Below are 45721 nucleotides of genomic sequence, written 5' to 3' on the forward strand. Positions count from 1 at the left end.
CAGCCTGCATTGTGACCGGGAGAATCCCTATATCCAGTGGCAGAACAGCCCCTTTTATGTGAATAAGAGCAATCGGGAATGGAAGGACAGCGAGGAGAAACCCCGCCGGGGGGCAGTAAGCGCCTTTGGTGTAAGTGGAACCAATGTGCATCTGGTGCTGGAAAGCTACCCAAAAGAGGTGCCGGCGGGGAGAGGAGCATCGCTTCCCTATTACCTGCTGGCACTGTCGGCCAAGACCGAGGCGGCCTTAACGGAAAAAGTGGAAGACCTGATCGCCTTTTTGGAAAACACATCCTTGACGGATCAGCAAATGGGGCCGATCAGCTATACCCTTTTACAGGGGCGCCAGCATTTTCGCCATCGTTATATGGTGGTGGCAAAAAGCCAGGCGGATGCTTTATACCTGCTGAAACAGTTTGATAGTGGGGAGCCTCTGCCCAATAGCGACCGGGGTGTGGTATCAGAGGAATTTATAAGTCAAAAGGTCATGGAGCTGTTTGGTCGTGACCTCATCCAACAGAGCCATATGGCGGCAACATCAGAGCAGTATCAGGAAATCTTGCAGGGGCTGGCCAACCTTTACTGTCAGGGCTACGACTTACCTTGGGAACATCTGTGGAAGGAAGAGCCTGGACGGGTCCATTTGCCCACTTATCCTTTTGCACGGGATTCCTATTGGAAAGCATCAGAAACTGAACAGATACCTGTAGTTGCTTCTTCACAGCCTGAAATCGCTGCCGCATTATCCGTTGCGGCAGATGATAAAACGATCAGTGAACCCTCTCCTGTTGGGGTGGTGCCGTCAGATACCACAGAAGAGGCGTTCCATGAAAATTTGGGATGGGAAGACCTACAGGAAGAGTTGGCAGACAGTTTGGCAGAAGCTTTATATATTGACCGTAACATGATACTGCCGGGTAAAAAGTTCATTGAACTGGGCTTGGATTCCATTGTCGGTGTAGAGTGGGTTAAGACATTAAATAAAACCTATGGCACGGCCATTAAGGCTACCAAGGTGTATGATTATCCAACACTACGGGATTTTGCCCAATATGTTGCCAATGAGTTGGGCCGATTAAAAAAGCGACCGAATAAACAAAATCCCTTGTCGAGGGAAGGAAAAGGGAATGTAAAAGAGGCTTTAGAGGCACCGTCCATGACAGAAGCATCTGCCACTTCCGTTCCTATGGATAAGGCTCCTGCACTTCTTAAGCAGAAACCAGTTGGTCAGGGAAAACAGGATAACGTGATCCGTCCGGAAAGCCTGGGAAATCCATTGTTTCAAACCCGCTATGGTTGTAAATGGAGCTATATGGCGGGTTCAATGGCCCAAGGGATCGCTTCAGAAGCATCGGTAATTGCCATGGCAGAAGCGAAGCTACTCAGCTTTTTTGGCAGTGCCGGTCTGGATGGAACCAGATTGGCGTCGCATATTGAACATATCCAATCGGCTGTAGGGCTCCATAAACCCTATGGTATGTGCCTGATCGCCAATGTGAACAATCCGGAAGAAGAGTGGGAGCAAGCCAAGCTGTTTATTACCTATGGCGTTCCCTTTATTGAAGCCTCCGCCTTTTCAACCATAACGGCACCGTTGGTTTATTGCCGTATCAAAGGGATCAAGAAGGATAAGGACGGAAGCATCTATTTTCCCAGAAGGATCATAGGCAAATGCTCCCGTTTGGAGGTTGCGAAACAGTTTATGACCCCACCGCCTGGGGACTTAGTGGATCAACTGCTGGAAGAAGGATGGATTACAAAAGATGAGGCGAGATTATCCCAGTCCATTCCAATGGTTGATGACATTGCTTTGGAGGCGGACTCTGGCGGCCATACCGATCAAGGGGTGTTGTCCGCTCTTGTTCCTTCTGTGCTGGCTCTGCGAAAGGATATACAGTACACCTACTCATACCCGGAACTGATCCTTGTGGGATGTGGTGGCGGGATCGGTACGCCGGAAGCGGTGGCATCCGCCTTTATGCTGGGAGCTGACTTTATTTTTACCGGCTCTGTCAACCAGTGTACGGTTGAAAGTGGCGCACACGATGTAATAAAAGCATTGCTCAGTACCATTACCATTCATGATACGGCTGTTACCGTTGCAGGTGATATGTTTGAGATTGGTGCGAAAGCACAAGTGGTCCGTAAACATACCCAATTTTATAACCGGGCGAATCGGTTGTATGAGCTGTTTATGCAGTATGATGCCATCGAAGAAATACCTGATGAGATCAAACAGGAAATCGAAACTCACTATTTTAAGCGCACCTTTGCGGAAGTCTGGGATTTGGTGTGTGAATACAAGAAAAAGAAAAATCCACAGCACTTAATGGAAGCCCAAGCCAATCCGCGCTTTAAGATGGCGCTCATCTTTAAATGGTATTTTGCCTATTGTAACCGGGCTACCCTTAATGGAGATCTATCCGAAAAAGATAATTTCCAGATATTTTGTGGTCCCGCCTTGGGGGCCTTTAATCAATGGGTAAAGGGTACACCTTATGAAGATTGGAAAAAGCGCCATGTGGTGGATGTGGCCGCCTTGCTGATGCAGCAGGCTAGCGAACACCTGCAACCCCGCTATCGCCCGCCAGTGAATGTCGAGACACCGGCAATCCCACAACCATCACATAAGGATCACCGTTCCAAAGAAGAGACCGCTATTGCGATTGTGGGGATATCTGGACAGTTTCCCAAAGCCGATAATGTTGCCGCATTTTGGGACAATATTATCCATGGCAAAGACTGTATTTCTGAGATTCCGCCATCCCGGTGGCCCATGGCGCAGTACTATGATACCGATCCGGAAGCACCGGGGAAGAGTACCAGTAAATGGATGGGAGTTCTAGAGGGTGTGGATCAGTTTGATCCGGCTTTCTTTCATATCCCGCCAGTGGAAGCGATCGCCATGGACCCCCAGCAAAGGCTGTTTTTGGAGAATTGCTGGAGTTGTATAGAGGATGCCGGCATGCGTCCATCAGACCTTTCAGGCAGCCGTTGTGGGGTGTTTGTCGGGTGTGCCACCAGTGATTATGGGCAATTGTTTAAGGAAACAGACTTAAATGCCCGTGTGCTCATGGGCAGCACGACATCCATTCTGGCGGCCCGTATTTCCTATCTGCTCAACTTGCGCGGACCTTCCCTGGCGATTGAAACGGCCTGCTCTTCCTCCTTGGTAGCGGTTGCGGAAGCCTGTAACAGCCTGGTATTGGGCAACAGTGATTTGGCCCTTGCCGGAGGGGTGTGTATAATGGCTGGTCCCTCCCTTCATATCATGACCAGCAAGGCGGGGATGCTGTCCCAACAGGGCCGTTGCCGAACATTTGATGATCAGGCGGATGGGTTTGTTCCAGGTGAAGGAGTGGGTGTGGTTCTGTTAAAACGCCTTAGCGATGCCATACGGGATCGGGATACGATCTATGGTGTCATTAAGGGTTGGGGTGTCAATCAGGATGGGAAGACCAACGGCATAACAGCGCCAAATGGGCAGGCACAAACGGAACTGGAAAAAGCGGTATATCAAAAATTTGACATCAATCCAGCCCATATCACACTGGTTGAGGCTCATGGAACGGGAACCAAACTGGGTGATCCCATTGAAGTGGAAGCGCTGACAGAAGCCTTCCAATCTTTTACCACAGAAAAACAATATTGTGCATTGGGTTCCGTTAAAAGCAATATTGGGCATTTGCTGACAGCCGCAGGGATTGCCGGATTGATCAAAGTGCTTTTGGCTATCAAACACCGGACGCTGCCGCCAATGATTCACTGTCATCATTTAAATGAGCATATTGATTTAGCGCATAGTCCCTTTTATATCAGCAAAAATAAGCAACCCTGGATAACGCGTCAGGGCATCCCGCGTTGTGCCGCCGTCAGTTCCTTTGGCTATAGCGGAACCAATGCCCATATGGTGGTGGAAGAGTATCTTCCACCGGAAGAGCCGGCTGATGTTACCAAACACCATGCACCGGATCAACCCGTATTAATGGTGCTTTCAGCCAAAAACGACAAACAGCTCAAACGCTATGCCGAGCGGATGATCCATTTTATCCAAAAACATCCTGATACCGATCTGCAACAGATGGCCTATACCTTGCAGGTTGGTCGGGAGCACATGGCGCGTCGGCTGGCTTTCTTGGCCTATTCACCAGAAGAGGTGCTACAAACCATTCGAATGTATATCTTGGGGCAACGCCCGTCCCATCTGTTGACAGCCACCTTCACCAGGGATCGCAAGAGGAATCGGACAGATGATCGCCTATACAAGGCTTTTGCAGAAGGGCAATGGCAAGAAGCTGCCAATTGGTGGATACAAGGTGGCGAGGTGGATTGGAAACAGTTGTATGGGGACCATCTGCCACAACGCATGAACTTGCCCACGTATCCCTTTGAACGTAATAGCCTTTGGCCGAAAAAAGATGATCAGTCAACAATAGCAGAGTCGGGCATTCGTCCGGTAACCGTGCCGGAACCGGCAGTCGGTCTACCATCGACAACAGAACGGGTCCTCCGCCTGCCTGATGCTGAACAACAGGTGTTAAGGCCAGAACAGATTCAATTACAACCCTTGATGAACACAAAAAAGTGGGCGGATGACGATCAAAGGCAGTCCTTGTCTCCGATCACCTTATCCCCGATTGACCAGCCTGTTGATCACCAACAGGTGGTGCAATATGCGGAAGACGATGAGACGGCAGTGCAGGACATGCTGATCGATAGTCTGTCCGAGACCTTGTTTATGGAGCGGCAAGAGATAGATGTAGATGATAACTTTCATGATATGGGCCTCGATTCTATTTTGGGTGTGGAATGGATGCGTCTCATTAATAAGAAGCAGGGCCTGGTCCTCGAAGCTACTATACTCTATGATTATCCGACCATTCGTGAATTGGCACGGTATATCCGATCCACGAAGGAGGTGGATGCACGGCCACCAGCGAAGCCCCATCCAACAACGAAACAACAGGATAGTCTGGATTTGATAGCCGAATTGACGAAGAGTTTGGCTGATATGATGTACCTTGATCCCAGCGAGGTGGATGAAGATGTCCATTTTTCTGATTTGGGTCTCGATTCTATTTTGGGCGTGGAATGGGTTCGGGTGTTAAATAAACGCTATGGAACCACCATTGAGGCCACGACCTTATATGATTATCCCACCTTGCGTGAGTTTGCCGCCTGGATGCAAAAGGATCAAGTCAAACAGACTGCTCCATCCACTGAGGAAGAAGCACCGACACTCTCCCCGCCCACCTTGGAGGAGATTTTGCGGAAAGTGGAGCAGGGTGCATTGGAAGTGACGGAGGCGCATGTCCTGTTACAAAAATACAACCTGGTTTAAGGGGGGGAGGGAAATGGTAAACACACAAACCATCTTGCGAGCCCTGCAAGCGGGAGAATTCTCCCTGGAAGAGGCAAAAAGCCAATTGATAAATCATCAGTCCGACCATCATCGGGAGGCCATTGCCATCGTTGGGATGTCAGGGAGATATCCAGAAGCGGACAACCTCGATGCCTATTGGTCCAATCTTGTAGCAGGTCGCGATTCTATCCGGGAAATCCCACCTTCCCGTTGGGATGTTGCCTCATACTATCAACCGTACCCCAGTGAAGAGGGAAAAATATATAGCAAATGGCTCGGAATGATGGATGATGTAGCCTGCTTTGATCCCCTGTTTTTTCATATTTCGCCTTCAGAGGCAGAAACCATGGATCCACAACAGCGTCTCTTTCTTCAGGAAGCCTATCAGGCTTTTGCAGATGCTGGTTATACACCTGAAGCATTGAATAATCAGCAATGCGGGGTTTATCTTGGCATCATGGCCAATGAATATTATCGGATGTTGTGTGAACAACAGTACGGTTTAACGGATCTGACGGGCAATTATGCTTCCATCGCATCAGCGCGCATTGCCTACTTTCTTAATCTGAAAGGTCCGGCGCTTTCGATCGATACGGCGTGTTCTTCCTCCTTGGTAGCGATTAACCTGGCGTGCCAGGCGTTACTCAACCGAGAAATTGATATGGCTCTTGCTGGTGGGGTAACGTTGTACCTCACCCCCAAGCCTTATATTGAAATGTGCGCGGCACAGATGCTCTCGTCTGAGGGGCGATGCAAGGCTTTTGACCGATCCAGTGATGGCATGGTTCCCGGTGAAGGCGTTGGTGCTGTGGTGCTAAAGCGTCTACTGGATGCTGAGGCGGACAATGATTCCATTTATGGCGTGATTATTGGATTCGGTATCAATCAGGATGGAAAAACAAACGGCCTAACGGCTCCCAGTGTGAAAAGCCAGATGGCCTTGGAGCGAAGCATTTATCAAAAATTTGACATTGATCCTTCGACCATCAGCTATGCGGAGATGCATGGCACGGGTACCCAATTGGGAGATCCCATTGAGCTTAAAGCGTTATCAACGGCCTTTCAAGAGAAAACCGATAAAAAGCAGTTTTGCGCCATTGGTTCCGTTAAATCCAACATTGGTCATACATCAGCCGCTGCCGGTGTGGCAAGCGTTCATAAGGTGCTGTTATGTATGCAGCATCAGCAGTTGGTGCCCACCCTTCACTTTAAAGAGCCCAATGAACACTTTGATTTCAAGAACTCCCCTTTTTATGTCAATACACAGACCCGCCCTTGGGATGCCGTTTCACCAAGACGGGCTTGTGTCAGTTCATTTGGCTTTAGTGGCACCAATGCCCATTTGGTAATCGAAGCCTACGATGCGAAGAAAGAAAGAGCGCGGAGGCCGGTAACGGATGCCGGCCGACCGGCTTTATTCGTTTTGTCGGCTAAAACGGAGAAGCAGCTTAAAGGATACGCAGACATCATGAAGGAATGGATGGCATTACAAGCGGATGTCAATCTCAAAGATATGACTTATACCTTACAGACGGGTCGGGAGGCCATGGATTACCGTCTGGCCTTTTGGGTGGATGGTAAACGTGCAGTACTCGATATGTTGACGGCTTATCTGAATGGTGAACATCCCGACGGGTTACACATCAGCCATGTGAAAAAGCGGAAGGGCCAGAGAAATCCCTCTCGGCATACCGACCCTGAAACCCTTCTCTCACGGTGGCTGGCCGGTGACTCAGTCGATTGGCAGGTGCTATATCAGGGGGAAGAGCCCCGGCGAATTCGTTTGCCGGGGTATCCCTTTGCTAAGGAACACTATTGGCTTCCTGAGCAAAGCGGACCCATTCCAAGCACCCGTACGCTACATCCTTTAGTGCATCGCAATACATCGGATCTGTCGACCCAGCGGTTTACGACGATCCTGACAGGGAAGGAGCGTTATCTAACCGATCACCGTGTGAAGGAGAAGAGGATGCTACCGGGGTCCGCCTATCTGGAGATGGCGAGAGCGGCTTTTGAAATGGGAGTGGATCGGGCGACCGCCCGGACTGTACAGGAAGGCACAGCCTCGATTTGCTTGCAAGAGCATATATGGATGGAACCGTTGACAGTGGAAGATGAACCGGTTGAAGTGCATATTGCCCTGGTGCTAAAAGAGGATGGGGCTGTGGAGTATGACATCTACAGCGGAGCGGATCATCCCGATGATCAAACCGTTATCACGCATGCTCAGGGTGTGATGAAGGTATCTGCATCAACGCCACCGAAAAGTCAGGATCTCCAAGGGTTGCAATCGCAATATCCCTGGCATACCCTCTTGCCGAAGCATATCTATCCACCTTTTCGTGCAGCGGGTCTTTATTATGGTCCCTCTCATCGAGGGATTGAGTGCCTTTATCTTTATCAGGATCAGATTTTGGCAAAGTTAGCCATACCGCCGGAATTGCGCGGGGATCGTGATTGTTACCTGGACCCGGGTCTGATGGACGCCGTCTTTCAGGCGACGGCCGGTTTTGCAATTGCATTAAAGGCGCCTCTGGATGGCCTGCCCTTTACCCTTCAAGCCATCGATATATATCAACCCTGCTCCAACACGGTGTGGGCCCATATCCGGCAACGGGAAAGAGGGCACGTGTTTGATATCGATGTCTATGATGAGAATGGTGTGGTATGTATGCGTATGCTGGGCTTTGAAACACGCAATGCAACGGATCTAATGTCAGAAGAAGCTTTTTATCGCCATCTGTCGGAGAGAATTTGGAAGGGCGAATTATCGGAAGAGGAAGTCGAACGAATTTTAATGGCTTCAAGATAAGGGGACCGGAAAAATGGATGGACAGTGGAAACATATCTATCGGAAGTTAAAGGAAAAGGAGATTACACCGGAGGAAGCCGCAGAGCAATTTCAGCGCTGGGGCCAACATAAGAAGAAGGAGGATCACGCGGCTGAAGAGGCGCTGTTGCTGGCGTTAAAGGAAATAGCGGCAGAATTGCTGACGATTGACGCCAAGGAGATTCATCATGATGTTACATTGGGTGAATATGGATTTGACCCCTTCAAGCTGACACAATTGGCGGATCGACTAAATCGCCAGTTTGGACTTGAGTTAACTGCCAAGGATTTGGCGGAACGGAGCACGTTGGATGATCTGGTTGCGTTGTTGCAGACTGCCAACCTATCTCAAGGGAATCAGCATCTGCAGGAAAAGACCATGGGCTATTTAAAAGGGCACCTCTCCTCGGTGTTTAAGGTCCATGCCGAGGAAATCGCTCACGATGTAGATCTGGAGAAGTATGGTATAAACTCCATCAGGGTGTTAAAACTGACCCAGCAGTTGGAAGGGGTTTTTGGCCCACTGCCGAAAACCCTGTTTTTTGAATATAAAACGGTGGACGAGCTGACGGGCTATTTTCTTCAGCATCACCGTGAGGCATTGACAAAGGTTCTGGGCGACAGCCAGCCTGCAGTTGTTCCCCAACCGGTGGTGACGGAAAAACGGCACAAAAATCCCCGCAGGCGGCGTAAAGGATTTCGGATGGCGCCTGCTTTCTCTTCATCCCCACCTGCCCCCGATATTGCGATTGTCGGTTTGGCGGGGCGTTATCCCGCTGCCCGCAATATGCAGGAGTTTTGGCACAACCTAAAGGCCGGAAAAGATTGTATCACCCCGGTGCCGGAGGAGCGCCTGGCTCTTTGGCAAACCCCGCCCAAAGGGGAGATGTGGGGTGGTTTTTTACAGGATATGGATCGGTTTGATCCCCTGTTTTTTCACATCTCCCCCCGTGAAGCGGAACGGATGGACCCACAGGAACGGCTCTTTTTGGAATGTGTCTATGAAACCCTCCAGGATGCGGGATATACCCGCCAGGCCTTGGGGAGCGTTCAGGGGCAGGGGATGGCCGGCAATGTAGGGGTGTTTGTCGGTGTGATGTATGAGGAGTACCCGTTGTATGGGGCGCAGGAGCAGCTGAAGGGCCGATCGGTGGCCGTCAATGGCAATGCGGCTTCCATCGCCAACCGGGTCTCCTATTTTTGTAACTTCCATGGTCCCAGTATGGCGGTGGATACCATGTGCTCCTCCTCCTTAACGGCGATCCACCTAGCCTGTCAGCATCTACAACGGGGCAGTTGTGAGGCGGCCATTGCCGGTGGAGTGAATCTCTCCATTCATCCCAATAAATATGTGGCCTTACAGCAGGGGGAGTTTTTATCGAGCAAGGGACGCTGTGAAAGCTTTGGCGAAGGGGGTGACGGTTACGTACCTGGTGAAGGGGTGGGGGCGGTGCTGTTAAAGCCTTTCGCCCAGGCGGTGGCGGATGGGGATCACATTTATGGGGTGATCAAAGGAACCGCCGTGAACCATGGGGGGAAAACCCATGGCTATACCGTTCCCAACCCCAATGCCCAGACTGATGTGATCCAACGGGCATGGCAGCAGGCGGGCGTGGACCCGCGGACTATCCACTACCTTGAAGCCCATGGCACAGGGACTGCACTGGGGGATCCCATTGAAATTGCCGGATTAACCAAGGCCTTTGAATCCTATACCCAGGATCGGCAGTTTTGTGCCATCGGCTCGGTAAAATCCAATATTGGGCATGCAGAGAGTGCCGCAGGGATTGCGGGCCTAAGCAAAATCCTGCTTCAGATGAAAAAGGGGCAACTGGTGCCCTCCCTTCATTCCAAGGTCTTAAATCCGCATATTGATTTTGCATCCACCCCCTTTGTGGTACAACAGACATTGGCCGAATGGAAACGGCCCCAAAAGGGACCGCGACGGGCGGGGATCTCCTCCTTTGGTGCCGGGGGAGCCAATGCCCATGTGGTGATTGAGGAATATATACCGGAAGTAGCAAAAGAGACAACTCCCCTTCATCCAGGTCCCTATCTGATTGTCCTGTCGGCACAAAGCGAAGGGCAACTGTTGGAACAGGCCAAGCGGCTGCTGTCGGCGGTAGCAGAAGCGGGCTGGACCGACCGGGACTTGGCGGATATCGCCTATACCTTGCAGGTGGGGCGGGAAGCGATGGATGAGCGATTGGCGGTGGTGGTCACCTCCATGGCTGATCTCAAGGGCAAGCTGACGGATATTCTCGCCCAAAAGCCGGATATAGCAGATTATTACCGGGGAGAGGTGAAAGCCCATCAAGCGGCCATGGCGGTCTTCATGGCGGATGAGGATATGGCCGCCACCCTGGAGGCATGGCAGCAGAAAGGCAAGTATGACAAGCTGTTAAAGTTGTGGGTAAAGGGCATGGCTGTCGATTGGGAACGGTTGTACAGCGGGACGAAGCCGCGGCGGATCAGTCTGCCGACCTATCCCTTTAAGCAGGAGCGGTATTGGGTCCCGGTAGCAGAGCGGGAGGGACAGGGAAGAACGGAGGCGATCCATCCCCTGTTGCACCGGAATACATCCGACCTCTATGAACAGCGGTTTACCACTCATTTCACAGGGGAGGAGTCCTTTCTGTCCGATCATGTGGTGGGAGGACAACGGATGTTGCCGGGAAGCGCCTATCTGGAAATGGTGCGGGCGGCTATCTCCCAGGCGGTTGGCGGATGGATGGCGATTCGCCTTCAGCAGGTGAGTTGGATGCGACCCCTCACTGTGGGTGAGGAACCGGTTGAGGTGCATATGGGGCTGGCGGTGGACAAGGATGAGACCCTCCACTTTGATGTCTACCGGGAGACGGATGAAGGGGAGGAAGTGGTATACAGCGAGGGACGGGCTGAGCTGATAACGGAGACAGCCCCGCCGCTGATGGACATCTCCCGAATCCAACAGGCTTGCGGGCAAAGGGAGCTTGACAGGGAAGCAGTGTATAAAGCCTTTGCGGAAATGGGCATTCAGTATGGGGAAAGCCACCGGGGGATTGAAAGGATCTATGTGGGACAGGGAGAGGTGTTGGCCCGGCTCACGCTTTTATCCTCCTGGGTGGATGGCGGGCTTCATCCAGGAATGCTGGATGCGGCCATTCAAGCGGCGGTGGGGTTGCAGGCGGACTTCGACCAGCGTCAACCGGCCTTGCCCTTTGCGGTGGAGGAAGTGACCATCTATGGGGAGACCCAGGAGAGTATGTGGGCCTGGGTTCGCCATGAGGATAATGGGCAGATCGCCATTGATCTCTGTGATGATGGGGGTCGGGTTTGTCTAAAGGTCAAGGGCCTGGCAGTGCGTGTCATGGAGTCGGCTGGGATGGGAGAAGCCATTGACCATCTCTTGCTTCATCCGCAATGGCAGGAGCAGCCCGTGAAAGTAACCGATGTAACGTTTGAGGATCATAAGGTCATTCTTTGTGACATGGCAGATCCCTCCCCAGATCATTTACAGCGGTTCCTTGAAGGGGGAGAATGCTTGACCCTGCGGACGGTTGAGGGTGATCATGGTGAACGTTTCCAACAATATGCCCTGCAGTTGTTTGAGACGCTACAGCAAATGATGAAAGCGGACCGTAAAAAGAAAATATTGGTTCAGGTGGTTGTTCCGCTTCAAGAGGAAGAGGGGCTATATGAGGGGTTGTGGGCGATTCTTCAGACGGCACACCTTGAAAATCCCCATATCATAGGGCAACTGATTGCTGTGGATGCGGTCAGGTCGGCGAAAGCGGTCGCAGAGAGGTTAAAGGAGAATGCCGTCTCTTCCCGTCCAGACCATATTTGTTATCAGAATGGCAGGCGCTATATCGCCCGTTGGCAGGCCCTGAAACCCTCGTCACCTGTTGCTCTCCCTTGGAAAGAGGAGGGGGTTTATTTAATCACAGGGGGATTGGGCGGTTTGGGACTGCTGTTTGCCAAGGAAATCGCGCGGCATGCTCCGCAAAGTACGCTAATTCTTGCGGGTCGTTCCCCCATGGACGAGAAAAAAGAGACAGACCTTCAGGCATTGACAGCCATGGGTGTGCAGGTGGTCTATCACCAAGTGGATGTTACCGACCGTTCAGCGGTGAAACACCTGGTGGATGACATCCTGCAAGCACATGGTCAACTCCATGGTGTGATTCACAGTGCGGGCATGATTCGCGATAACTTTATCATAAAAAAGCCTGCATCGCAGTTTCTGGAAGTAATGGGGCCTAAAACCCTGGGATTGGTCAATCTGGATGTAGCCTGCCAGGCCTGTCCGCTGGACTTCTTTATTATTTTCTCTTCATTGGCAGGAGGAATTGGCAATGTCGGTCAGGCGGATTATGCGGGAGCCAGTGCCTTTATGGATGCCTATGCCCGATATCGCCAGCAACTGGTAGCGGCAAAGAAACGGCATGGGCGTACCATTTCCTTTAATTGGCCCTTGTGGCAGGATGGCGGTATGCACCTGGATGCTGAAACGGAAGCCATTATGCGCAAAAGCACTGGACTGGTTGCCATGGAGACTTCACGGGGGATGACAGCATTCTATGAAGGACTGGCCTCACCCTATGCACAGGTGATGGTGATTGCGGGAGAGCGTGGCCGGTTTCAAAAGATCCAGTCTCGTCTTCACATTCAGCCCGCCCCTGAAGTGAATTCTCCCCCGGTGGTTAAGGCACCGGAACAGGAAGAACTGCGCGGGAAGGCGACGGATTATATCAAAGGGTTGCTTTCAGCGGGATTAAAGTTGTCTGCTGATCAAATAGAAGCCGGTGCTGACTTTATGACCTATGGCATGGACTCGGTGTTGGTGTTAAAACTGACCCAGCAGTTGGAAGGGGTTTTTGGCCCACTGCCGAAAACCCTGTTCTTTGAATATAAAACGGTGGACGAGCTGACGGGCTATTTTCTTCAGCATCACCGTGAGGCATTGACAAAGGTCCTGGGCGGCAGCCAGCCTGCAGTTGTTCCCCAACCGGTGGTGACGGAAAAACGGCACAAAAATCCCCGCAGGCGGCGTAAAGGGTTTCGGATGGCGCCTGCTTTCTCTTCATCCCCACCTGCCCCCGATATTGCGATTGTCGGTTTGGCGGGGCGTTATCCCGCTGCCCGTAATATGCAGGAGTTTTGGCACAACCTAAAGGCCGGAAAAGATTGTATCACCCCGGTGCCGGAGGAGCGCCTGACTCTTTGGCAAACCCCGCCCAAAGGGGAGATGTGGGGTGGTTTTTTACAGGATATGGATCGGTTTGATCCCCTGTTTTTTCACATCTCCCCCCGTGAAGCGGAACGGATGGACCCACAGGAACGGCTCTTTTTGGAATGTGTCTATGAAACCCTCCAGGATGCGGGATATACCCGCCAGGCCTTGGGGAGCGTTCAGGGGCAGGGGATGGCCGGCAATGTAGGGGTGTTTGTCGGTGTGATGTATGAGGAGTACCCGTTGTATGGGGCGCAGGAGCAGCTGAAGGGCCGATCGGTGGCCGTCAATGGCAATGCGGCTTCCATCGCCAACCGGGTCTCCTATTTTTGTAACTTCCATGGTCCCAGTATGGCGGTGGATACCATGTGCTCCTCCTCCTTAACGGCGATCCACCTAGCCTGTCAGCATCTACAACGGGGCAGTTGTGAGGCGGCCATTGCCGGTGGAGTGAATCTCTCCATTCATCCCAATAAATATGTGGCCTTACAGCAGGGGGAGTTTTTATCGAGCAAGGGACGCTGTGAAAGCTTTGGCGAAGGGGGTGACGGTTACGTACCTGGTGAAGGGGTGGGGGCGGTGCTGTTAAAGCCTTTCGCCCAGGCGGTGGCGGATGGGGATCACATTTATGGGGTGATCAAAGGAACCGCCGTGAACCATGGGGGGAAAACCCATGGCTATACCGTTCCCAACCCCAATGCCCAGACTGATGTGATCCAACGGGCATGGCAGCAGGCGGGCGTGGACCCGCGGACTATCCACTACCTTGAAGCCCATGGCACAGGGACTGCACTGGGGGATCCCATTGAAATTGCCGGATTAACCAAGGCCTTTGAATCCTATACCCAGGATCGGCAGTTTTGTGCCATCGGCTCGGTAAAATCCAATATTGGGCATGCAGAGAGTGCCGCAGGGATTGCGGGCCTAAGCAAAATCCTGCTTCAGATGAAAAAGGGGCAACTGGTGCCCTCCCTTCATTCCAAGGTCTTAAATCCGCATATTGATTTTGCATCCACCCCCTTTGTGGTACAACAGACATTGGCCGAATGGAAACGGCCCCAAAAGGGACCGCGACGGGCGGGGATCTCCTCCTTTGGTGCCGGGGGAGCCAATGCCCATGTGGTGATTGAGGAATATATACCGGAAGTAGCAAAAGAGACAACTCCCCTTCATCCAGGTCCCTATCTGATTGTCCTGTCGGCACAAAGCGAAGGGCAACTGTTGGAACAGGCCAAGCGGCTGCTGTCGGCGGTAGCAGAAGCGGGCTGGACCGACCGGGACTTGGCGGATATCGCCTATACCTTGCAGGTGGGGCGGGAAGCGATGGATGAGCGATTGGCGGTGGTGGTCACCTCCATGGCTGATCTCAAGGGCAAGCTGACGGATATTCTCGCCCAAAAGCCGGATATAGCAGATTATTACCGGGGAGAGGTGAAAGCCCATCAAGCGGCCATGGCGGTCTTCATGGCGGATGAGGATATGGCCGCCACCCTGGAGGCATGGCAGCAGAAAGGCAAGTATGACAAGCTGTTAAAGTTGTGGGTAAAGGGCATGGCTGTCGATTGGGAACGGTTGTACAGCGGGACGAAGCCGCGGCGGATCAGTCTGCCGACCTATCCCTTTAAGCAGGAGCGGTATTGGGTCCCGGTAGCAGAGCGGGAGGGACAGGGAAGAACGGAGGCGATCCATCCCCTGTTGCACCGGAATACATCCGACCTCTATGAACAGCGGTTTACCACTCATTTCACAGGGGAGGAGTCCTTTCTGTCCGATCATGTGGTGGGAGGACAACGGATGTTGCCGGGAAGCGCCTATCTGGAAATGGTGCGGGCGGCTATCTCCCAGGCGGTTGGCGGATGGATGGCGATTCGCCTTCAGCAGGTGAGTTGGATGCGACCCCTCACTGTGGGTGAGGAACCGGTTGAGGTGCATATGGGGCTGGCGGTGGACAAGGATGAGACCCTCCACTTTGATGTCTACCGGGAGACGGATGAAGGGGAGGAAGTGGTATACAGCGAGGGACGGGCTGAGCTGATAACGGAGACAGCCCCGCCGCTGATGGACATCTCCCGAATCCAACAGGCTTGCGGGCAAAGGGAGCTTGACAGGGAAGCGGTGTATAAAGCCTTTGCGGAAATGGGCATTCAGTATGGGGAAAGCCACCGGGGGATTGAAAGGATCTATGTGGGACAGGGAGAGGTGTTGGCCCGGCTCACGCTTTTATCCTCCTGGGTGGATGGCGGGCTTCATCCAGGAATGCTGGATGCGGCCATTCAAGCGGCGGTGGGGTTGCAGGCGGACTTCGACCAGCGTCAACCGGCCTTGCCCTTTGCGGTGGAGGAAGTGACCATCTATGGGGAAACCCAGGAGACCATGTGGGCCTGGGTTCGCCGTGAGGATGATGGGCAGATCGCCATTGATCTCTGTGATGACGGGGGACGGGTTTGTCTGAAGGTCAAGGGTTTAGTCACCCGTCTCATCACCCAAAAAGCGGAAACGGATGCGCCAATGGGCCGTCTCATGCTTGCACGGGTCTGGGAGAGGGTCCAATGCACTGGTGATCGGGAAGAAGCTCCATCACAGTCCCCTGTTGTCATTACCGGGGAAAAGACAGATGGAAAAACAGCTATTGTCACCCAGCAATATCCGAAGGCCCGCGTGTTGCAGGTGTCTGAAGGGGATACCATTAAAGACATCATCGCCAACCTTACAACATTTGAAGAGATAGATGAGTTGATCTGGTATATGCCCGAACAGCCGGTATCGTCGGTGACAGATGAAGGGCTGATTGCCGCCCAGGAACATACGGTGATTGCCCTGTTCAAGGTGGTTAAAGCATTACTGGCCTTGGACTATGGGCATAAGGCATTGCGATGGACAATTATGACGGTTCAAGCCCAGCAGGTTCATTCCCATGAAGCGATCCAGCCTGCCCAATCGGCATTGTATGGCTTGGTGGGCTCATTGGCCAAGGAATATCCACACTGGCAGATTCGTCTGTTGGATCTGGAAAGGGGAGAGGATATCCAGCCTCTCACCCATATCCACCCCATGCCAGGGGAAGTGCTGGCCTACCGGGAAGGTGCCTGGTATCAGCAGCGCTTCGTTCAAGTGCAACAGACTGCGGCACCACAGGAAGCTCCTTATAAAAAGGGCGGTGTTTATGTGGTGATTGGCGGGGCAGGCGGTCTGGGTGAAGTTTGGAGTGAACATGTGATCCGTCATTACCAGGCCAGGGTGGTTTGGATCGGCAGAAGGGAAAAGGATGAAGCCATTCGCGCCAAGATCAGCCGATTGGCCACCTGTGGACCTGCTCCCGATTATCTGGTCGCCGATGCTGCAAGCAGACAATCTTTGGAAGAGGCTTATCAGCAGATCAAGGAAAAGTATGGGGAGATACAGGGAGTGATTCATTCGGCGATTGTCTTGCGGGATCAGCCGATTGCACAGATGGATGAAGAAGGTTTTCGGGCGGCATTGACGGCCAAGGTGAATGTCAGTGTTCGGATGGCCCAGGTATTTGCCGCGGAATCCCTTGATTTTGTGCTGTTTTTCTCATCCATTCAATCCTTTGCAACAGCAGCGGGACAAAGCAATTATGCAGCGGGCTGTACTTTTAAGGATGCTTTTGCTTTGGCGATGGAGAGGGAATGGTCCTGCCCAGTGAAGATCATGAACTGGGGTTACTGGGGCAGTGTGGGTGTGGTGGCGGAAGAAAGCTATCAGCAGAAAATGGCTCAAGCAGGAATCGGATCGATTGAAGGACCGGAGGGAATGGGAGCGCTGGACGTTTTGCTGTCACAACCCATTCCACAACTGGCCTATATCCATACCCTGCGTCCTTTGCATCCCCAAGAAATCGAGTCATCAGAGACCATCACCATTTACCCAGAGGAGATTTGTTCCTGGTTGGGTACCCTCGACCAGACACTGCCTGCAAAAGTAGAAACAGGAGAACAGACCATTGTGGAGATCAGCCAACGCATGGCTCAAGTGCAGCCCTTGTTGGTGAAATTGTTGTGGAGTCAGTTGCAAAAGGCAGGCTGGTTTCAGGAAAAGCGAGGCACTCTGTCGGAATTAACCCCAGGGCTTCAGACAATCTATCACCGATGGATGAAAGAAACGGTGGACATTTTTGAAGAGCACAAGTACCTATCATGGGGTGATCAGACTTATACGGTTTTGCTGGAACCGGTTGATGTCACAGCGATTTGGGAAGAGTGGGACCAGTTTAAACAAACCTGGTCCAATGACCAGGATATGCGGTCCCATTTTACTTTGTTGGAAGCCACCTTGCAGCGGTTGCCCGATATACTGACTGGACAGGTTGCGGCAACGGATATTCTGTTCCCCGATTCTTCCATGGAACAAGTGGAAGGGATTTATAAACAGAATGCGGTTGCGGACTACTATAATCAGCACCTTGCGACCATGCTGGTGAACTATCTGCAATACAGACAACAGCATCAGCCTGAAAAGCCGGTGCGAATCCTGGAGATTGGAGCGGGAACGGGTGGAAGTACGGCTGAGGTGTTAAAGCAAATACATCCATACCAAGACAGCATACAAGAGTATGCTTACACCGATATTTCCAGGGCATTTTTATTGTACGCTGAAAAGCACTTCAGTGATTGGCAATCCCGTATGACCTATCAGTTGTTTGATGTGACCCAGCCCATTTTGGGGCAGGGGTTTGAGTCAGGAGGCTATGATGTGGTCATTGCCAGCAATGTGCTTCATGCCACCCCCATTTTACGTGAGACATTGCGCCATACCAAGGCCTTGCTAAAAAAGAATGGCTTGCTCCTGTTAAATGAAACCACCACCCATACGCTGTTGAACCACCTTACCTTTGGTTTACTGGAAGGATGGTGGTTGTATGAGGACAGCGCATGGCGCATCCCTGGTTCCCCACTGGTCACAGCGGAACAGTGGCAACAGATTCTGGCATCAGAGGGGTTTTACACGACGGTAGCCTCAGATTTTGAAGGCCCACAACATATTATCCTGGCGGAAAGCGATGGCGTGGTACGGCAAAAGAAACCGACCGATGAGCAATCACTACAGGCCGGGCAACGGGTGCCAAAAGCGCCTTCTTCTTCTACGAAACAGATCAAGCAAGGGGAACCATTGCATACCGCCTGTGTGGACTATCTAAAACATCTGGCAGGGGATATTTTGCGTCTGTCAGCTGAACAGATTGACGGTGCAGAGCCTTTGGAGCGATATGGGTTTGACTCTATTTTGGTCGCCCAATTGACCCGTGCATTGCGGCAAGATTTTGAGGATATCAGCAGTACATTGTTATTTGAGTGTCAAACCCTGGATGATCTAGCCATCTTTTTAATGAAAAATCATCTGCAACAGGTGCAAGATTTAGTGACGATCAATCCTGAGACGGATGACCATCCGGTTCCTTTGGTCCCGTCACCACATCCCACAAAAGCGATCACTCGACGCCAACCCCGTCGTTTCCGGTCCATGGAAAGACAGGGGTCTCAATCCGCGTCAACCCTGATGGATGTGGCGATCATCGGTGTCGCTGGTCGCTACCCCAAAGCAAATGGAATTCATGAATACTGGCAACTGTTAAAGTCCGGGCAACATGCCATTACCACGATTCCAAAAGAGCGATGGGATTGGCAACGGTATTATGATGCGGAACCCGGAAAGACCGGTTATATGTATACCAAATGGGGTGGCTTTATTGACGGGATTGATCAATTTGACCCCTATTTCTTCCATCTTTCGCCTGCGGAAGCCAAGCGCATGGACCCGCAGGAAAGGGTGTTCCTGGAAACCTGTTATGAAAGTATTGCGGATGCGGGTTATACGCCGCTCAATCTCAGTAAAGACCGGAAAGTGGGCGTATTTGTCGGCGCGATGAATGGACATTATCCACCGGGAGCCAGTTATTGGTCCATTGCCAACCGGGTGTCCTATATTCTCAACTTTCAAGGCCCCAGTTTGGCTGTTGATACTGCCTGTTCCTCTTCGCTGACGGCCATTCATCTGGCCTTGGAAAGCCTCTATAGCGGTATGAGCTCCTGTGCCATTGCTGGAGGTGTGAACTTAATTGTCCATCCGGATCATTTTCTCAAGCTATCCGCTATGACCATGTTGTCTCCTGGTGATACATGCCGTCCGTTCGGTCAACAGGCGGATGGGATTGTGGACAGCGAGGGTGTGGGTGCGGTTGTCTTAAAGCCATTGGCGCAGGCAGAAGCGGACGGGGATCATATCTATGGTGTCATCAAGGGCAGCATGCTTAATGCGGGAGGGAAAACCAACGGATATACAATACCCAATCCGCAATCGCAAGCACAGTTAATCCTTCAGGCATTGGAAAGAACCCAGTTGGATGCGCGCACCATTAGCTATATTGAGGCCCATGGTACGGGAACGGCCTTGGGTGATCCCATTGAAATCAACGGCTTAACCACTGCATTTGAAAAGCATACCCATGATCGGCAGTTTTGCGCCATTGGTTCCGTTAAGTCCAATATTGGTCATAGTGAGAGTGCAGCTGGTGTCGCGGGTTTAACCAAAATACTATTGCAATTGAAGCACCGTCAGTTGGTTCCCTCGCTTCATGCTGAAGAGCTCAATACCCGTATTGACTTTAGCCGGACTCCCTTTGTCGTGCAGCAGAAGCTGGCGGACTGGAAGCGACCGGTGATTCATAAGAATGGAAAAGTGCAGGAATACCCCCGGCGGGCGGGTATTTCCTCTTTTGGTGCCGGTGGGGCGAATGCCCACCTTATCATTGAGGAATATATTTCCCGCAATCGCCAGCGCACCAGTCTGTCCATCACACCCGATCAGCCGGCGATCATTGTCTTGTCGGCGAAGGAGAAAAAACAGTTAAGGCAACAGGCCAGCCGGTTACTTACTGCGGTTGAGCAGCAGGGATTCACTGATGGCCATCTGGCAGATATTGCCTTTACGCTACAGACAGGGCGTGAAGCAATGGTGGAGCGGTTGGCCTTTACCGTGACGTCCATTGAGACGTTGCGCCAGCGACTGGATGCCTATGTGCAGCAGACGGAGGATCAACACTGGATAGCCGGACGTTGTCCAATCCGCGATGAGGCTCCTGTTATCACGGATGAAGCGGTCAACCAATGGATTGAAACGGGTGCCTATCGGTCTTTGATGGAGGCATGGGTCAATGGGGCTCGCATTGATTGGCACCTTCTCTATCGCCATGGAAAACCGTCACGCATCAGTTTGCCTGTTGCTCCATTTGCCAAGGAACGCTACTGGTTAACAGAAGTAAAGCGAGATATGCCCCAGGATACTGCGATTCATCCCTTGGTGCATCAAAATGTATCCGATATTGAAGGGCTTAAGTTTATTACAAAGCTGAATGAGCAGGCGTTTTATTTCCAGGATCATGCTGTGGACGGTGTCGGTGTGCTACCTGGAGCGGTCTATCTGGAAATGGCCAGCGCTGCGGCAAAAGCGGCGATGGGGGAGCAGGGAATGATGGATGTACATCTTAAACATGTGATGTGGTCTAAACCCTTAAGGCGAGATGATGCACAATCTCCCTTAACCATTGGGCTTTCCCCAGAAAATGATCAAGTAATGACCTATACCATCTACCAACGGGCAAATAGGGAAGAGAGGATCTATTGCCAAGGGGAAATGGTGCTGGGGGATTTTGCCCAAGCGGCTCACCGTTTGGATTTATCCCAGCTGCAGGCGCAATGCCAACAGCGGGTATGGACATCTGAAGAATGCTATCAGGCATTTCAATCGATGGGGATCGTTTATGGCCCCTGTTTTCAGGGTGTGGAAAAGATTTATGTGGGGCAGGGGCAAGTCCTGGCCAAAATCCACTTACCTGAGTGTATGGCGGATACACAGGATGCCTACATTTTGCATCCCTGCTTGCTGGATGTGGCCATTCAATCTGCCATGGGACTGACCTTATCGGAAGCGGGGCAGGGTTTGGCACTGCCATTTGCGATGGATGAATTGATCGTTACGGGTGATTGCCTAAGAACGCAATGGGCTTTTGTGCGCCAAAGGGATGACAGTCGAGGCAATGCCCATATCATCAAGTTGGATATCGATCTGTGCGATGAGCGGGGCGATTGTGTCTTGCAAATCACAGGCCTAGCTTTAAAGACAGGACCAATACAAGATACAGTCCTCTATTATCCACATTGGGAGGAAAAAGTGGTTACACCTCTGATCCCTTCCTCCAAAAAAGAAAACGGCCATGTGATTCTCTATGGGGCTGATCGCGAAAAAGCAGAGGAAATAAGCCACGGGTTACCGGATGAAGTGTGTCACATCATTTCTGGTGATAGCAATCCTTCTGATCCGGCTGGCCGATTTGCCCGTGACGCGCTACAGGTGTTTCGCATTATTCAGGAGATCCTGAAGGCGAAACCCACCCACTGGGTGCCCATTCAAATCCTGCTGTTTAACCCATCGGACGATCCCTTTGGCAGGGCACTAAACGGGATGTTGCAAACTGCCCATTTGGAAAATCCGCATATTATGGGGCAGTGCGTGGAGCTGGATGGGGACATGGATCGTGACCATGTGCAAACCATTCTTGATGTCAATCGGCAGGCGATGGCGAACCGACAGGTGGCCTATCGAGGGGGCAAGCGGCATGTATTGGGCTGGAAGGAGATGCCCCCTGCCGTAAAGGGAGGATCTCTGCCATGGAAGGAAGGCGGTGTTTACCTGATCACCGGAGGGAATGGGTTGCTCGCCAAAGTGATCACTCAGGAAATCGTCCAGCATATTCAGAGCGGGGTTGTGATCCTCGTTGGGCGTTCCCAGCCAACAGAGACCATGCAACAATGGTTGAAAGAATGGAAACAGCGCGGGGTAGAGGTTATCTATCGATCTGTCGATGTAACGGATCGGCAAGCCGTTCAGCGTTGTATGTCGGAAATAATGGCGACATATGGGGATCTAAATGGAATTATTCATGGTGCAGGCGTAACCGATGATCGCTTCATCATACAAAAAACAGAAACACCGTTTGCCCAGGTGCTGGCGCCAAAGGTAGCGGGTGTAGTCCATCTGGATGAGGCCAGTCAGGATTGCCGCCTTGATTTCTTTGTAATCTTCTCTTCCATTGCCGGTGTGATGGGAAACATTGGACAGGCTGATTATGCTACCGCCAATGCCTTTGTTGATCAATATGCCCACTATCGCAACGCTTTGGTCAAAAGCCATAAACGGCAGGGGCGCACCTTCTCCATTAATTGGCCCCTGTGGGAAGGTGGTGGGATGCAGGTCACATCCGAACAGCAAAGGCAGTGGATGCAAGATACAGGGATGGTCGCATTAAGGACAGAGGCGGGCATTCGCGCCTTTTATCAGGCATGGGCCTCCCAGTTGCAACAGGTGATGGTCCTTGCAGGGGATCGAGACACGTTGCGTCGGTTTGTGGGTGAACAGCAAGAAAAGGCGAACGATGTGGCGTTTTATCTGGCTCTGATGGAGCAGATTACCAGTGATGAACTGACAGAAGAGCAATTTGTGCGACTGCTCCAATCCCACCACCATCAGGTTAAAACTCTTGGGTAAGGGGTGAGGATGGTATGGAACACCCGGTGAAGTCCTTATACCGGAAAATTAAAAACAGAGCAATCAGCCAGGAGGAAGCCATGAAGCAAATGGCGCAACTCTTTTCTTCAGCTCCCATGGTTGAGCCGTTACAACAGTTGCGGGAAATCTTGGCGGATATGCTTCACATAGAGACAGCGGATATTAGCGCAGATGCAGAATGGTTCGAGTTGGGGCTGGATCAGGTGTTGCTCACGCAATTGGCCGATCACCTCCATCAACACTATCATTTGGAGTTGACGCCTGCACAAATCATAGAACAAGGCACCCTAAAAGGGTTGGCTTCCTATATATCCCAGCATGGGAATGATGTACAAAAGGCGCCTGTTTTATACCCCAAAACGGATCAGCTGGGGATCATGACAGTCGATTATCTTAAAAAGTGCTTATCCTCTGTATTGCAAATGCCGGTTGAACGGTTGGATGCGGATGCACCTTTGGAGCACTATGGCATTGATTCTGTTATGATTATGAAACTGACCCGGCAACTGGAGGTGCATTTGGGGCGTTTATCCAAAACGCTGTTTTTTGAATACCAAACGATTCAAGCGTTGGCTGACTATCTGGTACAAGCCCATTCACACAAGCTGATTAAACTGTTTGGCATCGAGGAGACGGCGGCTGCACGGTCATATGACAGGCAGCCGTCGCTATCTTTGAAAGAAAAGGAAAAGTCGATACCCCAGCAGATTGAGACGTCCTCTTTGGCGCAAGAGGATGGGATTGCTGTTATTGGCCTGACCGGACGGTATCCTGGCGCCCAGGATATCAAGCAATTTTGGGAAAACCTGCAAGCAGGAAAAGATAGTATCACTGAAATCAGCCCAGATCGATGGGATTATCGCTTATATTTTGATGAGGACGAGCGTGAACCCGGCAAAACCAACAGCAAATGGGGCGGATTTATTGAGGGTGTCGATCAGTTTGATCCGCTCTTTTTTAATATTTCTCCCCGTGAGGCAGAAGTGCTGGACCCACAGGAACGCCTGTTTTTAGAGTGTGTTTATGAGACGTTGGAGGATGCCGGCTACTCCCCTGAAGCCTTGCGCTCCAACGGTGCGGTAGGGGTATTTGTGGGAGCGATGTATGAGGAGTATCCATTGTATGGCGCCCAGGAACAAGCCAAGGGGCATGGGCTTGTCCTCGGTAGTAACCTGTCGGCGATTGCCAACCGGGTTTCCTATTTTTTTAACTTGACGGGACCGAGCATGGTGGTGAATACCATGTGTTCATCCTCATTAACCTCCCTCCATCTCGCATGTCAAAGCATCGTGCGGGGGGAATGTGAACTGGCGATTGCCGGAGGGGTTAATTTATCGATTCATCCCAATAAGTATTTATTGCTTGGACAAGGGAACTTTGCATCCAGTAATGGCCGGTGCCAAAGTTTTGGGCAGGGGGGAGATGGTTATGTTCCCGGTGAAGGTGTAGGATCGGTGTTATTAAAGCCACTGGCCCAGGCGATTCGCGACCGCGATCATATATATGGTGTGGTTAAGGGCACAGCGGTTAATCATGGCGGTAAGACCAATGGTTATACCGTTCCCAATCCACATGCCCAGGCAAAGGTGATCGGACAGGCCTTAGCGCAAGCAAATGTCCATCCACGAACCCTCACCTATCTTGAAGCACATGGCACGGGAACAGCCCTGGGAGACCCGATAGAAATCACAGGGTTGAAAAAAGCCTTTGATGCTTATACCTCTGATCGTCAGTTTTGCGCCATTGGCTCGGTAAAATCCAATATTGGTCACTGCGAAGGGGCGGCGGGGATTGCAGGATTAACCAAAGTATTATTACAAATGAAGCATAAAAAACGGGTCCCCTCCCTTCATGCCCAGGTCTTAAATCCACATATTGACTTTGACCAGACGCCTTTTAAGGTACAACAAAGCTTAGAAGAGTGGGAACGGCCCGTCGTAGATCTGAATGGGGAGGAAAAAGAATACCCCAGGCGAGCGGGCATTTCAGCCTTTGGGGCAGGTGGTTCCAATGCCCATGTGGTGGTGGAGGAATATATGCAAGAGAAAGCGGTGGATCATCAGGAGGTCCATCCCCTGCACCCGGCTCTCATTGTCCTCTCTGCCAAAGATACCACGGCACTTCAACAGCGAGCCGAACGCTTATTGGCGGCAATTGAATCCTTTCATGACCGCGATTTAAGGGATGTAGCCTTTACACTACAGGTAGGCAGGGAGGCTATGGAAGAGCGATTGGCTTTCACGGCTGTCACCATGGGCGAACTGAAGGAGAAATTGAACGCTTTTTTGGCAGACCGTGAGAGCAACGGGATGTTTCGCGGTGCCGCCCAATCCGGCAAAGCGGTGTTATCCACGATGTCAGCGGATGATGATATGAAGGCCATCATGGAGACCTGGTTGCAAAAGGGGAAATATGATCCGTTGTTGCAACTGTGGGTAAAAGGCCTCCAAGTGGATTGGAATCTGCTTTATCCCAATGGTACACCCTGTCGTGTTAGCCTGCCTACATATCCATTTGCCCGGCAAACATGCTGGTTTTCAGGTACTGAAGAGGGAGGGGATCAACCCACGGCCACTCCATCGCCAAAGGAAGCATCGAACCCTTCCCCCTCTTCTGTAGCCGGATGCATGTATTTGCCAGTTTGGGAAGAGGCACCAGCGATTACCCCTGAACAGCTTCAGCACCAACAGGTTCTCATCGTCTATGAGAAGTCGGCAGCTGCATTAAAAGAGGCGATTATGGATTATTATCAAACAGTTCCTTCTATGCCACGGGTCATACAAATCTGTCTGGGGGATACAACCCGGCAACGTGCTAACGACCATTGGGAGTGTGACATCCATGATGACACCGCCTTCAATCGTTGTTTAGCTGATTGTAGGGCGATTGACGGCCTCTATTATCTGGCGGAACATGCTCCAGTTGATGATCCACTTCATCCCCAGGATGTCAGGCAAAGCCAGATGCGCAATGAGGTGCCATTGTTGCGCCTGTTGAAAGGATTAGATGACAGCCAACCCGTGGATAAGCCGATCGATTGCTATATATTGACTCTGGATAACTATACATTAGGCGAACATCCGGTCAATCCCTATGGCGGAGGGGTCACAGGGCTTGTCTATGCTGCGGCGCAAGGTAACCATCGGTTGCGGATGCGCAATTTGGACCTTTCCTTACGAGATATCCAGGGGGACAAAGCGGACCTCATCAAAAAGGTTGTCAGTGAACCGCCTTCTCACCGTGGTGAAGTGATCAAGCTAAAGCAGGGACGACGTTATCAACAGGTTTTTTATGAAATGGATGATGTGAGGCAACTGAAAACGCAGGGAATTCGAGAAAAAGGAGTTTATGTGATCGTTGGGGGAAGCGGTACCATCGGCCAGATTGTCACCCGTTATCTAACGGCTGACTACGGGGCCCAGGTGGTTTGGATTGGCCGAACATCAGAGGATGATCCGGCGATCCAGGCGAAGATGGCGGCTTTTCAAGGCAGCTCTGGTTCCCTCTCATATATCCAGGCGGATGTAACGGATGAGGCGCAGATGAAGCGGGCAGTACAACGGATAAAAGCGCAGTATCATACTATTCATGGTGCCATCTTTTCGGGGGTGGTGTTTTCTTTTGAAAATGCTATTCGCCAAACGACAGAAGCGGAGTTTTTGGATATTCTCAGTGTGAAAACGGTAGGGAGCTTATCCTTTTATTCGGCTTTTGCAAATGAAGATCTGGATTTTATGCTGTATTTCTCTTCTGGGCAAGCGTATGCTTTTTCAGGTGCTTCCCAGTTTTCGGCTTATGCCGCAGGGGTAACATTTGCAGATGCCTGGGTGCGCAGCCTCAAAAATCGGTCACGCTTTCCGGTGGGGTCCGTCAATTGGGGTTTTTGGCAGTCGTCCGTTGCAGGTACATTTTTAGAAGATCGCACCAGTACATTGGAAGATCGGGAAGGGTTTGACTGCTTTGTCCATAGCGTGGATCTTCTAACCAAGGGTCTGCTTGAACAAAGTCTATCCCTGAAACCGACACCCGCCTTGAAGGAAATGATGAAGGTTCAACCGGGGCGAGTAACGGCTTATCCCCCGACGACGGAACCCATGCTCCATTCATTCTCTGCGAAATGGCCCGATCGAGTTTATCAGGGAGACCGTCAAGAGGGTAACAGGCTGGTAGCTCAGATGGAAGCCAAAGTGGCAGACTTGCTTTTTGTACAGTTGAGCCGTCTCGGTCTTCCGCTAAAAGGCACCACGGTCAACATCGCGGATATCATTAACAACAGCGGTATAACGGCAAAGTATCGGCGTTGGCTGTCTGAGTGTTTACGCATCTTGGCAGATGGTGGCTATATTCACTATAAAGGGAGTCAGGTTACCACGGTTGTGGATGCAGAGCCATTGGAAGCAATTTGGAAGGAATGGCAAGCGACTGTATCCGAATATACCAATCAGCCGGACTGGCAGGTTCAGACCATGCTGTTGGATGCCTGTCTCAGGAAACTGCCCGATATTCTGACGGGTCGGGTTTTGGCGACAGATGTGCTCTTTGCTAATTCATCCATGCAAAGTGTCGAAGGCATCTATAAAGACAATGCCATCGCCGATTATTATAATCATACATTGGCTGATGTTGTGGAGGCCTATATTCAGAGGCGAATCGCTGAACATCCCCTGGAGCGCATTCGGATTATTGAAGCGGGAGCAGGGACTGGGGGAACAAGTGAGGTTGTCTTAAAGCGGATTAAGGAATATGCCTCCCATGTGGACTATGTTTATACTGATATATCCAAATCCTTTCTTCTGTTTGCAGAAGAACAGTATGGGGCAGCTTATCCCAACCTTACCTTTCAAACCTGGAATGTGGAGCAACCGTTGTCAGCGCAAGGGATTGCGGACGGTTCTTATGATATCCTCATTGCCAGTAATGTGCTCCATGCTACCCAAACCATTCGACACACCCTGCAACGGGTGAAAGCGGCCCTCAAACCGAATGGATGGATTCTTTTAAATGAGATGACGCAAAAAAATCTGTTTGCCACAGTGACCTTTGGGCTGTTGGAGGGCTGGTGGCTCTTTCAAGATGACCATTTGCGTATTGAGGGATCCCCATTAATCGCGGATTCAACCTGGCAAAGGGTGATGGAGGAGGAGGGCTTTAGGCAAATCTCCTTCTTGGGGGAGCAAGGCCCCAACAATAGTCAGCGGATTATTGTGGCTGAAAGCGATGGTTGGATTCGACTGCCTGTGGCACAAGAAGTTCAAAGAGAAGAAGAGCCCATGGCATCCATTGATATGCCCCAAGCGGTCGCTAAAGTGGATCGATCGGATGATCAACAGCTGGCCGATTATGTGAAAGATACCATGGTTGAGCAGCTGGCAATCGCCCTTAAGGTGAGCAAAGACCGTATTTCACCGGATGTCGCCTTTTCTGAATATGGAGTGGATTCCATCCTGGGTGTTGCTTTTGTCAATCAGCTGAATGAGGTTTTACAGATCGATTTAAACAGTGCGATTTTGTTCGACTACACATCGGTTCATCGCCTGGCGCAATATATCGCTGATGTGTATCAGGCGCACATTCTGGTACAACTGCATGATGGCAGCCCAAGGCAAGAAGCGCCACAAGAGCCCATCCAGGTAAGTACGGTAAAGCCAAAGCCGGCGCAGACAAGCAATGAGGCCATTGCTGTAGTGGGGATGTCCGGTCAGTTTCCCGATGCGCCGGATGTGCCAACGTTCTGGGATCATCTCCAAAAGGGGCATGATGGGGTGCATGAACTTCCCGCCAGCTACCTGGATCAGGCGCAGTATTATGACAAGGTGAAACAGCCGGGAAAGACCTATTGTAAATGGGGTGGGATTTTAGCGGAGAAAAACGCCTTTGATCCGCTCTTTTTTAATATTTCCCCCCGTGAGGCGGCGTCAATGAGTCCTCACCAACGGCTGATTTTGCAGGAAAGCTGGAAGGCGTTGGAGGATGCCGGGTATAACCCGAAAAAGCTAGCAGAAGCGCCTGTGGGGGTGTTTATCGGGGCGGAACCGGCAAATTACTATCATGAGTCCTTTACAGGTTCTTCGGATGCCATTGTCGCCTCCCGTCTATCCTATTATCTGAACTTGATGGGACCGGCCCTGGTGGTTAATACCGGCTGTTCCTCCTCAGCGGCGGCCATTCATCTCGCCTGTGAAAGCTTGCGCAGGGGGGAGTCTACCATGGCCATTGCCGGTGGAGTCTATGCCAAGCTGGACACCACTTCGCTTGTCGCCCTTTCGGGTATCGACATGATCTCCCCAACGGGCAAATGTTTAACCTTTGATGAAAAAGCAGATGGTACCGTGCTATCAGAGGGCGTGGGGATTGTTGTTTTAAAAACGCTTCAACAGGCTGAGGCAGATGGGGATTCCATTTATGGAGTCATTGCGGGATCGGGTATGAATCAGGACGGAGCCAGCAATGGTCTTACCGCTCCCAATGGTTTGGCCCAGGAGCGGTTGTTGATGGATGTCTATGAACGGCATGATATTCATCCCGGTGATATTTCCTATGTAGAGGCCCATGGAACTGGGACCAAACTGGGTGATCCCATTGAGATGAATGCCTTGATCCGTACCTTTAGGCGGTTTACTCCAAAAAAACATTATTGTGCTATTGGCAGTACCAAATCATCGATCGGACATACCGGAGCGGCTGCTGGTGTCATCGGTTTAATGCGGGTGCTGTTATCGATGGCCCATCGGCAGATTCCCAGTCTAATCAACTTTGACACATTAAATCCGTTGATTGACTTGCAGCACTCCCCCTTCTATATCAACACGGAAACGGTAGAATGGGTTCCCCCTCAGGATCAACCCTTACTTGCGGCGGTAAATTCCTTTGGACACAGCGGAACCAATGTGCATTTGGTTGTACAGGAATATCAGCCAAGCCAGGTGAAGGCATATAAGGAAGAGGGACCTATGATCATTCCATTATCTGCACGAAAGAGGGACCGTTTGCAGGCCTATGCGGAGTCGTTACTGACCTTTCTCAATCAGAAGGAGCAAGAGGGACAGTTGCATCACCTCCAACTGCCATCATTGGCCTATACACTACAAACCGGCCGAGAAGCCATGACAGAGCGGGTGGTGTTCTTGGTCAATGAGATGGACGAGCTTATCAGCGCTTTGACGGACTTCTGTGCAGGAAAGACCCATGCTGGTACCTGGCAGGGACAACAGCAAAAAGGGACAGGCAGCACTGGGCTGCTTGACCGGGATGATGAAGACCGAAAGAAAGCGATAATAGAATGGGCGGCGAAAGGCAAGCTGACTAAGGTCGCACAGGCCTGGGTACAGGGTGTGGATGTAGATTGGGATGTCCTGTATGGTGATGAAAAACCGTTGCGCATCCATTTGCCGGCCTATCCCTTTGCCAAGAAGCATTATGATAGATGGGAAAAAATGGAAAAAGAAACGGAAGCCACACAACGGACTTCCCTTCATCCCCTGCTACAGGAGAATACGTCCAACCTTCAGGGTACACAGTTTCATTCCACGTTTACCGGTAACGAATGCTTCCTTAAGGACCATCTGGTGCAACAGAAACGGATGATGCCGGGAACGGCTTATCTGGAAATGGCCCGTGCCGCAATGGAACAGGTGGCGCAGCCTGGAGAGAGGACCATCTGTCTAAAAAAGATGGTCTGGCTAAAGCCCTTCTTTGTTGACAATGGACCGCAAAGGATGCGTGTCACCCTATCTGCCACACCGGATGGGGAGATCGCCTATGACATGCGTCATGATGCGTCGGACGATATAATTCACCGGGGCCGTGCTGTCTTCCACCAGGCTGAAGAAATCCCCATGTTGGATATCCCGACTCTTAAACAGGTCTGTGATCGACGGGTATGTTCCCGAAACGAGGCATATCAAGCTTATCAAGCGGCTGGGTTAACGTATGGGCCGAGTCACCGGGGAATTGAAGCGTTATATATCGGCGCTGATCAGGTTCTGGCCAGGCTGGAACTCCCCCAAGAGGCGCAACCGACATTGTCCGACTTTATATGGCATCCGGGATTGTTGGATTCGGCTTTACAGGCGGCATTGGGACTGATGGGTACCGAGGGAAATCCTTCCCCCCGCATTCCTTTTGCCCTGGAGGAAGCAGTGATTTATGGACCGTGCGCCCCTCGTATGTGGGCGGTCATCCGGTATAGTGAAGGAAGCAAAGCAGGGGATGCGGTGTTCAAGCTGGATATGGATCTTTGTGATGAGACGGGTCGTCTATGCGCCAGACTAAAGGATTTTTCCCTGAGGTCATTGGATCGGGGGCAGGTAACCCAGGAGGCTGACACCTTGCTATTGGCACCCACCTGGCATGAACAGCTCGCTGACCGAAAGAAGGAAAAGATCCCTGATGAGCAGTCCCTGGTGCTGTTTTGTGGCTTTGAACAGGCGCTTATGACCGCAATGGAAGAGTCTCTTCAGGGCATCGATTATCGCTGGTTGCAATCGGAAAAGGACGGGATTGCAGTACGGTATATGGATTATGCGGAGCAGGTCTTCAAGGTATGGCAATCTATGGTCCAGACTCATCCCAAGCAACGCCAACGGTTACAGCTGGTGATTCCCGCAGTGGATGATCAGCGGTCCCTCAAGGGATTAGCTGCGGTGTTAAAAACCGGTCAATTGGAACATCCGTATATCTTTGGTCAGTTGATTGAGGTGGATGGGCTAACCGATATAGGAGTGGTTTTGGAGGAAAACAGGGACTGCCAGGATCAGCATATCCGCTATAGTCAAGGGCGGCGGTGGGTTTTGGGATGGGATGATATGACTCAGCAGACAACAACTGATGCCCTGCCTTTTAAAGAGAGTGGTACCTATCTGATTACAGGGGGGGCAGGCGGTCTAGGGCTGCTGTTTGCCAAGGAGATTGCCAATCAGGTTGACCGTGCCACAGTGGTTTTGGTGGGGCGCTCACCCTTGGGTCACGCTCAACAAGCAGCCCTAGAGACGATTCACAACATTCGCGTGGTGTATCAATGTGCGGATGTGACGGATGGCAACGCCGTTGAAACGTTAATAAGCCACATCCAACAGCAATATGGTGCCATTCAGGGGATTATTCACAGTGCAGGTGTCGTTCAGGATAGCCTGATCCGCCATAAGACAAAAGCAGAGCTTCAAGCGGTGATGGCACCCAAAGTGGAAGGATTGATCCAATTGGATCAGGCCACCCAATACATGCCGTTGGATTTCTTCCTCTGCTTTTCGTCCGGTTCGGCTGTATGGGGCAGTATTGGGCAGGCGGATTATGCGGCCGCCAATGCGTTTATGGATCACTATATGTATTGGCGCAGTTGTCTGGTGGCAGAAAAACGGCGTAATGGCCGGACGCTCTCCATCAATTGGCCCTTTTGGAAAAACGGAGGCATGAAAATCGATGCATCAACAGAACAAATGATGCGTGGGCAACTGGGCCTGATCCCCTTATTGGATGAAGCGGGTATGCAGGCTTTTTATCGTGCCTTCGCTTTAGAGAAAGCGCAGGTGTTGGTGATGGCAGGGGACGCTGAGCGAATCCGGCAGCGGATGATCACTCCTCCCACAGAACCGGAAACGGTTCAGATTCAAAAGGGCACATCGATTCATCAAGCGCCGGCTTCCAATAATCTGAGGGAGCAGATTGAAGGGGCGCTGTTTGATGTGGTTGCTCAATTGATCCACGTTCAGATGGATGAGTTGGATGCGCATACAGGCCTTGATGAATATGGATTTGACTCCATTACCTTCTCAGAGCTGGCAAACCAGCTAAACCAGCGTTATCAGCTGGAACTGATGCCCACCATTTTCTTTGAGCACAATACATTGCATGATTTGGCCAACTATTTGAGCCATTCTTATCACACGATCTTAGCCCCCCATTTTGAGCCGGAGGAAACCGCGGAGCGTCCCCCCTTGCCGGCATTGGCAGAACAAGCGGCAAACCCGCCCCGCTCTTCTGATGAGAAGGTTGAGTTGGTAGCGACGAACCCCCAGACCAGACAACGGCAAGAAAACAACAACATTGCCATTGTGGGGATAAGCGGGCGTTTCCCAGGGGCACAGGACTTGGATGACTTCTGGGAAAACCTTGTGGCGGGCAAGGATTGTATTACGGAAATCCCAAGCGATCGTTGGGATTGGCGGGATTATGACGGTGATCCTGCCAAAGAGGCGAATAAAACCAATGTGAAATGGGGCGGCTTTATCGACGGGGTGGATCAGTTTGATCCGCTGTTCTTCGGCATCTCCCCGCGCCAGGCTGAGTTAATGGACCCGCAACAACGCCTGCTGATGATGTATGCTTGGAAAGCCATTGAGGATGCAGGTTATGCGCCACAGCGCCTTTCCGGTACAAAGACGGGTATCTTTGTGGGCATGGGATATAGCGGATATGGCGGCGTGATCAAAAAGGCCGACACGGCACTGGAGGGCCATTCAGCTACCGGTATGGCGGCAGCCATGGGTCCCAATCGGATGAGCTACTTCCTGAATATTCATGGACCGAGTGAACCCATCGATACAGCGTGTTCCAGTTCGCTGGTGGCGATTGACCGTGCTGTGAATGCCATTCAAAACGGGTATTGTGATGCGGCCATTGCAGGTGGGGTTAATCTGATGCTGACGCCGGAGTTGCATATCAGCTTTAGCAAGGCCAATATGCTGGCAGAGGATGGGCGCTGTAAAACCTTCTCCGACAAGGCAAATGGGTATGTACGCGGGGAAGGAATCGGCATGATCTTCCTTAAGAAGTTAGAAGATGCTGAGCGTGCAAGGGATCACATCTATGGTGTGATTAAGGGAACAGCAGTCAATCATGGAGGACGGGCCAATTCCTTGACAGCACCCAATCCAAAGGCGCAAAGGGATTTGCTGGTTGATGCCTATCAAAAAGCGGGGATTGATCCCCGTACCATCACCTATATTGAAGCTCATGGAACGGGAACGGAACTGGGTGATCCCATTGAGATCAATGGCTTAAAGGATGCTTTTGCCCATCTGTATGCAGCGACGGGTGAGCCAACGGTGAGAGATGCCCATTGTGGTTTAGGGTCGATTAAATCCAATATTGGGCATCTGGAGTTGGCCGCCGGGATTGCCAGCGTGATTAAGCTCTTATTGCAACTGAAATATAAAAAGCTGGTGAAAAGTTTGCATGCGGATCGGATCAATCCCTATATCCAATTAAAAGAGAGTCCCTTCTATATTGTGCAAAGTAACCGGGATTGGACCGCCCTTAAAGATCGGAGGGGTGAGGAAGTCCCCCGCCGTGCTGGTGTTAGCTCCTTTGGTTTTGGTGGCGTCAATGCGCATGTGGTGATTGAAGAATATCTCCCCTCCAAAAAAGGATCATCTGCTGAGGATGCTCTCCCCCAGGCCCCAGCCATCATCCTCCTGTCGGCAAAGAATGACAGCCGGTTACAAGAGCAGGTCAAAAATTTATGGTTGGCGATTCACAATGGGGACTATGGTGATGAGGTTCTGGCGGATCTAGCCTATACCTTGCAGGTGGGGCGCGATGCCATGGAAGAAAGACTGGGGCTGTTGGTGACGTCCATCCAGGAGCTTCGTGAGAAACTAAAGGATTATCTGGATGGGAAGCAGGGGATTGCCGGCTTGTACAGAGCACAGGCCGTCAAGCAAAAGGGGCCAATGGCCGCCTTACAGGCGGATGATGATTTTCAGGGGACGTTAACCCGTTGGTGGCATAAAGGAAAATACAACCAGTTGGTCCGTATGTGGGTGCATGGGATGCCCATTGACTGGGAAGCGCTGTATACGTCCAAAAGACCCAAACGCATCAGTCTTCCCACCTATCCCTTTGCGCGGGAACGCTACTGGATTAGGGGGACAGAGGGAGTGCAGGTTGCGGCTGAACCTGTCGCCGCCATGGAGAAAAGGATTTTGCGGAAAACATGGCGCCCGGACCCCGTCCAGGGAGAATACAAGCCATTGACAGGGACACTGATCGTTTTTGCCACCATCCCAACGCTTCAGCTGATTGAACCCATGTCGGCGGATCATCCGGACTTGCACATTGTCCCGGTTGTCCATGGTGATGTGACTGATCGGGGGCTGGCAACGGACTTTTACAGCCCGGAGGCTGGCGAGGCGCTCTATCATCAGCTCAAGGAGACGGTTGCGGGGTTGGCTTTTCAAGGAATGATCGATCTGACGGCTTATGATGCGGAATATGAGCAGGATACCCGGATGGAATGGGGCAAAATCGCCTTTTTGCAACATCTGATTGCCCACCATCGGCACACCGGTTGGAAGGTAATGCAGGTTACCTATCGCCTTCAGCGCTGGCAGATGGCACAACCAACCTTACAGGGTGCCCGTCTAGCAGGGTTATATCGGATGTTGGGGGCGGAATATCAGCAAACGCCGTTTATCACCATGGATACCGATTGTACGGCTGATGAACCGCAATGCCTATGGGGGCAAGTGAGGGAGACATTCCATCACCAGACGGGAATTACGGAGGTTTGTTACCGTCAGGGTCAGCGCTTTTCGCCTGAAATGATGGAAGTATCAAAACCGGATGTATCGGTGATAACCAACTTTGGGGAGGAAGATGTGATTTTAATCACGGGAGGTTCCCAAGGGATTGGAGCGCAAATTGCAGAACGGATTGTCCGTCAAGGCGCCAAACATCTGGTGATTATGGGACGAGAGGTCTTGCCGGATCAGTCGATGTGGTCTGAGGTCATCGCCAAGGAGGGGAACAGTTCCCGTGCCCATAAGATTCGTCGCTTAAAATCCCTTGTGGATCAAGGTGTCCAGGTGCATTACGATCATACCCCGTTAACGGATTTTGAGGGTCTAAAGCAGATGGTGAATAACATCCATCAACAGATGGGACCGATTACCGGTGTGTTTCACTGTGCCGGTGTAAAAGGGGAAAATCCCGCCTTTATCAAGAAAACCATCCGGGAAATGCAGGCAGTTTGTGAGCCCAAAATAACAGGGTTAACCCAACTGCACCAAGTGCTGGCAGATGAGCCATTAGCGTTCTTCCTGCTATTTTCATCGGTTGCCAGCGGGTTTCCGCGTTTGGCAGCTGGTCAGAGTGATTATGCGATGGCCAATGGCTATCTGGACTTTTATGCTGCGTATCAAGCAGGTCAAGGACATACCTGTTTTCAGGCCATCCAATGGCCGGCGTGGAAGGAAACGGGCATGGCGGTCGGTGGCATGGAAACTCCGGCATATGCGATGTCTGGGTTGCAATCGCACAGTACGGCGGATGGTTTACACCTGATGGAGATCGTACGGCAGCTTCATGAGCCGGTCTGTATGCCGTGTGTGATTGATCCGGTACGCTTTACACCGGATGAGCTCCTCCGTGTAAAAAGGCCAGTATCCCAGCATCCAACGGTAACCAGAAAGGAAGTGGCTCATCAAGAGGAGGGAAGAACGGTCTTGGCGGAACGTGCCGGGGTGGTGGAATGGCTGAAACTGCTTTTCCAAAAGGAATTGAAGTTGACAAAAACCCTGGATGAGCACACTTCCTTTGCTGAGTACGGGGTGGATTCCATCATCATTGCCCAAATTGTACAAACCATGCAGGAAAGGATCGGTGAGACGCTACCCCCTTCTTTGTTACTGGAACATAATACGATTGTCGCTTTAGCTGATTATCTAATAGAACACCACGGCACGGCTTTTCAGAAAAAAGCAGACAAGGAGGTAAACGTGTCATCCAAGCCGCCTGTTACAGACAAGGTTGTGCCACAGCAGCAAGATGAAATAGCGGTTGTTGGCATTGCCTCGCGATTCCCGGACGCACCGACCAAAGAAGCCTACTGGAAATTACTGAAACAGGGAAAGAGCGCCATACGCCCTGTGCCAAAATCACGCTGGATTGCCAAAAATGGCCGACAGGACTATGGGGGCTGGATTGCAGGTGTGGACCAATTTGATCCCGATTTCTTTCAAATCCACCCGGATGATGCCGCGATCATGGACCCGCAGGCACGTCTGCTTTTGGAAGAAAGCCTTAAAACGATCTATGATGCCGGTTATGATCATCGTGATTTGCGCGGACAAGCAGTGGGGGTCTATATCGGTGGACGCTCACAACCGGTGGCGCCGGTGGATCGGATTTTACAGTCTGCCAATCCGATCTTGGGAATGGGTCAAAACTATCTTGCAGCCAATATCTCTCAGTTTTTTGATTTTAGAGGGCCCAGTCTGGTGGTAGATACCGCCTGTTCCTCAGGCATGACCGGTTTGTCACTGGCAGCGGATGCCCTGCGCGCCGGTCGAATTGATATGGCGTTGGTTGGCGCCGTCAGCCTGTTGTTAAGTCCGATGGCCCATGATGCCTTCGCGGCTCGAAACATCTTAAGTCAAAATGGTCGGTTTGAGATTTTTGACAAGCAGTCCACGGGGGAAGTGTTGGGAGAAGGGGTTGGCGTGGTAATGGTGAAACGGTTATCGGATGCCATCCGGGATGGCAATTCCATCTATGGGGTGGTGAAAGGCATTGCTGTCAATAATGATGGGCGCACGCTAGGACCGGGTTCTCCCAGTCTGCAGGCCCAGAAGCAGGTGATGAAAGAAGCGTTGGTACAAAGTGGGAAGCAACCGCATGAAATTGGCTATATTGAGGTGAATGGAGGTGGAACACCCATCATGGATACCATTGAAATCAAGGCCTTGTCTGAAGCGTATGATCTTACCGATCAGGATCTGGGCACCGTCTATTTGGGGGCCACAAAACCCCATATCGGTCATTTGCTTCTGGCATCGGGAATGGCCAGCTTTATTCGCTGTCTCTTAAGTGTCTATCATGGGGAAATTCCGCCCTTCCTATCTGCCAAGGCGCCTTTTGACCACTATGACTTTAACCGGTCGCGCATTCAGTTTAACCGGGAACCCGTGGCGTGGCCAATGCCGGCTAACCAGGAACGGACGGCTGCTTTAAGTTCATTTCCGGACGGGGGAACCAACTATCATGTCATCATCGAATCCTTTCCATCCGGTAAAGATGTCCGTCTTTCCCCTAAAGCACCTCCGGTTTTACAGCACAGACAGATCACCGGTGTAGACTGTGAGGGGGAAAAAGCCAAACAGGATGATGTACGCCCTGTACGGAATGTCTGGGGGGAGATCCGATGACAAAAGTATTTCGTCTGACGCTGCCGGTGGACCATCCCATTATCCAGCATCACACGGTATATGATCAGCCATTGCTTCCCGGTCTTGCCTATATTGATCTTTTGTATCAATTGGCGGATCGGCTGGGTTTGGGGCATAGGGAATATATGTTAAAGCGTTTGTCGATCTTAAATCCCTTAACCGTTCGTGCCGATCGGCCGGTTCCGCTTAAGATCACCTTTGAAGCAACTGCAAGTCATTGGAAAATACGGGTGGAAAGTGAGTACCAAAAGGAACAGGACAATGTGGTGTATATCACGGCGGAATTGCATCCTGAAACGGTATCCTTTGCGGAGGCCATCGATTTGGAAGGCCTTCAAAAGACGGCCGCCCGCCATTTCAACATAGAAAAGGTGTATAAAGAGGCACGCAGGCAGGGACTGGTTCATGGCGGGGCCATAAAAGCCCAAGGTGATGTTTATCAGGATGATCATGGGGTCCTCATGACCCTAAAGGTGGATGAGGCTCATCAGCAGGAGGCTGATGGGTATCTGTTTCATCCCGCCCTCATGGATGGTTCAGCCATGGTGGCAGGTGTGCTTTGGGAACAGCCGGGCCAGGGGGATGATCTCTATTTGCCCTTGCACTATGCCTCATTTTATTGCACCGCACCTTTACAGACAGAAGGGCATGTAAGAGCACTGGCCTCCTCGGTGAAAAAGGTGAATGACATTTGTACACTGGATATGGCCTTTTATGACGATGAGGGGAAACAGATTGGACAGCTTCTGGGGGTTACCAGCAAAAAAATCCGGGCCAAAGGGCAGATCAATGTTGCTATACAAGAAGAGGGCCGGCCATCGCCTGCGGTAAAACAGGTGGTAACAGACCAATCGAAGCACCAGAGAAAGGCGAGTGGCAGGGAAGCCTCATTTGAGCGTATGTTGCGGAATATTTTTGCCCGTCATATGAATACATCGCCGTCAGAGGTGCGCACGGACCAGGGCTATTTTGAGCTGGGTCTACAATCATCCCAGCTGCTGGGTGTGATGCAGGAAGTGGAGGTTGAGCTGGCGGTGACTCTCAGCCCCACACTGTTGTTTGAATATGCCACGATCCAGGAGTTGTCCCTTTATCTTGCCGAACATGTCGCCTTGCCACCCGGTTGGGAAGAGGGGGAGGATGATCAGGAGTCACGGGATGAAGAGGCTAACGCTCCGGCGTTGGTAGCAAAGGCACAACCAAAGGGTACCATGGAGGAGCAGAATGAAGATATTGCGATTATCGGTATGGCGGGACGCTTTCCCGGTGCGGCGAATATCGCGGAGTTTTGGGCGAATTTAGTAGCCGGAAAGGACTGCATTACTGAAGTGCCGCCATCCCGCTGGGACTGGAAGCAGTTTCGCCATCTTACGTCTCCGTCGGGAAAGCCCATTTCCCGGTGGGGTGGCTTTATCGATGATGTAGATTGCTTTGATCCCTATTTTTTTAGCATCGCCCCACGGGAAGCGGAAATTCTTGATCCCCAGGAACGGTTGTTTTTGGAGGTATCCTGGGAGTGTATGGAAGATGCGGGCTATGTCCCGCAAACACTGGCGACCGGAGGGGAGATTAATCAGTCGCGTCCTGTTGGGGTGTTTGTCGGTGTGATGCATAAGGATTACACCCTGATTGGGGCGGAAGCGGCAGCCAAGGGGATGCCGATTCCACTTTCTCTTAACTATGCACCGATTGCCAATCGGGTGTCATACTTTTGCAATTTCAGCGGTCCCAGCATGGCCATTGATACGGTCTGCTCCTCCTCCCTGGTTTCGGTACATCTGGCCATTGACAGCATTCGTAAAGGGGAGAGTGACGTAGCCTTGGCCGGAGGGGTGAACTTATCGCTTCATCCCAATAAATATCTGACCTATGGCATGGCAAATATGCATGCGTCAGATGGCTACTGCCATTCCTTTGGCAAGGGTGGAGATGGGTATGTATCCAGTGACGGGGTGGGGGTGGTGTTGTTAAAACCCCTTTCCCAGGCGATTCAGGATCAGGACCACATTTATGCTGTCATTAAGGGAAGCTCTATTAACCACGGCGGGAGAGCCAGTGGGATTACAGTGCCCAATCCGGTGGCACAGGGGGATTTGATTGCTTCCTGTCTTGCCGGAACGAATATTAATCCACGTACCATCAGCTATGTGGAAGCCCATGGTACAGGAACCTCATTGGGTGATCCCATTGAGATTCAAGGGTTGATCAGAGCCTATCGCCAATACACATCGGAAAAGCAATATTGTGCCATTGGGTCGGTGAAATCCAACATTGGACATGCGGAATCAGCAGCGGGCATTAGTGGCTTGATCAAAAATGCGCTGCAACTCTATCATCAAACGCTGGTCTCCTCATTGCATGCAGAAGAATGTAATCCCTATATTCGCTTTGCAGAGTCCCCCTTTTATGTACAACAAAAAACAGAATGCTGGAATCAACCCACTATCACACAAGGGGAGGAGACAATCACTTTGCCACGCAGAGCGGGCCTTAGCTCCTTTGGTGCGACAGGAACCAATGTGCATATCATTATGGAGGAAGGTCCTGTCCCGATGCCACAGACGGCATCTCATCAGAAAGTGCTGGTGCCGCTGTCTGCGAAAAGTGAAGAACGGCTTCATGCTTATGGGCAGAAATTGCTGGACTATCTCAATCAGCTGGAGGATGATGACTGTCTGAATATGGCGGATCTGGCCTATACGCTTCAGGTTGGACGGGTAGCATTGGAAGAACGTGTGGCTTTCATTGTAAAAGACCCAGATGACTTCAAACAGAAGCTGGCAAGTTTTTTGACGGGTGAAGAAAAGAAGCCGGGAATCTATCGGGGTCATAACCAACAAAAGGGCGAGTTATTGTCCTTGTTGGCTGAGGATGAAGATGGACAGGATGTGGTGCGAAAATGGCAGAAAAAGGGCAAACTCAGTCATATTGCCCGGTTATGGGTAAGTGGCATGGATGTGGACTGGAATGGGTTTTATCCCCAAGATCAGCCCCATCGCTTAAGTCTGCCAACGTACCCCTTTACGCGGGATCGATTCTGGATACCAACCGTCCCAAGTACCACCCAGGAAGCCACATTCCTTCATCCGTTGTTGCATCAGAATACGTCGGATTTTTCCGGGGTGCGATTTAGCTCCCGTTTTACGGGAAGGGAGCTGCTTCCAAGTGAGTATATGGTTAAGGGACAACCGGCTTTACCTGTCACCGCTTTGATTGAAATGGTTCAAGAGGCCATTCTACAGGCAGGGGGAGAGGAAATAAGAGAGATTACACAGGTGGTGCTCAATGAGGTAACCTGTCTGGATCCTCTGCCCATTGACGCCTCCCCGCTCAAGGTTCATCTGCGGCTATTTATGAATGAGAAAGATGGAATTCACTTTGATATGACCCGTGGCACCCACCCGGATGAACCCGTCTGCCAGGGTCAGGCCCTTACCCGCTTGCCGTTGGAGCCGCCCATTGTGGATATTCAAGCGCTGGTCGCCAACAGCCAGGAAAGTGACAGGGATCTGGAACAGCCCTTAAGATCAGCGGGCCTGGCCTGTGGCCCAGGCTATCAAGTGATCGAACAGGTATATCAGGGAACGGACCAGTTGGTGCTGAAAATCCACCTCCCTCCTGCTGCCCAGCAATTGCAAGAGCATCTGACAACCCATCCTGTCCTACTAAATGCCGCTTTACAGGCTGCTTGGGTTACCTTAGTGGATGCTGGTTTTCAGGATATGCCACTTTTTATACAGAGTGAAACCATTGAATATTTCCATATGGATGAGCCTGCATGGGCGGTGATCACACCCAGTCATCACACACCAGGGAAGTGGGATACCCAGCTTTGTGCAGCGGATGGGCGTGTCTGTGTACGCATGACCGGCATTCATTGGGTAAGTAAAGAAGGACACCATGTGAAGGGGACGGATGTCTTATCGGGATCGACCGGTGATGAGGTGGTAATGGTGTCCCCGGCCTATGAATCGCAAATGGATCATTTGCAACGCTTACTGCCAAAGATCCCCCCGCCTGCTGTGGAGCGAATTTATACGCCAAAAGGACAGAAGGAGGACGCAGAGAGACTGCAGGAGCGTTTACAAACCGCCTTGATTCAATCAGCTGCCCGGACATTGGGCGTTCAGACCGCGGATGTGGATATCCATGGGCATTTAAATGATTATGGCTTAGATCCGGTAAGTATGCAGGCGTTTATCGCCGCATTTCATCAACAAACGTCCCTTGAATTAGATATGGACATGATTGTTGAACACCAAACCATTCACAATATGGTGATGGCCTGGGTCAAGCAATATAAAGAGGGCACGCTGATCGTCAATGATGCGATCTTTTCATGAGTCAGGAGGTTTGGATATGGGAGAGTTGGAACGGCTGTTTTGTGAACTGCTCTGGCGACAATTGCAGTCAATGGGCTTGTTTACAGCCAAACGGTTTGATTTGACGGATTTGGCAGAAGCGTACGGATTGCGTGAACATTATCAACGGTGGTTGGAGACGAGTATCCGTTTTTTAGCTGAAAGGCAGTTTCTGACATGGGATGGTCAAACGGGTGTTGTGAAGGACCCTGCTCCGCGCCCGATGGATACCGTGTGGAAGGAATGGGATGAACAAAAACAGCCCTGGTTAGCGGAAGCCAATACGCGGGCACAGGTAGTTCTAGTTGAGACGATGATGCGCGCGTTGCCAGACATTCTCACAGGAAAGAAGCTGGCAACGGATATTATGTTCCCCCAATCTTCCTTTGAGTTGGTGGAAGGGATCTATCAAAACAATGTGGTGGTGGATTATTTTAACGATGTCCTGGCAGCCATGTTGGTTAACTATTGCGATTTATTGCGCCAGCAACACCCAACCGCAAAGATCAACATATTGGAGATTGGAGCAGGGACCGGTGGCACCAGTGCGGGGATCTTTCAAAAGTTGACTCCCTATCAGGAGGCGATTGGAGAGTATTGCTATACGGATATTTCCAAGGCTTTTTTGCTTTTTGCGGAAAAAGCCTTTTATAAAGATTATCCATATACAACCTATCGCACGCTCAATATTGAGAAGCCCGTTACACAGCAGGGCTTTCAGCCGGGCAGTTATGATGTGGTGGTGGCGGCGAATGTGCTTCATGCCACCCGCAATATAAAGCAAACCCTGGTCCATACAAAATCCCTGTTGCGTCAGAATGGGCTACTATTGATCAATGAAATTAGCCAGCTCTCTCTCTTTACGCATTTAACCTTTGGTCTGACCGATGGCTGGTGGCTGTATGATGATAATACCTTGCGCATCCCTGGTTGTCCGGGACTGTATCCTGATACATGGCAGAAGGTATTGGAAGAGGAAGGGTTCCGTTCTGTTTTGTTCCCGGCCGAGGCGTCCCATGATCTGGGGCAACAAATTATAGCAGCGGAAAGTGACGGTGTGATCCGGTTCACGCAGCTCCCAGTCCAGCCTTTGCAGAAAAAGGAACAGCAGGACAAGAAAACGGTGAAGCTACCGGCATCTGCCACAGGGGTGGAAGAGCATATTGCCGGTGTGATCCTGGAGCAGGTGGCCAGCGCCCTCAAAATGGATCAGGAAAAGGTGGATAAAGACAAGTCTTTTGCTGATTATGGCGTTGATTCCATTATTGGTGTGCGCCTGATTCAGGCGCTGAATGAAGCCTTGGGGATTGAATTGCAGACGACGGATTTGTTTGACTATACATCGGTCAAGCTGTTAACGGACTATATCACGGCGAACTATACAGAGGAGATTGCCGTCGCGGTTGCGGTGGATTCACCGCAGGAAGAGAAGGATATTCAGGCAGTCAAACAGCCAGCTCCTCCTAAAATCAAGTCAAACGGTTATGCCAAACGGTCGGCAATCCCCTCAAGCCAGTCGGATCAACCGTCAAATGGCAAAGTACCCATTGCCATTATTGGGATGAGCGGCCGTTTCCCCCAGGCCCCAACGGTGGATGCCTTGTGGCAACATCTTATCAAGGGAGAAAATCTGGTGGGTAAGGTGAAACGCTGGGATTTGTCCCAGTATCATGCTGAAGGGGCCGCTTATTGTAATTATGGAGCTTATTTGGAGGATATTGACCAGTTTGATCCGCTCTTTTTTAATATTTCAGGTTTGGAAGCCACCTATATGGATCCGCAACAACGGCTGTTTCTGGAAGAAGCCTGGAAGGCCATGGAAGATGCCGGTTATGTTGGTGACAGTGTCAAAGGGCGCCGCTGTGGGGTTTATGTTGGCTGCGGAGGTGGGGATTATACCTCTTTATTTATGGATTCACCCCCGCCTCAAGCCCTGTGGGGCGCTTTAAATTCGGCGATTCCCGCCCGTATCGCCTATCTGCTAAACCTGAAAGGGCCGGCGGTTGCCGTTGATACAGCCTGTTCCAGCTCCTTGGTGGCGCTGCATATGTCCTGCCAAAGCTTATGGTCGGGGGAAACGGAGATGGTGTTGGCTGGGGGTGTTTATATTAACAATACACCGCAGTACCATCTTTTGGCGGATACAGCAGGGATGCTGTCGCCACAGGGGCGCTGTTTTACTTTTGATGACCGTGCCGATGGGATGGTACCGGGTGAGGCGGTAGGTGCGGTGGTGTTAAAACGCCTTGATGATGCCATCCAGGATGGGGATCATATCTACGGCGTCATTCGGGGGTCAGGCATGAATCAGGATGGCACGACCAATGGGATTACGGCGCCCAGCCTGCGATCGCAACAGCAATTGGAAGAGTCGGTTTATGAGACATTTGATATTCACCCGGAAGGAATTCAGATGGTAGAGGCACACGGAACAGGGACCAAATTGGGGGACCCGATTGAGTTTCACGCCTTAAACCGGTCGTTTCGTTCCTATACGGATAAGAAATCCTATTGTGCCCTTGGTTCCATTAAGACCAATATTGGTCATACACAGCTGGCCGCAGGGATCTCTGGGCTGATTAAAATTCTGCTGGCTTTATCGCATAAGAAAATACCGCCATCGCTTCATTTTGAGAAAGAAAACGCCAATATTCAATTGCAGGACAGTCCCTTTTTTGTGAATACACAACCCAAAGCATGGGAGGTGGAACCGGGGGTTAAACGGCGGGCCGCTCTCAGTTCCTTTGGGGCGACGGGTACCAATGCCCATATGGTGATTGAAGAGGCACCAGAGGTGATTCGGGAGCATCCAGAGAAGCCGGCTTATCTGTTTGTTCTATCCGCCCGCACGGAGGAGCGCCTACATAAACAGGTGGAGCAGTTTATCACTTATTGTGAAGGTGTGGAATCTGAAGATTGCGGTAATATCAGCTATACCCTTTTATTTGGTCGCCAACATTTTAAATACCGTCTTGCCTGTGTGGCTCCTGATTTAGCAGTCGCCCGACAGGCATTATATTCCTGGACTCAAGAGGGTCAGGCATCCGGTGTCTATGTTGCTGAAAAACAAGAGCAACAGGAAAAGCCAGCCTTTAAGCAAATGGGTAATCAATGCATCCGCCAGTGCCAAGCAAACCATGAAGAGTATATGGACAACCTGAGGGCGGTGGCGGATTTGTTTGTTCAGGGGTATGAACTGGATTATCC

General features: G+C 51.3%; 4 protein-coding genes and 6 pseudogenes. All 10 read left to right on the forward strand.

What is annotated here, in order from left to right; translation table 11 throughout:
- The first annotated feature begins 31 nt into the window (after nt 1-31).
- A complete protein-coding gene (locus FN782_RS16215) occupies nt 32-5341 on the forward strand; it encodes a PfaD family polyunsaturated fatty acid/polyketide biosynthesis protein (RefSeq protein ID WP_281285985.1) in 5310 nt (1769 codons plus the stop codon).
- 127 nt (nt 5342-5468) lie between these two features.
- Nucleotides 5469-7535, forward strand: a pseudogene (locus FN782_RS17220) (type I polyketide synthase); the annotation flags it as partial.
- 147 nt (nt 7536-7682) lie between these two features.
- Nucleotides 7683-8174: pseudogene (locus tag FN782_RS17565) on the forward strand (polyketide synthase dehydratase domain-containing protein); the annotation flags it as partial.
- A gap of 166 nt (nt 8175-8340) precedes the next feature.
- A pseudogene (locus FN782_RS16225) lies at nt 8341-22647 on the forward strand (SDR family NAD(P)-dependent oxidoreductase); the annotation flags it as partial.
- A gap of 401 nt (nt 22648-23048) precedes the next feature.
- Nucleotides 23049-38132 carry an SDR family NAD(P)-dependent oxidoreductase gene (locus tag FN782_RS16230; RefSeq protein ID WP_185956388.1) on the forward strand — a complete coding sequence of 5028 codons (15084 nt, stop codon included), beginning with the start codon at nt 23049-23051 and terminating at the stop codon, nt 38130-38132.
- Nucleotides 38129-38923: pseudogene (locus FN782_RS17570) on the forward strand (polyketide synthase dehydratase domain-containing protein); the annotation flags it as partial. The gene FN782_RS16230 and the pseudogene FN782_RS17570, both read left to right, overlap by 4 nt.
- Nucleotides 38924-39046: 123 nt before the next feature.
- A pseudogene (locus FN782_RS17575) lies at nt 39047-41131 on the forward strand (type I polyketide synthase); the annotation flags it as partial.
- Between the two features lie 117 nt (nt 41132-41248).
- Nucleotides 41249-42034: pseudogene (locus tag FN782_RS17580) on the forward strand (polyketide synthase dehydratase domain-containing protein); the annotation flags it as partial.
- A gap of 96 nt (nt 42035-42130) precedes the next feature.
- A complete protein-coding gene (locus FN782_RS17585; protein WP_425462724.1) occupies nt 42131-42496 on the forward strand; it encodes an acyl carrier protein in 366 nt (121 codons plus the stop codon).
- Nucleotides 42497-42512: 16 nt separating this feature from the next.
- On the forward strand, nt 42513-45721 hold a 3209-nt coding region (locus tag FN782_RS16240), incomplete at its 3' end, for a beta-ketoacyl synthase N-terminal-like domain-containing protein (protein ID WP_185956389.1).

The organism is Melghirimyces algeriensis, from assembly GCF_900182565.1.
GTDB lineage: Bacteria > Bacillota > Bacilli > Thermoactinomycetales > DSM-45169 > Melghirimyces > Melghirimyces algeriensis.

Excerpts from the sequence above, each read along its gene's own strand:
- FN782_RS16230 (WP_185956388.1), top strand. The coding sequence starts at position 23,049 with ATGAAGCAAATGGCGCAACTCTTTTCTTCAGCTCCCATGGTTGAGCCG.
- FN782_RS17585 (WP_425462724.1), top strand. The coding sequence starts at position 42,131 with ATGGATCATTTGCAACGCTTACTGCCAAAGATCCCCCCGCCTGCTGTG.